This window comes from Chryseobacterium sp. JAH, from assembly GCF_001507335.1.
GTDB lineage: Bacteria > Bacteroidota > Bacteroidia > Flavobacteriales > Weeksellaceae > Chryseobacterium.
In genome coordinates this window covers 1-57,671 of record NZ_LMAH01000008.1, presented here as the reverse complement: position 1 = coordinate 57,671, position 57,671 = coordinate 1, and the positions used below count along the sequence as shown (strand labels likewise).

48 protein-coding genes and 1 riboswitch (1 of these 49 running past the window's edge) are annotated in these 57,671 nt (G+C 34.4%); of the genes, 21 read left to right on the top strand and 27 right to left on the bottom strand.

The window, feature by feature from the left end; all coding sequences use genetic code 11:
- The 15 genes from AR685_RS15295 to AR685_RS15225 form a co-directional block, all read left to right on the top strand.
- Positions 1-1,742, top strand: partial view of a UvrD-helicase domain-containing protein gene (locus AR685_RS15295; RefSeq protein ID WP_059125081.1) — the 3' portion only. The gene continues 1,396 nt to the left of window position 1, outside the view; the window shows 1,742 of its 3,138 coding nt (coding positions 1,397-3,138); the start codon falls outside the window, past its left edge; it ends in the stop codon at positions 1,740-1,742.
- Between the two features lie 205 nt (positions 1,743-1,947).
- The gene (locus AR685_RS15290) at positions 1,948-3,870 is read left to right on the top strand and encodes a type VI secretion system Vgr family protein (protein ID WP_059125080.1); all 1,923 of its coding nucleotides are present in this window, start codon (positions 1,948-1,950) and stop codon (positions 3,868-3,870) included.
- A gap of 10 nt (positions 3,871-3,880) precedes the next feature.
- Positions 3,881-4,810: a DUF3289 family protein gene (locus tag AR685_RS15285; RefSeq protein WP_059125079.1), complete on the top strand. Its 930-nt coding sequence runs from the start codon at positions 3,881-3,883 to the stop codon at positions 4,808-4,810.
- An 8-nt stretch (positions 4,811-4,818) separates the two neighbouring features.
- Positions 4,819-5,265, top strand: a complete 447-nt coding sequence (locus AR685_RS15280) for a hypothetical protein (RefSeq protein ID WP_059125078.1) — start codon at positions 4,819-4,821, stop codon at positions 5,263-5,265.
- Between the two features lie 19 nt (positions 5,266-5,284).
- Positions 5,285-6,460 (top strand): hypothetical protein, encoded by a 1,176-nt coding sequence (locus AR685_RS15275; protein ID WP_059125077.1) that lies wholly within the window; start codon positions 5,285-5,287, stop codon positions 6,458-6,460.
- A gap of 6 nt (positions 6,461-6,466) precedes the next feature.
- Entirely contained in the window at positions 6,467-6,919 is a 453-nt protein-coding gene (locus tag AR685_RS15270) for a hypothetical protein (RefSeq protein WP_059125076.1), read from the top strand.
- Between the two features lie 77 nt (positions 6,920-6,996).
- Positions 6,997-7,809, top strand: coding sequence for a hypothetical protein (locus AR685_RS15265; RefSeq protein WP_047447020.1), 813 nt, complete (start codon positions 6,997-6,999; stop codon positions 7,807-7,809).
- 1 nt (position 7,810) lies between these two features.
- Complete coding sequence (locus AR685_RS15260; protein WP_059125075.1) at positions 7,811-8,626, top strand: DUF4280 domain-containing protein; 816 nt, start codon at positions 7,811-7,813, stop codon at positions 8,624-8,626.
- 6 nt (positions 8,627-8,632) lie between these two features.
- Positions 8,633-12,046, top strand: a complete 3,414-nt coding sequence (locus AR685_RS15255) for a glycoside hydrolase family protein (RefSeq protein WP_059125074.1) — start codon at positions 8,633-8,635, stop codon at positions 12,044-12,046.
- Complete coding sequence (locus AR685_RS15250) at positions 12,021-12,962, top strand: hypothetical protein (protein WP_059125073.1); 942 nt, start codon at positions 12,021-12,023, stop codon at positions 12,960-12,962. Before AR685_RS15255 ends, AR685_RS15250 begins: the two co-directional genes overlap by 26 nt.
- 125 nt (positions 12,963-13,087) lie before the next feature.
- Positions 13,088-14,314 (top strand): hypothetical protein, encoded by a 1,227-nt coding sequence (locus AR685_RS15245; RefSeq protein ID WP_131777643.1) that lies wholly within the window; start codon positions 13,088-13,090, stop codon positions 14,312-14,314.
- A 172-nt stretch (positions 14,315-14,486) separates the two neighbouring features.
- The gene (locus AR685_RS15240; RefSeq protein WP_131777642.1) at positions 14,487-15,125 is read left to right on the top strand and encodes an XAC2610-related protein; all 639 of its coding nucleotides are present in this window, start codon (positions 14,487-14,489) and stop codon (positions 15,123-15,125) included.
- A gap of 154 nt (positions 15,126-15,279) precedes the next feature.
- Entirely contained in the window at positions 15,280-16,149 is an 870-nt protein-coding gene (locus tag AR685_RS15235; protein ID WP_059125070.1) for a hypothetical protein, read from the top strand.
- Between the two features lie 100 nt (positions 16,150-16,249).
- Positions 16,250-16,888 carry an XAC2610-related protein gene (locus AR685_RS15230; protein ID WP_131777641.1) on the top strand — a complete coding sequence of 213 codons (639 nt, stop codon included), beginning with the start codon at positions 16,250-16,252 and terminating at the stop codon, positions 16,886-16,888.
- A gap of 66 nt (positions 16,889-16,954) precedes the next feature.
- Positions 16,955-17,407, top strand: a complete 453-nt coding sequence (locus AR685_RS15225; protein ID WP_131777640.1) for a hypothetical protein — start codon at positions 16,955-16,957, stop codon at positions 17,405-17,407.
- Positions 17,408-17,504: 97 nt separating this feature from the next.
- Here the strand turns inward: AR685_RS15225 and AR685_RS15220 are convergent, their stop codons facing one another.
- The 7 genes from AR685_RS15220 to folE form a co-directional block, all read right to left on the bottom strand.
- A complete protein-coding gene (locus tag AR685_RS15220) occupies positions 17,505-18,014 on the bottom strand; it encodes a ferritin (protein ID WP_047447030.1) in 510 nt (169 codons plus the stop codon).
- A 137-nt stretch (positions 18,015-18,151) separates the two neighbouring features.
- Positions 18,152-18,613: a hypothetical protein gene (locus AR685_RS15215; protein ID WP_185113248.1), complete on the bottom strand. Its 462-nt coding sequence runs from the start codon at positions 18,611-18,613 to the stop codon at positions 18,152-18,154.
- Between the two features lie 182 nt (positions 18,614-18,795).
- Entirely contained in the window at positions 18,796-19,809 is a 1,014-nt protein-coding gene (locus tag AR685_RS15210; protein WP_059125140.1) for a hypothetical protein, read from the bottom strand.
- Between the two features lie 142 nt (positions 19,810-19,951).
- Positions 19,952-22,603 (bottom strand): 4-alpha-glucanotransferase, encoded by a 2,652-nt coding sequence (locus tag AR685_RS15205; protein WP_059125068.1) that lies wholly within the window; start codon positions 22,601-22,603, stop codon positions 19,952-19,954.
- 128 nt (positions 22,604-22,731) lie between these two features.
- Positions 22,732-23,895, bottom strand: coding sequence for a T9SS type A sorting domain-containing protein (locus tag AR685_RS15200; protein WP_059125067.1), 1,164 nt, complete (start codon positions 23,893-23,895; stop codon positions 22,732-22,734).
- Between the two features lie 203 nt (positions 23,896-24,098).
- Positions 24,099-25,565, bottom strand: coding sequence for a cysteine--tRNA ligase (gene cysS, locus AR685_RS15195; RefSeq protein WP_047447039.1), 1,467 nt, complete (start codon positions 25,563-25,565; stop codon positions 24,099-24,101).
- Positions 25,566-25,696: 131 nt separating this feature from the next.
- Positions 25,697-26,365, bottom strand: a complete 669-nt coding sequence (folE, locus tag AR685_RS15190; protein ID WP_047447041.1) for a GTP cyclohydrolase I FolE — start codon at positions 26,363-26,365, stop codon at positions 25,697-25,699.
- A 100-nt stretch (positions 26,366-26,465) separates the two neighbouring features.
- Between folE and AR685_RS15185 the strand changes: the two genes are divergently transcribed.
- A complete protein-coding gene (locus AR685_RS15185; protein ID WP_047447044.1) occupies positions 26,466-27,620 on the top strand; it encodes a hypothetical protein in 1,155 nt (384 codons plus the stop codon).
- A gap of 17 nt (positions 27,621-27,637) precedes the next feature.
- Positions 27,638-28,129 carry a hypothetical protein gene (locus AR685_RS15180; RefSeq protein WP_047447047.1) on the top strand — a complete coding sequence of 164 codons (492 nt, stop codon included), beginning with the start codon at positions 27,638-27,640 and terminating at the stop codon, positions 28,127-28,129.
- Positions 28,130-28,178: 49 nt separating this feature from the next.
- Here the strand turns inward: AR685_RS15180 and metF are convergent, their stop codons facing one another.
- The 7 genes from metF to AR685_RS15140 all read right to left on the bottom strand — a co-directional run bounded on the left by metF (position 28,179) and on the right by AR685_RS15140 (position 38,478).
- Positions 28,179-29,135: a methylenetetrahydrofolate reductase [NAD(P)H] gene (metF, locus tag AR685_RS15175; protein ID WP_047447050.1), complete on the bottom strand. Its 957-nt coding sequence runs from the start codon at positions 29,133-29,135 to the stop codon at positions 28,179-28,181.
- Between the two features lie 497 nt (positions 29,136-29,632).
- Positions 29,633-32,299: a methionine synthase gene (gene metH, locus AR685_RS15165; protein ID WP_059125065.1), complete on the bottom strand. Its 2,667-nt coding sequence runs from the start codon at positions 32,297-32,299 to the stop codon at positions 29,633-29,635.
- Positions 32,300-32,303: 4 nt separating this feature from the next.
- Positions 32,304-33,395 (bottom strand): fatty acid desaturase family protein, encoded by a 1,092-nt coding sequence (locus AR685_RS15160; protein ID WP_059125064.1) that lies wholly within the window; start codon positions 33,393-33,395, stop codon positions 32,304-32,306.
- 66 nt (positions 33,396-33,461) lie between these two features.
- The gene (locus AR685_RS15155) at positions 33,462-34,472 is read right to left on the bottom strand and encodes a homocysteine S-methyltransferase family protein (protein ID WP_047447060.1); all 1,011 of its coding nucleotides are present in this window, start codon (positions 34,470-34,472) and stop codon (positions 33,462-33,464) included.
- Positions 34,473-34,741: 269 nt separating this feature from the next.
- The gene (locus AR685_RS15150; RefSeq protein WP_059125063.1) at positions 34,742-35,908 is read right to left on the bottom strand and encodes an O-succinylhomoserine sulfhydrylase; all 1,167 of its coding nucleotides are present in this window, start codon (positions 35,906-35,908) and stop codon (positions 34,742-34,744) included.
- 89 nt (positions 35,909-35,997) lie between these two features.
- Positions 35,998-37,539 (bottom strand): ACT domain-containing protein, encoded by a 1,542-nt coding sequence (locus tag AR685_RS15145; protein ID WP_059125062.1) that lies wholly within the window; start codon positions 37,537-37,539, stop codon positions 35,998-36,000.
- On the bottom strand, positions 37,540-38,478 hold the full coding sequence (locus AR685_RS15140; RefSeq protein ID WP_082671952.1) for an alpha/beta fold hydrolase: 939 nt from the start codon (positions 38,476-38,478) through the stop codon (positions 37,540-37,542). It abuts the gene before it with no gap.
- Positions 38,479-38,538: 60 nt separating this feature from the next.
- Positions 38,539-38,649: riboswitch (SAM riboswitch) on the bottom strand.
- A 188-nt stretch (positions 38,650-38,837) separates the two neighbouring features.
- Between AR685_RS15140 and AR685_RS15135 the strand changes: the two genes are divergently transcribed.
- Complete coding sequence (locus AR685_RS15135) at positions 38,838-41,450, top strand: MGH1-like glycoside hydrolase domain-containing protein (protein ID WP_047447069.1); 2,613 nt, start codon at positions 38,838-38,840, stop codon at positions 41,448-41,450.
- A 77-nt stretch (positions 41,451-41,527) separates the two neighbouring features.
- Here the strand turns inward: AR685_RS15135 and AR685_RS15130 are convergent, their stop codons facing one another.
- The 8 genes from AR685_RS15130 to AR685_RS15095 form a co-directional block, all read right to left on the bottom strand.
- Positions 41,528-41,953 carry an OsmC family protein gene (locus AR685_RS15130; RefSeq protein WP_047447073.1) on the bottom strand — a complete coding sequence of 142 codons (426 nt, stop codon included), beginning with the start codon at positions 41,951-41,953 and terminating at the stop codon, positions 41,528-41,530.
- An 18-nt stretch (positions 41,954-41,971) separates the two neighbouring features.
- Positions 41,972-42,478: a YegJ family protein gene (locus AR685_RS15125; RefSeq protein WP_052188062.1), complete on the bottom strand. Its 507-nt coding sequence runs from the start codon at positions 42,476-42,478 to the stop codon at positions 41,972-41,974.
- Between the two features lie 11 nt (positions 42,479-42,489).
- Positions 42,490-43,812: a DUF58 domain-containing protein gene (locus AR685_RS15120; RefSeq protein ID WP_047447076.1), complete on the bottom strand. Its 1,323-nt coding sequence runs from the start codon at positions 43,810-43,812 to the stop codon at positions 42,490-42,492.
- A gap of 53 nt (positions 43,813-43,865) precedes the next feature.
- Positions 43,866-44,897 (bottom strand): AAA family ATPase, encoded by a 1,032-nt coding sequence (locus AR685_RS15115; RefSeq protein WP_082671951.1) that lies wholly within the window; start codon positions 44,895-44,897, stop codon positions 43,866-43,868.
- Positions 44,898-44,973: 76 nt separating this feature from the next.
- The gene (locus AR685_RS15110; RefSeq protein ID WP_059125060.1) at positions 44,974-46,131 is read right to left on the bottom strand and encodes a DUF4350 domain-containing protein; all 1,158 of its coding nucleotides are present in this window, start codon (positions 46,129-46,131) and stop codon (positions 44,974-44,976) included.
- Between the two features lie 118 nt (positions 46,132-46,249).
- The gene (locus tag AR685_RS15105) at positions 46,250-47,059 is read right to left on the bottom strand and encodes a DUF4129 domain-containing protein (RefSeq protein ID WP_047447081.1); all 810 of its coding nucleotides are present in this window, start codon (positions 47,057-47,059) and stop codon (positions 46,250-46,252) included.
- A complete protein-coding gene (locus AR685_RS15100; protein ID WP_059125059.1) occupies positions 47,052-48,011 on the bottom strand; it encodes a DUF4013 domain-containing protein in 960 nt (319 codons plus the stop codon). The genes AR685_RS15105 and AR685_RS15100 overlap by 8 nt, the downstream gene beginning before the upstream one ends.
- Complete coding sequence (locus AR685_RS15095; protein WP_047447088.1) at positions 47,998-48,990, bottom strand: stage II sporulation protein M; 993 nt, start codon at positions 48,988-48,990, stop codon at positions 47,998-48,000. The genes AR685_RS15100 and AR685_RS15095 overlap by 14 nt, the downstream gene beginning before the upstream one ends.
- Positions 48,991-49,017: 27 nt before the next feature.
- Here AR685_RS15095 and AR685_RS15090 point away from each other — a divergent pair, with 27 nt between their 5' ends.
- Positions 49,018-49,761: an RDD family protein gene (locus AR685_RS15090; protein WP_059125058.1), complete on the top strand. Its 744-nt coding sequence runs from the start codon at positions 49,018-49,020 to the stop codon at positions 49,759-49,761.
- A 230-nt stretch (positions 49,762-49,991) separates the two neighbouring features.
- On the top strand, positions 49,992-50,282 hold the full coding sequence (locus AR685_RS15085; protein ID WP_047447094.1) for a GNAT family N-acetyltransferase: 291 nt from the start codon (positions 49,992-49,994) through the stop codon (positions 50,280-50,282).
- On the opposite strand, the gene AR685_RS15080 is transcribed toward AR685_RS15085, so the two are convergent.
- The 5 genes from AR685_RS15080 to smpB all read right to left on the bottom strand — a co-directional run bounded on the left by AR685_RS15080 (position 50,271) and on the right by smpB (position 55,256).
- Positions 50,271-51,242, bottom strand: coding sequence for a glycosyltransferase family protein (locus tag AR685_RS15080; protein ID WP_059125057.1), 972 nt, complete (start codon positions 51,240-51,242; stop codon positions 50,271-50,273). The genes AR685_RS15085 and AR685_RS15080 overlap by 12 nt on opposite strands.
- A gap of 39 nt (positions 51,243-51,281) precedes the next feature.
- Positions 51,282-52,106 carry a UDP-2,3-diacylglucosamine diphosphatase gene (locus AR685_RS15075; protein ID WP_047447099.1) on the bottom strand — a complete coding sequence of 275 codons (825 nt, stop codon included), beginning with the start codon at positions 52,104-52,106 and terminating at the stop codon, positions 51,282-51,284.
- A gap of 299 nt (positions 52,107-52,405) precedes the next feature.
- The gene (locus AR685_RS15070) at positions 52,406-53,146 is read right to left on the bottom strand and encodes a YebC/PmpR family DNA-binding transcriptional regulator (RefSeq protein WP_047447102.1); all 741 of its coding nucleotides are present in this window, start codon (positions 53,144-53,146) and stop codon (positions 52,406-52,408) included.
- A gap of 95 nt (positions 53,147-53,241) precedes the next feature.
- Positions 53,242-54,720: an OmpA family protein gene (locus tag AR685_RS15065; RefSeq protein ID WP_047447105.1), complete on the bottom strand. Its 1,479-nt coding sequence runs from the start codon at positions 54,718-54,720 to the stop codon at positions 53,242-53,244.
- Positions 54,721-54,797: 77 nt separating this feature from the next.
- Positions 54,798-55,256, bottom strand: coding sequence for an SsrA-binding protein SmpB (gene smpB, locus AR685_RS15060; protein ID WP_047447108.1), 459 nt, complete (start codon positions 55,254-55,256; stop codon positions 54,798-54,800).
- Positions 55,257-55,371: 115 nt separating this feature from the next.
- On the opposite strand from smpB, the gene AR685_RS15055 reads away from it, so the two are divergent.
- Positions 55,372-56,994, top strand: coding sequence for an ABC-F family ATP-binding cassette domain-containing protein (locus AR685_RS15055; RefSeq protein WP_047447112.1), 1,623 nt, complete (start codon positions 55,372-55,374; stop codon positions 56,992-56,994).
- The last annotated feature ends 677 nt before the right edge of the window (positions 56,995-57,671 follow it).

Here is a 57,671-nt window from a genome sequence, read left to right as displayed (position 1 = left end):
TAAAAGATAACTGGCGAAGTGCAAAAAACATCGTTCAGTTTAATAATGAACTTTACCAATTTCATTCAAAAGATTTGGAAGAGGAACATAAAAATATTTTCGGAGTTGATGCTGAGCAAAATTCAAAATCTAAAATTGATGGCAGAGTAAAAATTAATTTAATTGAAAACCTTACAAAAGAAGATTTCTACCATGACGTTTCCGAAAAGATGCAGAAAGACATCCAAGAATGTCTTGACAACGGTTTTTTGTTTTCCGACATAACGATTTTGTGCCGTGGAAACTTTGACATTTTCAGTTATTCTCAAAAATTGGGAAATCTTAAAGTTAGTTATCGTGGCGAAGAAACGAATATCAAAACGATTTCTGACAAAGGTCTGACCTTAGAATTATCGAATACTCTACAGGCCGTCATTCAGTTTCTGCGATGGGAAACCAATCCGAAAAACAAACCTCATCTGATTATGCTGATGTTTTATCTGAACCGTTTAGGCAGAATTACGATGGCGGATTTTAGTTTAGACATAAGAGAAATTCTGGCGATCGATTCTCACGAAGAAATTTTAGAATTTATTCAAAATAAATATGCTTTAAAATTGAAACAGGATAATTTTCCGAAATTTAATCTCTACAATTTTGTTGAATATTACATCAACGAATTTGCAGTCGAAAACAAGGAAACTGATTTCCTTCTCAACTTTTTGGAGATGCTTTTTAATTTCACTCAAAATGCAGGAGCAAGTACTAAAGAATTTTTAAAATATTGGGATGAAGAAGCATCAAAACACACTATCCAAGCTTCTGAAAACATTGATGCCATTCAGATTATGACTATTCATAAAGCAAAAGGTCTGGAATTTCCGGTGGTTTTTATTCCTTTAGAAAATAAAAATTCGGACAGCCAATTTAGTAATTGGTTTGATACCGATGGTGATGAAGCATTGAAGTCTGTGAATATAAATCAGTTTAACAAAAATCTTGAAGCTTACGATCCTGAGATTGAAAAGTTTAACAAAATTAATTCCTATAAAAATTTCGTAGACCGACTTTGCCTGCAATATGTTGCGACCACAAGACCCGTAGAACAGCTTTTCTTTTATCTTCAAAAAGCCAATAAAACATCAAATAATCTGGAGATTTTAGAATTTATTCAATCTAAAAATCCGGAAAATCTGGAGGAGTTTGATTTGTATGAAACGAAACCCGAAATGCTTGTAAAACACAGCATACACAAAAGTTTGTCTTACAAAACTAAAGAGATTGACAATCTGAATAACAAGCATGAAAAAATCACATCGATAAAAATCGCAACCCCCTCAAAAACCTATCAGGAACGTAATAAAAAAGTACGCACCGGAATTTTTGTGCACGAACTTTTATCAAAAATAAACATTGAAAAAGACATCGAAAAAGTCTTGGAATCTTACACTTTGGAAGGTCAGATTACTTTAGAGGAAAAAGAAGATATTCACTTGGCTTTAAAAGAAATCATCACAAAATATTCTGAATTTTTTGATGAAAAATGGGAGGTTATCAATGAAAAAGACATTATGATTTCCGAAAAGGGAATCAGCAGAATTTATCGTCCTGACCGTATTTTGAAAAATGAAGAAGGTTGTATTATAGTAGATTTTAAAACAGGACAAGAGTCTGAAAAGAATGAAAAGCAAATTGAAACGTATAAATCTGTGCTAGAGAGTTTGGGTATGACAGTTTTGAAAACGCAGCTGATTTATCTTTAACTTTTGTGACCATCATATAAAAAACTAATATCGGCGGGGCCTTTGGCCCCGCCGATATTAGTTTTTTATAAAGATTTTTTTGAATGATCAAACTATTCAAAATCGTAGTTCTACTACACTTTATCAATTTCTATTGAAATAATTTTTTAATTACAGGAAATAAAATTAATTTTAATACCACATCAATTACCAAAACACAAAATCAATGAAAAATATAACAAATGCAGATAAGATAGCTGAAAATCACATTGCAGGTGTGCAACGTCTTGTAAAACTAGACATTGTAATTGAGGGTAAAATTATCAAACATTTTAAACACTTTCGCCTTGTCCAAAGTGTAAGAAAACATCACAACTTCGAGCTTACTTTAGCTCATGATTCTTTAGATGGATTACAAAACCATAACCTGCAGGATGCACAAAAATTTTTAGGAAAACGTTTGACCGTAGTTTTTAAATACAAGGATGCGGAGAATGAAAGTCCCGAGCGAACTTTTGTCGGGGTTATTACAAAAGTTGCTTACAGTCAGGAAAACATGAGTCTGGGCAATGTAATCCTGAAAGGCTACAGCCCAACTATTTTGATGGATTCAGCACCTCACACGCAGAGTTTTGGAGGAGAACAGACCGTCAACACCTCAATCATTGCCGAGAGAATCATCCAAGAGACTATTAGCTCAGGAAAATTTGACTATAAAATAAATACCCAAAACAAAAGCTATATCAATTACAGTGCGCAATATAGAGAAACGCATTACAATTATTTGGCAAGGTTGGCTGAAGCTTATGGTGAACAATTTTACTATGACGGGGAAATACTATATTTTGGAAAACTGCCTTCTACAGAAAAACCATTACGCCTCATCTACGGAAGCAATGTAAACGATATCTGTGTAGAATTGAAGGCATTACACATAAAACCTGAATTTTTAGGGTACAACAGCAGCGATAATACAAAACTTCTAAGCAGTACAGCCAATATCAAACATTTGGGACAATTAGCTGACAAGGCATATCAAATTAATGCTGATATATACAAAACCAAATCGCTCAATCCATCTCCAATCAATGCAAATATGGCATTAGATATAGACGAATCACAAAAAAGTGCTGCGGGAAGTACAGCAGTAGAAGTCTTTACGGTATCCGGAGCTACAACAGTCCCTTTCCTACATCCGGGTTGTATTGCAGATATCGAAATGAGAAAGCCGGACAGCAATCAGACCTCTTATTTTACAAAATTAATGATTACAGAAGTTTCCCATGAAGTAAATACAAAAGGATTTTATGAAGGTTCATTTGAAGCTATTGCAGAAGGTACGGGTTTTATACCAAAGCCTGAATTTCAAATGGTCACTGCGGAACCGCAGATTGCCACCGTTATTTCCAATGTAGACCCTTTGAACCAAGGGAGAATACAGGTAAGATTTGACTGGCAACTGAATGATACCACACATTTTATACGAATGATGAGTCCTGATGCCGGAGGAACTGATATGATTACCCAGAACAGAGGTTTTGTGGCAATTCCGGAAGTTGGCGATCAGGTCATGGTAGGTTTTGAATATCATCATCCAGACTTCCCCTTTGCAATGGGAGGAATGTTTCATGGTGGTGTTGGTTTAGGCGGCGGAGTAAATAATCATATTAAATCTATACAAACCAGAAGTGGTAATAAAGTCATTTTTAATGACGCAGAAGGAAGTATTTTTATTGAAGATCCGAGCGGAAACACCTATCATATGGACGGAAAAGGGAATATTATCGTCAATGCTCCAAAAGATATGACTTTCACTGCTGGTAATAACATCAGAATGTCAGCAGGCAATGATATTACATCCATCGCAGGCAGCAATATTTTATCAACAGCCAACGTCAATATTGTTTCCAATGCGGGAGTAAATATGATAGATACCGCAGGAAGAGATCTAATGCAGACTGCAACAGGAAATATTCATGAATCTTCTGATATGAGATCTGAAATTGCTGAAAACGAGAGAAACATTCAATCTAAAAAAAGCGATTCGTATGCGGAGAAAGTCACCGTTGTGAGTACGAAGCAGAATATGATTTTACAAAGTGAAAAAACCGTAAAATCGCAAAGCGGAGAACAAGGAAATTCACACTAAAAATATTGACATGGCCATTTTAAAAAAAGCTAACAATATCAATATACAGGTAAGTAACAAATACACTAGTTTTTCTAAAGTTTCTCATGAAGAATCTGAAGAAGTAATTATTGAAGCAACCAAACAGAATCTCGAATTATCCAGCCAAAAGCGCACTTTAATGCAGGGGTTTGGGAAAGACGGCGCAGGTGATGAAGACTGTAAAGAAGGAGTAATCAAGGTAAGTTACAAATTGATAGGAAAAGCAAAAAGAGAACCCGGTTTCAAATATGATGGTAGTAAAGCAGAAGACATGTTTTTTGCAGATAGTCCTGCAGCTTCCGCATCGATCAAGAATGATCCTGTTTTTAAATTAAGTGATGCAACTTTAGGAAAATATTTAGACCAATTGATGGAATCATTATCGATTGGAGATATGGAGACCGTAGCTTTAGAGATGTCTGAAAGATTTAAAAATGGTACAGGCGGAACTTATAAAAGTGAAACTCTTAATAAGGAAATAGCAAACAATCCTGCATTTACAAAGTATCACAATGATTTTTTAAGCAAAATAAAAGATCAGCTAAAAAAAAACAGTTACGATTTAAATTCTGTTAGTCAAATGCCAATGGATCTGTTACATTTTTCTTCATTTTGGGATAAGGTTTCTGGTTTAGGGATCACTGTACATCAGGTCTGGAGCGTAAAATCTGAAATCTCAGATTACAGCTATAATAAATGCACAAAAATGTGGAATGGAAAACTGAAATATACATTTTATGATCATTTCGGTTTAGATTGGGATGATGTGGTAAAACATGGCGGCGACAGAATTCCTCAATATCATACAGGTGATTTTTTTAAAGCATGGTATATTTTGCAGCATTATAGAAGTGCAAAACCATTTATTACAGAAATGGAAAGAACGGTATACTTAGGAGGAAACTCCGATAGAGATTAATTTTGATTATGAAAAACCTAATTATTTTATTTACATTATTTGTGGCGTGTATCCAAAACAAGTCTGAAGACTTACAGTTAATTGCTTTATCTCCTAAAACTTATGAGTTTAAAGCTGGCGAAAATAAAAATAGAATCGACTATTTTTTTTCAGAAGGAAATTTTTCTTACAACAGTTCGGGGTACGAAAATTTAAGAAATAAAATTGATGAAAAGATAAAAGAGGTAAATGTAAAAGAATATCATTTGTATTCAGTTTACATTTATAAAGAAACCGGCGTCATCAATAAAGAGTATAAAAATGGAAGAGAGGGCTTAGATGGTCATAATCAAGATCTTCTTGCCTACTTAAGATACAGCGAAGGAAAAATGGATATATTTTATATCATAGACCAAGGAAATGTAATGTACGATAAACTTTCTGACAAGGAAGAGAGTTTTCAATTTGACCAATAACATATAAAATAAGACAACCATGGGTGCAGGTGTAATTTTTGATACAAAATCTCCTATTTCTAGAAAAGGAATAGAACCTACGCAGGTTAAGACAATAAAATTAATAACTGCTTTAGATAATGGTTCTGCAAATAACGGAACCGGAAAAGGTTTGCAAAAAGGCATGCTATATGGAAAAACATATACTTTTAAAGTAGAAAACTATACCAACGGAGACCCTAAAGATAAAAATGTCATCAAATGGAAATATAAGTATCACAGCCTTTCACAAAACAGATGGATTGAGCGTTATTCTACGAAAACGGGTGAAGAATATAGCATCTATTTAAATGAAAAAGATATCTGTGGCAGGACCCTGCACGTTGTAGCCTATATTAATGATGAAATGTCAGAAGGTTTTTTAAAAATTTGGTGTCATAACAGATTCAGATGGTTTGATAGAAAAAGATTTGAAGAAGAACTAAAAGAAAGAACAGATAGTAAAATGCCGTGGAAGATCAATCAAAGCGGAACTTCACTTTGCGGAATGGCTTGTATATTTTATTTATTTGCAAAAGAACAACCAGCAGGTTACACAAAATTTGCAAAAGATTTATTCAGAACAGGTGAAGCGCAATATAACACCTATTCTGTAAAACCAGCAACAGAAATCTTAGACAAAGCGATCAATACGAATGGATATCCAATGAATACAGGCCAAATGCCTTTGGTTGATTTTGTAACAATGGCAGGAACAAGAAATGCAGATAATCCTAAATATAAAGGTGGGGATGAAGAATTTCAAGCTATAAACTGGCCGCCGCTCGTTGTAGGATTGTGCGAAAAATTATTAGGATACAAAAATGTAGAATCCAAAGGTGTCTACAATCCCGTTAAACCTCTCGCTACAAGTATAATGGCAATGAAATCAAAAATTGAAGATATCAATAAGCAGTTAACAGACGGGTACAAGCTTATTTTAATGGTTGATTCAGATTTAATACAGAATGTATGGGATATCAAATCTATGGATTTGCATTGGATTGTGCTGGAATCGCCTATTAGATGGGACTATGAGCCTGGTTTCTTTACAAGTAAAAAAGATGAAGTCACGTTTAAAGTATATACTTGGGGAAGTAATACGGAATACCTGTCAGCACCAATTACTTGGACACATTTTATGATGAATTACAACGGCTATATCAAAGTGAAATAAATATCTATGAAAAATTATATCCTGCTATTTTTATGCATATCCTTTTTTATTGGATGCAAAGATGATAAAAAAGAAAAGACTAATGAAATGGAACAATGTTACAAAGATCCAGTCATAAAGTACAAGTACGATTCAATTAGTTTTTGGTTTGTTGAAAAGTATGAAAACATAAATCTAAAAGATGCTAAAATCACTCACATTCACAACGGCAAAACTGTTTTATTAAATTATAAAACCAAACAAAAGGACTCAAAAATCACCATTAAAAGTATAGAAAATTTAGTAACAAAAGATACGCTCAATATTTTTATCAGTAATAAAACCAATATAACAATTTCTAATTTTAAAAACGGACCTGCGTATGGTGGGAAGAATTTTCTTGGATGTGTTCTATCAGAATATACCGTAAATGGTGAAAACAGAGGAGATGCAATGCACGGGACGCTCACAATTTATTAATTTTTTTTCACTAAAAACAGCAAAATTATTTATTGTCTAATCAGCAACTTTTAATTAAAACTTTTCAATATCATAAGATGATAAATCCTCAATCTCCCCTGTATTTTCCAACCTCAACCTATTTTATTCAGGATAAATGTACTGTAAGGATAGGCGATGAAGAATATGAAACCACACTTTCTTACAATATTTATGTAGAAACAAATGAAGATAGAGATGAGGATTACGATGTGATGATCAACAGAACCAATCTTAAAGTAGACCAACAAAAAATAGAAACTAAATTCCTGGAAATTGCTAACCAATACATGGAAGCGCTTTTTCCTTTAAAATGCCAGATTGTAAATCATCGTCTCAAGGTAATTAATCTGAACGAAATCAGAATAAAGATTAAACAGGAAGATCAGAAGTTGAGTGATATTTACAGTGGCGAAGGTTTAGATCATATTCGCAGTCAATTTTTCGGTGCTACAGAAAATGATGAAAAATTATCAGAATTTATCAAGCAGCTTTATTTTATGAAAGTTCTAAATCTTGGAATGCAGAAATTTGAAAAAAAAGATGATTATTTCTTACAATGGAATATTCTTCCTATTAACATTTCAGAATGGAAAGGAAGCATACAATATAAAGAAAGAGAAAATCAGTTGATTTTCGAACCAAAAATTGATAATGCTCAGGACATGATGGATGAGGTGATTCTCTATGTTCACCACAACGATGTTGATGTTGATTTTAATGAAGAAAACTTACCCTTGTATGCAAATTTTAAACACAGAATCAGCTATACAGGCAAAACAGGAAGAATGGAAAATGCAGAAACAGAAGTATGCATAGATATTGAAAATAAATTTTATTACCAGCAAAATCTAACTCTACAAGCAAAATAATATGGCAGCACCAATCCCATATAAAGTTGAAAGCGGAGAAACGCTACAGGATATAGCCAAAAAATTGGGTATCAAAGACTGGATGCTGCTCAAAGAATACCACAATCAGAATGCAGGAGCCGGTCAGCAAACCTCAGATATTCCCTACTCAGGCTTTACGCTTTTGACTCCTTCAAAGGAATATATTTATGCAATGAATGATGAAGTTCCTCCACCCGACCCTGCGGAAGAACAAAAATCTGCAGAGCAAAAGCAAGAAGAGGAAAAAAAGAAGGAAGATGAAGAAAAAAAGCAAGAACAGTCTTCCAAAAGCGAGCACGACGGAAAATATTTTGTGGTGCATAATGCCAAATGTGTTTGTGATAAAGCGGTAAATCCCAAACAAACTGCAGATCTACAGGTTACCTCACATCAAATCATAGTATTAAACGATCATGCAGGTAAATTTGTTGCTACGGAAGATGATAAGACATTCATTCCTCCAGCGGCAACATTCGGACAATGCAAACTGAAACCTTCATCAGGAGGCTATCTTCCCTGCGCTCTTGCACCTGCGGCGAAATGGAGCAAAACCTATGAAAGTACAAAAGTTCAGGAAAAAAATACCCTGACAGAAATTTCAGAGCTGCAATGCATGGTTGGAGGAAAAATAACCATCGAAAAGCATGGGCAAACCGACTCTGTAAGCAATGCACACGCGGACAACACCAATCCGCTGGAACTTGCGGCTGTAAATCCGGCAATAAAACAGCCGAAGAAAAAAGAGGCGGCTCCTGAAATAGAAAGTGTAGAAATTATTGTAACACAAATAACGTAAAAGATTATGTCAGCGACGACTTTACGTCCCAATCAGGGATTTACAGCAAAAGCCACCGTAACCCGCGGTGACACACAACTTGTGTCGTGGATTATCTTTAGTGGTCATAATTCTGATGCTTCAAATATTCTAGAAATACATCCAAAAATAGGATTAGAATTAGATCACTCCTTTTCTGTGGAAGGAAAATTCCGTCTGGCGGCTTACCACAAAGAGATTCAGACCAAAGAAGATTACCAGTCAACAGCAGAGCTTAAGCATGTGGATGTTGAAGTGAAATACAATCAATTGGATGGGACCAAGCTAGTTCCAAAAAATCCCGCAAACTTTGTGAGCGGAGATATATTACGTAAAAATTTCCCTTGTGTATTTGAAGCTAAATTTCTCATTGATCCGGCAAGTTCTGATGAATTGAGCAGGCTGAAATTTTCGTTATCAGACGGGTCTCGAAATACGCTTCATGAAGGTTCACAAGCGGGAAGTATTTTCACATTTACCCCTCAGAATTCGAATGCAAAATATATTGTAACCGCAGAATATACTAATGAATTTGGAGCGGTTTCCACGCAAAGTTTTTCGGGAACATCCAAAGCATTATCAGTAAAAGACATTACCCATGGCGAACAGGTGGTAAGACCAGGAACGCCAATGAGTTTCAGCGTTACAAAAACACAGTTTAATTTTTCAGTTAAAAATGACAGTGATTTACCTGAAAATGGAAGCATAAAATGGAACCTCGACAAGGTTTTAATAGGAACGGGCAGAACAATCAATATCCCCGGAAGCCGGCTTATGCAGAAGAAAAAATACCACATAGAAGCTTTCGTAACATCTGCAATTGGAAAAACAACAGGAACGAATAACGATGGAATAAATAACGACTGGCACTTTGAAGTAAAAGACAATATTGTAGAAAAAATAAAAATAGTCAAAAGTCCTAAAATGGGTACTGCTGGCGAATTTGAAATTGAGGAAACAACCTTTAAAAACTACGACCCTGCCAAAGATGGGGCTATTTCCTGGAAAGTAACTGGTCCGGAAACAGGAACAGGTTCTGAAGCGAAATTTTCAAAATCATTTAACCTTCCGGGAGAATATACAATCTCCTGTAATCTGGGAGGAAGACCTTGCAAAGAGCCACTTAAAATAAAAATTATCGAACCCATGGTTACTGTAGACCAATGCAAATGGATTGATAAAGACAGTAGGAGCGGAAATATCATCAAACAGGCAGGACTTAATCAGGAAATCTCTGCGTTTGTTTCAGGAAATGGGCTTGATAACGAAGATATAACTTTGGATATCTATGATGATGATTCTACAGGAAATAATATCGTTTTTACCTATACATTTAAAACTACCGAGAAACACAAAACAGGATTTTACTTTCCGCTCACTATTACGCAGCAAATCGTTGATAAGATCAAAGAACATGGGTTTGCAGATCGTGGAGATCTTTATTTTAATTTAGTAAGAAACGGTGCAGAAACTCCCATTAAAAATGGAGACAAAAAATTGGGTGAATTCCTTAGAGTTACTTTAGAGCCTCAAATTATCAATGCGTATTTCTGTGATGCCAATGATACAGAACAGGTTTTCAGCAGTCCTCTGAATGGTGCTTTGTATTTTAAAATCTACGCGATCAATATGGTCGACAAGAAAGTTGAAATTAATTTTCTTACAGAATCAGATGCTTATTGGACCTGGGATGACGAATTAAAAATCGGGAAATGGGAAGATATAAAAGACAAATTCAAAGATGAGAAGATAAGAGATACTAAAACTGCTACTTTTGATAAAAAAGGAGAGATTCTGGTACCTGTTGATCTCTCCAAAATGGGAAAACCTAAAAACTTCATCCGCCTGAATGCAATGGTAAAAATCCTGAAGGATGAAGAAGCCACAGAAAAGCTGGAAGAAAAAGGTTTTTACATAAAGCATACTGATCTTGCCCTCGTTTTCCCTGGTGCTACACTGCCTACTATGGTAGAAAACAAGGGTGCTGTGAAAGTGGGAAGAGCTGAAATTGATGGAGGTGGAAATTGTGGAGGCAAATTCTGTATAAAACAAGGGAGTCCAAAAAGTGAACTTATCAGAGAAATCAACATTCGTCTCGCTGGTTTTGGAGGAAATGTACCAACAGATGAATTCACAGATAATACAGAAAAAATGGTAAAACAGTTCCAGAGAGATTATATGAAAGTTCCTGAAACAGGGAAAGTCTGTGGAAATGTTCTAAAAGCTATTGATGAGTATTGTAATAAATATGTTGAACAAATAAATGATTACAAATGTCCTTGTCAGAATCCAAATAATTCTGAAGAAAATGATAAAGCTCCAAAGGCTAAAAGATGTCCAGATGGCTGGGGAAAAGGCCTGTTTTCAGAACAATATTTAAAATCTAATATATCTGAAGCATACAGAAAATACGAATATCCAGGAATGCACCGTTCTACATTATGGGCAGTAAGTGCAATGAAATTCTATTTGGACTTTACAAAATCCATATATTCAAAGTTTGATGTAAATAGAGGCTATCGTTGTTGGGCAGATAATGATTTTCACAATAGAAAATCGACAAATCATTTCGGAAAAGCAGCAGACATCCGTTTCAATAAAAATGGAAAAAGAACAAAATTAGCAAGCGATGCGAATAAAATAAGAACGGATATTTTTAATAAATATCTAAATGCAAAATGGTGGGGAAACCCGAACTTGTTTACACTGGAGAAAGAATCTGATGGAGCAGTGACATATGTTCATGTAGATTGTAGAGATTTTGATTTAGAATATCATGATAATAAATATTTTACTAAAAATCAGGAAAACGTAATAGGTAAAAGCATTGTTGAATTGGCAAATGAACTAGGCTTTAAAGATATGTGCAGCTGCTCGGGAGGCTTTTCTTCCAACACGGGTTCTAAAACATCTGAAAATAATGAAAGAGTAGATCCGAAAACACTTAAATCAAGTAATAGTTTAATTGAATTTATTAAGGATTGGGAGAAATTTGAAAAGATGCCTTACAATGATAAAAAAGACTTTTGTACAATAGGCTATGGTCATTTGATAAAGAGAGACAAGTGTGAAAATATTACAATACCTAGTGAATTCAAATCAGGAATTACAAAAGAACAAGCAACAGAATTGTTTAAAGTAGACTTGCAAGAATTTGAGAAGGCGGTACAACGTGACGTAACAGTTAAGCTGTATCAGAAAGAATTTGATGCATTAGTGGATTTATTGTTTAACTGTGGAGCGTACTTTTTAAGCACTAATAAAGCGCCTAAGCTTTATAAAAATTTATTGGATGAAAAATATGAAGAAGCTGCAAAGGAGTTTCTTGATATAGAAAATACGACGAGAAGAAAGCAGAATTACGAAATGTTTATAAATGGAAATTATGATTCAACACATTAAAAAACTCCTACCTATTCTAATAATTATTTTTATTAGTTGTAAAAAAACAGAAACAGCAAAGCACTTTGAAATAAATCGCAAAACTAACATTGAAGATAGAAATATACCAAATAAATATGCATCCTATAAACTGTGGCAAAACTCATCAAAAAATACAAATAAAAAATTTCAAAACTTAAAAATTTATTTAAGCTCTGATTCCATTATGATTTTCGATTCAGAAAAAATGATTTGTTCAGGAGAAATAGTGCAGAAAAGGAATACTTTCTCTCAGTATTTTAAAAGCAGCAATACTGCTGAAAATATAAAAGAGCAACTAAATGAAGAATTTAAAATAACGGTTTCTGATGAGATTGAAGTAGTAATGAATTCTTATGGAGATATTTCTGGAAAGGGTTGTCAATTTCCCTTCAATGAATTATTTATAGTAGATAATCAATTGTTTTTTTATGACAAGGGCTATTATTGTTTTGAGAATAATGATGAAGAAGCACCTACTAACAAAAGGGGAACTATTTCATTCCCTTCCAAGTCGATAAAAAAAGATGATCTTTTAAGTAGACCTTCTAAATTTCCATTAATAAACAAACAAATTATAATTGATGATTCTTCTGCAACAAGCGTATATAAATTATCGGAAAACGTATATATAACATGGTTTGACGGCGATACTGAAAGATGGTATTTAGTAACTATTAATGATTCAAAAATAGTAAGCAAATTATTAATAGGAAAAAGTGAAACCGTAGAAACAGAAAGAGGCACAATTGATAATTATATCGATTTTACAATCGATAAAGATTATAAAATTAATTTGGAATATAGTACCGGTAAGAACACAGAATTGAAAAAAATAGAAAAAGAAGAAACATATTATGTTAATCCGAAAGACAATAAAATAGTAAAATTTAAATAAAAGTAAACAAAAATCAAATGTCAATTTGAAAAAATAAAATTTCTCTAAAGTCATTTAATCCTGGTAAACCTAAAAATTAATAACTTACATTCTGATGATTTTAATAGTTCAATAATAGAAGAAAAATGATTAAAAGAATAGCATATTGTTTATTTATAATTATGCTTACTTCATGTAAGCAATCTGGAGAAAATAAAGCGCAGTCAAAAGTAAGTGAACTTCCTTTGGGAGTTATTGAGCTTACTCAATACAACTTTCCTTTTGCCTGGAAGAACTTGAAAAATATTGATGATCAAAACCGCAGTTTTAATATCAGAAATATTTCAAAAAAAGGATATGATTCTATCTTTTATTTTATCCATAAAAATTCCACACAATATTATGATTCTTTAGTTACAAAAAGAAAACAAAAATTATCATTTATCCCAAAAATTAACGATACAATAAATAATAATCAATCTTATAAAATTGATTCAGCTTATTTTATTAAATCCTTTAATACAGGCAATATCACTGTAAAGCTATACAAAGATGGAAACAAGTATGCTACACTGGCTGGTGACGAAAATATTAAAATCGTAAATTATTTACTCTTAGCAAGTTTTGATAAAAATGAAAAACTAATTGACACGAGCATTATTTTCTATAATGTGCATGGTTTGTATGATTATAACTCTCGCTATTTTTTTATTGACAAATATTTGAATATTATAACAAAAGATTTTTATGTAGATGAAACTGACACATACTATAAAGGTGGTCATAAAACCCTAATTAACAAAGAAGGCAAGTTTATTACTTCTAAAAACATAAATTCTCAATCCAAAAATAATATTGGCTTGGAGACTATAGAAGTTATCAAAAGCAAATACATTAAACCTCCATTTAAAATTAATCAAGAATTAGTACTCGATTTCGATAATGATAATAAAAAAGATATATTGATTGCTTTAGAACCTATCGACAATAATATTGACTGCGGTAAAGAAAAAGGTAAGCAACCCTTATTAATCTTACAAAATAAAGAGCCTGGAAAATATCATGTGTATTATTTTGGTGACAATATTTTGCCTTCTATCTGTAGTTATGGGGATGCTGATGCGTATTTAGATTTTAGCTACGAAAAAGGATTAATACATTTTAAAAGCATTTCAAAAATTGACAATAATATAATTATGAATCGTGATTATTATTTTAACTCACAATTAAATCTAAATCATATTACTTTTTCTAAATCTATCATCGGGCAAGATAAAACAATCCAAAAAACATTTACTAGCAAGGACTTCGGAAATATTAGTATAAAAGATTTTCAATTTGAAAATTTTAAAGAATCTAAATTTGGATTGTAAGCAAGACTTTCAATAAAAAAGAAAACTTTCTTTTCTTAATACTCTTTGCAAAATGGGAAAACCTAAAAATTTCATCCGCCTGAATGGAATATTTTATATAGCGATAGCAATATATTAGTTCTCCCTCCTTTACTAAGCAATTGAAAGTATATTTAAATCTTTTAGTATAAATATGAAAACAATAATTACTGGCTGCCTCCTATTGATGTGTTTTTTAGGTTGCAAAAAAACGCCCACTCTTCAGACTAAAGAACTAAATAATTCGGTTGAAAAAAAAGAGAATTTTATAAAAAAACAGGACAAATTTATGTTTTCTGTTTTTGTATTAAATACAGATAATGATGGTAGACCTTCAAAATTAAAAATTGAAATTTTTAAGAATAATAAACCTAAACAAAATATAATTTTCGCACCAAATTTTTGGACATTTACTGAAGATTCTTTTAAAATTAATCAAATAAATTATTTTAATAATGGTGTAAAAATACAAGAAGGAATAGAAAATTATCATGACCTTATCATTGCGGATTTTAATTTTGATAATCTAGAAGATTTTGCAATTCTTGATGATTCTGGTGGTAATGGAGGTCCTGTTTATTCTTATTATTTTCAAGATAAAATGGGGAAATTTAATTTAAATAATAAATTTCCTTTAAATCAAGGACCCTTTCCAAAAAATATAAACAATACAAACCGTACTTTGACGATTAGCCTGCCTATTGGTTGTTGCAAAATAGAAACCACTATTTTTAACTTAAAGGAAAATGGTGAATGGGAAATGATTTCATCAAAGGAAGAAAATTTGAAATAAAAGCAAAAAACTTAATAGTATTCAATATTTTACTCTTTTTCTTTGTAGGATGTAGAACTTTCATCAAATAATATTGACTATTTGCAAACGATTGAAGAAAATTAAAGGAACTACGACAGATTGTGTAACTTCTGAATAATAAATAAAGCGCCCAATGAAATATCTATTATTAATTTGTTTTTTTGTTCTTTTTTCTGCCTCTTGTGAAAATTTAAAAAAAGAAAAAACAGCTAAAACTCCTATCACAAAACAAAAAACACATGTTCAAGGTTTAAATAAAGAAAATCCTTCTAAATGCAAAGTTCAAATCCAAAATCAAGATTTAGTATTAATATGCAATGGGAAAGAAACTATTTATAAATATTTAATTATCAATGAAATGTCTCTTTCAACCGAGCTTATACAAAATGATGATGGGTTTTCATTATTGTACGAATCAAACGCGTCTGCAACGAAAAGTAAAGAAAAATTTGATTTCATTTATTCCTTAAACGGATTAATTTTAATTTCTAAAGAAATCGTAAAATTTGGAAAAGATGGCTTGATTCTGAATAAATTGTTTGTTGATAATTATGATATGTCTCAAAAAACTTATGATGATTTACAGGCAATAGGAAATTCTTTAAAGGAAGAATTCAACAAAAAACCCATTGGTTTTGTATATAATTCAAAGAATATTCTTTTTGCCAAGATGACATATAAATCTTATCCTGAAGATTTATATGTTGATTATCCAAAACTTGGAAATGTAGATTTCAAAATCATTAATGTAGAATCTGCTAATAATCAAGCATTTTCTTTAGAAAAAATACAAGATAATAATTTTTCAAAATCATTACTAAAAGAAATTATCTCACAATATCCGGATAGAACGGTAGCATTTTTAAATTTAGCAGATGTTGATTGGGCATTAGCTAACAAAGAAGATGCTAAGAAAAACTATAATTTATATTTGTTTTTAATGAAAAAACAGAAGAAAGATTTAAGTAAAGTTCCTCAAAGAGTTTATGACAGGATTAAATAGGTTCAAATACGGATGAAGGAGGTTTACCTGAAAACGACAGCATAAAATGGAATATGGATAAAGTACTAAACAAAGTATATGTAAATCTTTTAGTATAAATATGAAAACAATAATTACTGGCTATCTCCTACTGATGTGTTTTTTAGGTTGCAAAAAAACGCCCACTCTTCAGACTAAAGAACTTAATAGTTCGGTTGAAAAAAGAGAAAATTTTATAAAAAAACAGGACAAATTTAAGTTTTCTGTTATTGTATTAAATACAGATAATGACGGCAGACCTTCAAAATTAAAAATTGAGGTTTTTAAGAATAATACGCCTTCGCAAAATATAATTTTCGAACCAAATTTTTGGATATTTACTGAAGAAAATTTTAAAATTAATCAAATAAATTATTTTAAAAATGGTTTAAAAATACAAGAAGGAATAGAAAATTACCATAATCTAATCATTGCGGATTTTAATTTTGATAATCTAGAAGATTTTGCAATCCTTTATGATTCTGGTGGTAATGGAGGTCCTGTTTATTCTTATTATTTTCAAGATAAGATGGGAAAATTTAATTTAAATGATAAATTTCCTTTAAATCAAGGTCCTTTTCCAAAAAATATAAACAATACAAACCATACTTTGACGATTAGCTTGCCTATTAGTTGTTGTAAAATAGAAACCACTATTTTTAACTTAAAGGAAAATGGCGAATGGGAAATGATTTCATCAAAGCAAGAAGATTTGAAATAAAAAATCTTTAAAAATGAAAAACAATATAAAATTTTTACTCTTTATTACTGTCTTTTCTATTTGGAGTTGCAAAAGAGAATCGCAACCACCTTAAATAATTCAGCTCAAAAAACCAGCTACAAAAAGAAAGACACTCTCAAAATAAAAGAAGAAAAACCTCAAGAAATTTCAATACAAGTAATAAAAAAAATTCCGAATTCGCTACAAAGTTTTGTAGGAAGTTGCGGAACAGAATCTGCAATAGTATACAACACCCGGAAAATTGAAATCCTAAACCAAAATATAATCGCAGTATACTTTGACACAGAACAGATCATACAGGAGGAAATAGAAAACAGCTCATCTGACTACTTACTATTCAAGTATAATGAGGATGGTAATCTATTGTTGGTAACAGATAAAACGGAAAAAAAAGATATTCTTGCAAATTTGCCATTTTCTCTGTCGGAAAGGATTCATGATTTTGGAAGCAGGATGTACGTCACTCTTCTTCACGAAAAAAGAATAAAAAACCCATAATTTTTGATTCTGTGAGTGCAAACAAAAAATACAGGTATCCCAAAATGGTATCGGCGGGGCCTTTGACCCCGCCGATCATCGTTTAATCCAAAGAAAATTAAGCCGTTGGATCCGCTACGAAAACTCTTTTTGCCAATTCCTGATCAAATAGATAAAGAGCCGACGGATTATCACAAACCATCTTAATTTTGGTTACATACTGAGAGGCACTAGCCTCTTCTTCTACCTGCTCGTTAATGAACCACTGAAGGAATGATGTAGTTGCAAAATCTCCTTCGTCATTAGCATTTTTAACAATATTGAAAATACTTTTCGTTACTTTCTTTTCGTGTTCAAGAGCTTTTTCAAAAATATCCACTGCATTTTCAAATACGTGTGGAGGTTTTGCAATTTCGCCAACGATAATCTCACCTCCCACGTCGTTCAGATAATCAAACATTTTATCTGCATGCATCAATTCTTCCTTACTTTGAACTCTGAAGTAATTGGCAATTCCGTCCAGGTCCTTCGCAGAAAACCATGCAGACATAGAAAGATAATACTGAGCAGCATATTGCTCGTGAGATATTTGTTCGTTAATTAACTGTGCAATTTTTTCGCTTACCATAATAAAAATTTATACTCAAAATTACGTATTTAAAGGCGAAATGAAAAGTTTTCCACCAAATTTAGATTTAGATTGAATACAAAAAGGATGGAATTACTTCCATCCTCCTAACATTAAAAAATCAAAATTATAAACTATCAGTTTATTTGGGATTGGGTCGCCGGCTTCAAACCATGTCTCATTTTTCTGTCACCTTTTACACCTTTTTCTTTCAACATTGCTCTTCTTTCTTCCATTTTAGCCTTTCTTCCAGCCTGCCATTTATCATACTGCTCCGGAGAAAGAATTTTTTTCATATCATTATCCATCTGCTTTCTTTTCGCTTTCATCGCCTCCATTTTTGCCTGTCTCTGCTCTTTACTTTTTTCAAAGTTATGCTTCATTTCAGATCTTCTCTTCTCGTGCAGATCTTTAATTTGGGCTATCTGGCTTTGGTTTAGGTTAAGTTCTTTCTGCATCTCGGCCATTCTCTCCTGTTCCCTTTGCTGCATCTTCTGCTTCATTTCCTCTCTGTTTATTTTTCTATATTGTGGAACATCTTGAGCCATTGCAAAACTTCCTAGTCCGATAAACGCTATTGCTAATACTAATTTTTTCATTTGCTTAAATTAATTAATTGGTTTGTTATATCTGTTTGATACACATTTAAAACGAAAGTTAAATGCCAAATCTATAATTATTGTTAATTTTTTACGTTAAAAACAAAATAATTGAGAAAAACAAAAAGAGACCAGGCAATAAACCTGATCTCCACACCACTCAAATATAATATATGAAATAACTATCTATTTTTTACTAAACTGTTTCTGAATCCACCAGAACCTCTTCCTTCATTTCTCTTGTTATCCTGTCTTGGCGAACTGTTTTGAATTCTAGGCCCTGCACTTTCACTTCTCTGTTGAGACCTGAAGCCTCCATTTCCTCTGGATCCATTATTTTCAGATCTTGGGGTAGAAGCTCTTGGCGTAACGACTTCAGATTTTCTGTTATTATTATTTCTGAATCCTCCTCCATTTTCATTGCCTCTCACTCCATTACTCCCATTGTTCCCTCGTACTCCACCATTATTAGCTCGGTCTCCATTGTCTGAATTTCTAAATCCTCCACGATTACCATTATTTCCTCTCACCGCATTGTTCTGATTTCTGAAACCTCCTGAATTATTATTGTTGTTATTTCTGAAACCTGAATTTCTAACCACGTTTAAAGTCGGATTATCGTTTCTTCTAAAGCTGCTTCTGTCAACTCTGTAAATATTGATATTTACATTTCTGTAACGAGGCATTACTCTGAATCTTGGCGTATAATATGTTCTTCTGTAATTCTGGAAATAAACAATCGGGCTTTGTCTGCGGTAATAATTGTTTTGGAAAACAACAAACACTCTTGGTCCTAAAATTCTTTCCATTGCATAAAACCTGTCATAATACCATCTGTCTGGATTATATCTGTAAAAGTTATTCCATGCAGAGAAACTTGAGTAAAGATTATTCAGAAATAATATCTGATCGATCTGCCAGCGGTTTAATCTGTTTTGCTGGAAAAACACATTCCAGTTGATGTTAACGATGCTATTTCTATAATCATTGTAATAACTTTGATAATAATCTTGAGGATAGTAATCCTGAGGATAATTGTAATAATAGTCATCAGGAAAATAATTTTCGTCATCCTGATCAGAGTAATATCCGTCATTATCTCCATATCCGTCATTAACGTATCCATCATTTGGATATTGCTGAGCAAACGACAAAGTCGATAAAGTCAAAGCAAATCCCAAAAGTATTTTTTTCATTTCTATAATCATTAATTGGTTAATATAGCAGAACTCTCATTCTTGTCTTTTGGATGTAAAGAAAAAAAAGAAGTTAAACCCTAAGGTAAAACTTCTTCCACAAATTAATTTAATCCATTGATAATCAATGATATTATTTTCACTAAATCCTTCCACTGTCTTTAACCCAATCTGAAATTTTTTGATTAAAGCTTGTGTTTTCCGTTAATTTTTCAACATTTAAATGCATTCTGTATCGCCAATAATGCGGAAACACTGCAGGATTATTAATTCGTTCATGATCTATACTGTCATTCGTAAGCTCCGCATCCGTAGCAAGAAATTCCTGAATAGGAAAAACAGCGAGCATCGCATCGTTGTACAAATGCTGTTTCATAATAATTTCTGCCAAATGAGGTTCCAAATTTTCTGTAACTCTTCCATACTGCATAAGCTGCTGATTAAAGTACTGCTGTGTAAGTTGTGAATCTTCCTTCCACCATTGACGCAGTGTTGAACTGTCGTGTGAAGAAGCTGTTACCACATTCAGATAAGCTGCATTTTTGGGATTATAAAAAGGAATTTGTTCTGACGGCATTCTCTGAACCTTGAGGGCAACGATTGCCAACTCATCCATCACTTCAGGCACACAATCGGGAACCATTCCTAAATCTTCTCCGCAAATCAGCATTTTTGTAGCGTTTAGAATGACAGGAAGCTTTTCCATGGCTTTTTCTTTCCAGAGGTAATCCTGCCTTTTAAAGAAATAATCGTGATACAGTTCATAGATTGCTTTCTTTTCCCAATCTGATAAATTTTGATACGATTCTGTTTTGAAAGCATTAAATCTTGGATGATAAACAGTCTGCCCGTCTCGCACTTCTGTTAAAAACAAAACATTTGCACAAAGAGCAATCAGTTGTTCTTCAATAGAACCGGCCGGTCTTTTCTTAAAATATTCTGAAAGTTTTCTTTGTGTATCAAATTCTTCCTTAAAAGAATAAGTACCGTTGTGATTATTATTTAAGAAATCTAATGCCTTATTACTCTGTTCACCGAAATATCTCCAAAGAATCAAATCAGTTATAAAAGGCTTGCAATACCTGTCAAAATTAAAAGGAATATGTCTAGCGTTGAATTCCTCCAAAACGATAGGAACAGCAGGATAAAAATATCCCAAAATTCCTTGTGTAGCAGAAATCGGCATTCTCCAGATTCTAAAAAATCCGAGGATATGATCGATTCTCATCGCGTCAAAATACTGCTCTAAAGCTTTGAACCTGTTTTTCCACCACTGGTAATCATCTGCCTTCATCGCTTCCCAATTGTAAGTTGGAAATTCCCAGTTCTGCCCAAGATCCGTAAACTGATCCGGCGGTGCACCTGCCTGGAAATCCATCCCAAATAATTCAGGTTCCGTCCATGCTTCTACAGAATGTCTGTAAATACCTATTGGCAAATCTCCCTTCAAAGAAACTCCTAAACTATGAATATAGTCGACCGCATCTTTCAACTGTTTACTTAGCTGAAACTGCACCCATGCATGAAGCATTGAACTATCGTAATCTTTACTTTTAGCAGAGAAAAAAGGAGCAATCTTCCCGGCAATGTATTTTTTATGGGTTTTCCATTCATTAAAATTGGGCGTTTTATATTTATCTCTTAAAACACAAAATGCAGAGTAAGGTAATAGCCACGTTTCATTGTCTTTAATGAATTTCTTAAAATTTCTGTCTTTATAAATCTTTTCCTTTTCAAGATTAAAAACTGCCTTCAGATACTTCCATTTGGCAGAAATCATCTTTTCGTAATCAATTAACTCCAGCGAATTCAATTCTGTTTTTTCATCTTCAAATTCATCAACTAAACCCTTCGGTAAATCGTAATCTAAATTTAATATCGAAATATATTGAGGATGCAAGGCATAAACTGAAACTGCAGCGTACGGATAAGAATCCGTCCAAGAATAATTGGCAGTTGTATCATTTATCGGCAGAATCTGAATAATTCCTAATGATGCTTCATTCGTCCAGTCTGCGAGTTTCTTTAAATCAGAAAACTCACCTACACCAAAACCATCCTCGCTTCGTAATGAGAAAACAGGAACTGCGACTCCAGCATCGTGGTACATTTGGTAAGACTTAAATTTAAAATAGTGGTCTGCAGAAATTTGCAAAACATCTTTCTGAAGATTTGGAGTAATGTGCCTGTTTTCTCCGCTTTCAACATCAATTAACTTACCAGCAGCCTTATCAAAAATAGCATATTTATACTGAATCAGAATATTTTCAGAGATTTCCACAGAGGTTTCCCAAATCCCAAAGTCAGTTTGGGTAAGAGGTATAGCTTTTCCGTAATCCCAGTTTCCTAAAGACTCAACGTTTCCGAGCAAAACTATCTCCCAGTTTGAATTATACAAAGGCGCTTCAATTCTGAATAAATGGCTGTGCTTTTTGAGTACAGATAATTTTTGGGGAGCAAACTGATTAAGTTTGTTATGAAATATTTTATTGTTGAGATAATTTTCGGGAAAATTCTTATTATTCCACTGATCGAAAACCAAAAACTCTTTATAATTATGTGGAAAATTAAGATGATGCGAAACAAATTCCTTTCTTAAAACTTTATTATGCTCGTCAACCAGCTGATAATGATATAAAATCGCTTTTGAAAAATAATCTACCTCACATTTCCAAGAACCGTCATCTGTATAAAACATGGAATGAATCTTAGACGGATGTCCACCCTCATCAATTGCCAACTGCAGGTTTTCTCCAGCATTTGTACGATAGTCAACGTTAAAATATAATTTCATCTACCTATTTTTTTGATAAAAATAAGGTTTTAAAATTGAAAAACAAACCGTTACAGTGTCAAATAATCATTAAAAAACCTTTCTTCAAAATTGAAAAAAGGCTGTTCTAATCATAAAAAAAATCATATTTATTCTGTCAAAAGAATTTTTTTACTTAGCAAGGTTTTACCCGATTCATCTGTAATATTTACAATGTATGAGCCGCTTATCAGATTTTTCAGATAGATCTGTTGGTTCAAAACGCCATCTTTTACAGACAATCTTTGCGTCATTGTGGTCTTTCCGGAAAGATCAAATACATTCAGCTTCAGATTATTTTTTAAATTTTTATCATTAACCTTCACATAGATAAAACCTTCGTCAACCTTTGTAGGGTATATATCAAGATTTACAAAAACACTTACAGAAGCTGCTCTGTCATTGACAAAATACTTACTTGCCAAATCGTAAATATGTAAATTGCTCTCTCCTGGAAGTTGCTTCGCTTCAAGATTATCCAGACTCACTTCATACATTGAGGCCCCTTTTGCACTTGCAATCGCTACGTTTCCTTTTGAATTTACCGCTGCTCCGTTTACAGAATAATTGTCAGGAAGACCCGATATTTTTCCAATAAATTTCGCTTTTAATTCTTTCGTTGTAACTTTAAAAACATTACCTGATGTTGCAAAAACGTAGAAATTATTCTCTCCATCGGCAATCATATCTCCGCCGAAACCACTCTCAATGGCCGTGAAAGAATTCTTTCCATTTGCTGTATCATCTTTGACAATTCCAAGATCATTCACAACATATTGATTGTTCTTTTTACTGATTTGAATAAATTGGGTACCCGAATTGTTGATGGCATACACATTACCATCGTAAGCTGTCGTCATTCTTGTGATATGTGAATTGATGTCACATGACGTTACCCGTGCAACAGTATTTTCAACCAAGGTAATTTCTTTTGTTTTCTGATTCAAAACATAAATATTGGATGAAAACATAGGCATATACACCAAATTATCACCAGATGAATCATAAGCCAAAGCTGCTAACGTCATTGACTGTGCGTGATTGTAGGAAGTTTTATCTTCAGTAACAGGAGTTTTTCTTGACTGCGAAATTACTTTTGCTTCGGAAGAAACCCCGAAAATACTTTGCCCGGAAGTTCCGTCAGCGTTCATCGTACGGAAATCATTGAACTCAATTCTTGGTGAATCTTTACCTGCAAGTGCAAAAAAATCCTGCTGTGCACTGATTGTGTTCCCAAGTAACAATAGCAGAATAGGGAATAAATGTTTTTTCATATGTAGTATTTTTGGTTTGTAAATGTTTTAGTCTTACTAAGTTAAACATTTTTCAAATTGTTTTTAAAAATTATTCCTAAAAAATTTCCCTACAATTTAACGCATAAAAAAACTCTCCCAAATTTTAAGGATCGAGCAGAGATTATAGTTGAAAATCTGCGAAATCTTTAAAATCCGAGAGAGATATTTTTTTTAAAACTTTCTTAGTTCAAAACGTAAGAAGTTCCGTCTCTACCATCTTTAAGCTCAATGCCTTCAGCCAAAAGTTTATCTCTGATCTGGTCTGAAAGTTCAAAGTTTTTAGATTTTCTAGCCTGATTTCTCAACTCAATTAAAACCTGTAATGTCTGATCCAGTTTTTCATTATTATTTTCTTCAATGGCCTGAAGACCCAAAACATCGAATATTAAAGCATTTAAAGTTGATTTTAAATCTGCTAAATCCTCTGTTGAAACCGTTTCTTTTTCATCTTTTAAAGCAAAAATAAATTTCACTGCTTCAAATAAATGAGCAATTAAAACCGGGGAGTTGAAATCATCCGTCAAAGCATCATATGCTTTGGTTTTCCATTCTTTAAGATTAAAACCGGATTCTTTTTGGTCATTTGGTGTGATTGAATTTAAAACTTTTACCGCTTCCATCAATCTTGTGAAACCTTTTTCACTTGCCAACATTGCATCATTAGAAATATCTAAAACACTTCTGTAATGCGCCTGCAGAAAGCAAAAACGCACTATTGTAGGATGAAAAGGTTTTTCGAAGAAATCGTTTTCACCTGAAACCAATTGTTTAGGTAAGATATAATTTCCAGTCGATTTGCTCATACGCTGAGAATTCATGGTCAGCATATTGGCGTGCATCCAGTAGTTCACTGGCTCTACATCATTGCAAGCTTTCCCTTGTGCAATTTCACACTCATGGTGTGGAAATTTCAAATCCATTCCACCTCCGTGGATATCGAATTTATCTCCTAAATATTTCGTGCTCATTGCAGTACATTCAAGATGCCATCCAGGGAAACCTTCACCCCAGGGAGAATTCCAACGCATAATGTGTGCCGGCGAAGCTTTTTTCCACAACGCAAAATCCTGTGGGTTTTTCTTTTCACCCTGACCGTCTAAATCTCTTGTATTGGCAAAAAGTTCTTCGATATTTCGTTTTGAAAGTTCACCGTAATTCAGGCCTCTCTTATTGTATTCTAAAACATCAAAATAAACTGAACCGTTGCTTTCGTAAGCAAAACCTTTTTCAATTAATTTTTGAGTCAATTCGATCTGTTCAACAATGTGACCGGTTGCCGTAGGCTCAATATTCGGAGGAAGCAGATTAAACATTTCCAGAACTTTATGAAAATCGACCGTGTATTTTTGAACGATTTCCATCGGTTCTAATTTTTCGAGACGGGTCTGCTTTACAAAACGGTCGTTGTTGACATCTCCATCGTCAGTAAGATGACCTGCATCAGTAATATTCCTTACGTATCTTACTTTATAGCCTAAATGCATTAAGCTTCGGTAGATAAAATCGAAAGAAAGGAAAGTACGCACATTTCCCAAATGCACATTGCTGTAAACCGTCGGTCCACAAACGTACATCCCGACGTTTCCTTCTAAAATTGGAGTAAATATTTCTTTTTCCGCCGTTAGCGAATTATATATTTTTAGTTGCATTTATTTTTTAATTAAAAGATTGAATGATTATAATATTTAAAAATTAGCTAAAACAAATTATGTCACAACAAATAATGGTTGTGATGAATATCTGATCTGAGACTTTTTTAAATTTTATCATTTCTAAATTTTTAATAATCAAGTTTTGCATGACTTCCCACATAATGAAGGAATTCCTGTCTGGTAATCGGATTGGTTCTAAAAATACCACTCAATTCGGCAGTAATTGTTGAACTTGCAGTGTCTTTAATTCCTCTGCAGTTTACGCAAAGGTGTTTTGCATCAATGATACACGCAACATTTTGAGTTCCTAAAGCATCTTTTAATGCATCTACAATCTGCATCGTCAACCTTTCCTGAACCTGCGGTCTTTTTGCGTAATAATCGACAATTCTATTGATCTTAGAAAGTCCGATTACATCACCGCTAGAAATATAGGCAACATGTGCTCTTCCGATGATTGGTAGAAAGTGGTGTTCACAGAAAGAATAAACCGTTATATCTTTTTCCACCAACATCTGGCGGTATTTGTATTTATTTGAAAATGTAGAAATTCCCGGTTTATTTTCAGGAAGAAGTCCTCCGAAAATTTCATTAACATACATTTTAGCAACACGTTTTGGTGAATCTTTCAAAGAATCATCAGTCATATCAAGACCTAACGTTTCCATGATTTCCCCAAAAAGCTGAGTAATTTTTTCTATTTTTTCCTGTGGTGATTTCTCAAAAGCATCTTCACGAATCGGCGTATGCTCTTTTCCAGTGAAAATATCATCATCGTTATCGGTAAAATCAACCATTTTTATTTATTTTGCAACAAAAATACGGATAAAATTAATTCTATATTTTAATTTAGCTCAAATTTAAATTACGTTTCACATCTTTATAGTCTTACAAGTTATGGTCATTGTTGAAGAAGTACTGAGTAGTGCACAAAAAAAAGAATTTCTGGAGTTTCCTGCCAGACTTTACAAGGATGACGTAGCGTATATTCGGCCTTTAGACAAAGATATTGAAACTGTTTTTGATGACAATAAAAACAAATGTTTTGCCAATGGTGAAAGCAAAAGGTTTTTGTTTAAAAATAAAGAAGGCAAAACTGTAGGAAAAGTTGCCGTTTTTGTTAACGAACAATACATCGAAAAACAGCCAACGGGAGGTATTGGTTTCTTCGATTGTATCAATGATCAGGAAACGGCCAATTTCATTTTTGACCACTGCAAAACCTGGCTTCAGGAAAAAGGAATGGAAGCAATGGACGGCTCAATAAATTTCGGAGAACGCGATAAATTTTGGGGCGTATTGATTGAAGGTTTTTCAGAACCTTTGTACGGAATGAATTATAACTTCCCATATTATCAGGCTCTTTTTGAGAATTACGGATTTGAAATTTACTACAATCAATTATGTTTCAGCAGAAAAGCGCATGCTCCTACTTCGAGAATTTTCAATCTCATGCACGCTAAGCATTCTAAAAATGAAAATTTTTCTTCAAAACGGGTCACAAAAAACAATATGGATAAATTTGCCGAAGATTTTTATACCATTTACAATAAATCATGGGAGAGCCACGGCGGCGGAAAACAAATGTCTCTGAATGACGTTAAAAGACTTTTCAACACGATGAAACCTGTAATGAACGAGCATATCGCATGGTTTGCCTACGAAAGTGGAAATCCTATTGCGATGTGGATCAATATCCCGGATCTCAATCAATGGTTTAAGTATTTGAATGGGAAATTTGGACTTGTCGACAAACTGAAATTTCTATATTATAAAACTTTTAAACATAATTCTAAGTTTGTTGGTTTAATTTTTGGAGTTCTTCCGGAGTGGCAAAATAAAGGCGTAGAAGGCTACCTCATCGTGGAAGCTGCCAATCATTTCCGTGTGGCGACAAAATTTGAGGATTTTGAAATGCAGTGGATTGGCGATTTCAACCCGAAAATGCTAGGCTTGGCAAAACATTTGGAGACAGAAGTGACAAGGAAACTGGCAACCTACCGATATTTATTTGACCGCACAAAAGAATTTGAGAAGCATCCTTCAATTTAAATTTAAAAAACCAAATCATGGAATCATTAATTTTTGTCATTATCCTATTTTTTATTTTTCTGCTATCAATCCCCGCAATTATTTTTCTGATTGCTTATCTAGCCGCACAAAGCAGAAAGAAAAAACAGAAAGTTCTTTTGGAGCAAATAGGTACTCCCGAATATCATGCTTTTGTTCGATATAATATGGGAAACACTCAAAATGAATTCTTTAAATTAAAAGCATTTCAGGGAAGCGGAATTATTTATGTAGAAGACAGAAAAATAATTTTCAGAGATACTTTAAATCAAAATCCTTATACATTCAATTTAGATGAATCTTCAATAAAATGGGAAGATATCAATCTTGTAAATGGTCTGTTGAAATGGTTTTCGGTAAGCGACGATACAAAAAAATACTTTTTTAATATCGACAGCGGAATGTTCATTTTTAATACCAATTCTTCGAAACCGACAACTAAAAGTGTTTTTGATCAATTGATTCAATATCAAATTGAATATAAACAATAAGGCTTTAGAAAAATTTCTAAAGCCTTATCTCTTCACTTTTACTAACTATTTAAAACAGCTCTCCAGCCACTTTTTTAATATTATCGCTTTTACCCATCGAGTAAAAATGCAGAACCGGAACGCCAAAATCAAGAAGTTCTTTACATTGGCTGATTGCCCATTCTACACCGATTTGTTTTACCGCTTCATTATTTTTTGCACTTTCTACGGCATTGATTAAATCTTCAGGTAAATCTATTTTAAAAACCTGAGGCAATAATTTCAAATGTTTTTTTGTCGCAATCGGTTTAATTCCTGGAATAATTGGAACAGTAATTCCCATTTCACGAGCTTTAGTAACAAATTCGATATATTTTTTATTATCAAAAAACATCTGCGTTACGATATAATCTGCACCAGCGTCTACTTTTTGTTTGAGCCATTTCAGATCATAGTTCATTGACGGGGCTTCCATGTGTTTTTCGGGATAGCCTGCCACACCAATGCAGAATTTGTTGTGATCATCACAAATTTGCTCATCATGAAGATATTTTCCTCTTCCCAAATTATTGATCTGGTTTACCAACTCCATTGCGCTTGCGTGACCGCCTGGAGTTGCTTCAAAATATTGATGACCCTTCATCGCATCGCCACGAAGTGCCATAATATTGTCGATTCCCAAATACATACAGTCTACCAATAGATATTCTGTTTCTTCTTTGGTAAATCCTCCGCAAAGTAAGTGTGGAACAGTGTCTACATTGTATTTATGCTGAATTGCGGCACAGATCCCTAAAGTTCCGGGACGCATTCTCGTGATACGACGTTCCATTAAACCATTTCCTTTGTCGATGTAGATGTATTCTTCTCTTGAAGTTGTAACGTCGATGAATGGAGGTTTAAATTCCATCAAAGGGTCTATATTTTTATACAAGTCTTCAATCCCGATTCCCTTTTGAGGTGGAACAACCTCTAAGGAAAATAAGGTTTTACCGTCAGCATTTTTTATATGGTCTGTGATTTTCATTATTTATTAATAGTAGTTTAGTTTTTGTATATCCAATCTGTAATTAAGGCTTCACAATTTTTATAATTATTAAGCGGAAAACTGATTTTAAATCGATACCTGAAATTGTTATAATTTTCGAAAAAATTTGCGCTTTCTAATACTTCAAAAGCAGATTTGATGTTCACTTTATATTTAATAATTTGATGACTCTTTAAAACTTTCATTTTATCCGGTTTAAAGCAATCTATATTTTTATTGGCAAGATCCATCTTTTCATAAGTGTTGGTTTTGTTATTGAATATTGCAAACTCAACCAATCGAATATTACAAAAATCTATTCTCCTTGGAATGTTAAAAGATTGAGCTCCAGTATTTGAAACCGACAATGTAAAGTATCCTGTGTTTTTTAAATTATCATTGTTAATTTTCAGAGAATAATCACAATTAATTTGTCCAAAGGCAATTGTCGAGATATAAATAAAGAAAAGTGATAGAATCTTCATGCAATTATTATTTTAAATTCCGTCTGCTAAATTCGGGTTCAGCCATTTTCTGGCTTCCTGTAAAGAAATTCCTTTCCTTTGTGAATATTCCTTCAGTTGATCTTCTGAAATTTTTCCTAAACCAAAATATTTGGCGTGAGGACTTCCAAAATAATATCCGGAAACGGCTGCTGTAGGGAACATTGCTAAACTTTCAGTAAGATAAACACCAATGTTTTCTTCCACTTTCAGTAAATCCCAGATTGCGTGTTTTTCCAAATGATCAGGACAAGCAGGATAACCTGGAGCAGGACGGATTCCTTTGTATTTTTCGGCAATTAAATCTTCGTTGCTTAAATTTTCCTGATTGGCATATCCCCAATATTCTGTACGTACTTTTTTATGTAAAAATTCTGCATAAGCTTCCGCGAAACGGTCGGCAATAGCTTTTACCATGATGGCGTTGTAATCGTCGTTGTCTTTCTCATACTGATCAGACAGTTCATCTGTACCGAAACCTGTGCATACGCAAAACGCGCCCATGTAATCGGTCTTTCCTGAACTTTTAGGTGCAATAAAATCACTTAGTGCGATATAATCTTTACCTTTTGATTTCTGAACCTGTTGTCTCAGCGTTAAAAACTTAACCTTTTCCTGATCATTTTCATCATAAATTAAAATATCATCTGTTTCGTTTGAATTGGCTTTGAAAATTCCAAATATCGCCTTTGCGACCAATAGTTTTTCATCAACAATTTTCTTCAGGATTTTCTGTCCGTCGGCAAATAATTCTTTCGCCTGCTCGCCTACAACCTCATCATCAAAAATGTTTGGATATTTCCCATGGAGATCCCAGCTTCTGAAAAACGGTGACCAGTCAATAAAAGGAATTAATTCTTCAAGATCCTGATTTTCAAAAACCTGAATTCCTAAATGATTTGGTGTGAAAATTTCTTCATTTTCCCAATCTATTTTAAATTTATCTTTTCGGGCATCTTCAATGGAAACATAGTTTTTATCAACCTGTCTGTTCAGGAATTTTTCTCTGAAATCTGAATAATCACTTTTCAGATCATCCACATACTCTTTATTTCGGTCTCCAAGCAACGAACTTACAACGTTTACCGCTCGGGAAGCGTCATTCACGTGAACGACAGCATTTTTATATTTTAAATCAATCTTTACAGCAGTGTGCGCTTTCGAAGTCGTTGCACCACCGATTAATAAAGGAAAATTTAAATTCTGTCTTTCAAGTTCTGAAGCGATGTAGACCATTTCGTCTAGACTTGGCGTGATCAATCCGCTCAAACCAATAACATCCACGTTGTGATCAATGGCTGCCTGAATAATTTTCTCGGCAGGAACCATTACGCCCAAATCGACAATATCATAATTATTACATCCCAACACTACACTCACAATATTTTTCCCGATATCGTGAACGTCGCCCTTTACAGTAGCCATCAAAATTTTTCCGTTGGGTTTCTGAGCCACATCTTTTTCTGCTTCTATAAATGGTTGCAGATAAGCGACCGCTCTTTTCATAACTCGGGCAGACTTTACCACCTGCGGAAGAAACATTTTTCCTGCACCAAATAAATCTCCGACAACGCCCATTCCCGTCATCAGATTAACTTCGATGACGTGAAGCGGTCTTTCAGACTGCAGCCTGGCTTCTTCCACATCTTCTTCGATAAAACGGTCAATACCTTTCACCAAAGAATGCGTGATTCTTTCCTGTAAAGGATACGTACGCCATTCGAGTTCTTCAACTTTTTCTTTTTTAACCGATTTATTTCGTTCAGAGTAATCTAAAAGTCTTTCTGTAGCATCTTCTCGTTTGTCTAGAATTACATCTTCTACAAGTGCAAGAAGTTCTTTATTAATCTGATCATAAACCTCCAGCAAAGCAGGATTTACAATTCCGATATTCATTCCGGCCTGGATGGCGTGATACAAGAAAACTGAGTGCATAGCTTCACGTACCGTATCGTTTCCACGGAAAGAAAAAGACACATTGGAAACTCCTCCACTTACCGAAGCATAAGGAAGATTTTGTCTTACCCAGCGTGTAGCCTCAATGAAATCGATTGCGTTACGACGATGTTCCTCCATTCCCGTTGCAACGGGAAATATATTTAAATCGAAAATAATATCTTCAGCCGGAAATTTAACTTCATTAACTAAAATGTCGTAAGATCGTTGGGTGATCTCCAGTCTTCTTTCGTAATTGTCGGCTTGCCCAACCTCATCGAAAGCCATTACAATTACGGCTGCACCATATCTCTTAATCGCTTTGGCGTGTTTTACAAACTCTTCTTTTCCTTCTTTTAAACTGATGGAATTCACCACACATTTCCCCTGAACGACCTGAAGACCAGCTTCCAAAATTTCCCATTTCGAGGAATCGACCATGATTGGGATTTTGGAAATATCAGGTTCAGAACCAATAAGGTTGAGGAATTTGACCATGGAAGCCTTTCCGTCGATCAAACCATCGTCAAAATTTACGTCAAGAATCTGAGCTCCACCATCCACCTGATCTCTTGCGATATCTAAGGCTTCTGAGAATTTCTCTTCTTTGATTAATCTTAAAAACTTTTTAGATCCGGCAACGTTGGTTCTTTCACCCACGTTGATAAAATTGGATTCCGGAGTAATAATCAGAGGTTCTAGCCCTGATAATCGTAAATATTTCATTGAATTATTCTTCTAAAATAAAATATGCGTTATTCGCATTTTGCTTCAGCAAATCGACATGTTTGCCCAAAGCGGTAAAAATCGGAAATCGTTTGTAGCCCAGATTATTTTCTTTGGCAAACTGCTCGATTTCCTCTGTGATTTCACTATAATACATGTAACTGTAATTTGGAAAAAGGTGATGCGCAACATGAAAGTTGAAATTTCCCAGAACATTTCTCACAAACCAGTTATTCTCTTGTAAATCATTGGTCACTTCCAGCTGATGACAAATCCAGCTGAACGGAAGCCCGTTTTTTTCATCTAATTTCGGAAAAGCATTATCCGGAAGAGGATGCAGCGGCAACAATACAAAAAGTGCAAATATGCTTGCAGCAATTACTTGTAAAAACCATGCTCCCAAAGCCAAGCCTAAAGAAATTTTCAAAAATAAAACAGGAACAGCAATCTGATAGAAAAAGTAAAAAAATTTAAAACTGATCATTTTAATTTTTTCTGAAGCAGGAATTTTGCCTTGGGTTTTCAAAATCACTCGTTCTTGATCAAAAAAATCTCTGAAATCTCTGATAAACATCCAGTTGAACAAATACAGCGGATACACCAGAAAGAAAAAGAGGTGTTGATATTTTTGAATTCCTTTCGCTTTAATCCATGGAACGATGAGCAACAGCCCGCTCTGCTCAATGTCTGTATCCCAGCCGTCAACATTCGGGTAAGCATGGTGCGCTGCGATGTGTCTTTTTTTCCAGATGTAAGAGTTTGCTCCCACTAAATCAAAAATCTGCAAAACTAGACTGTTGAGTTTTTTATTCTTAAAGATATTGTTGTGAGCCGCTTCGTGAATTAAGTTTAAATAAATTAAAACCAAAGAAATCCCCATCAAAACAAAACTCGAAATGTAAACCCACGGCCGATCTGCGTTGAAAAGAGCAAACAGATACAAACCAAAATACACCAAAGGCAAAATAATCGCTTTGATCTGAATGTAAACATCTCTGTTTTTGGGAAGTGCTTCTACTCGCTGGTTCACTCTTTTTCTTAATTCATTAAACAATTGGTTATCGTAGGGATCTTTGAGGTAAAATGGCTTTTCCATAAGATTGTCGGTTTAGATTTAAAAAAAGTTTTTCTTACTTGTTTCTAAATTTTCAACAATCAAAAATCATACAAAATTTTTCACCTTTCTAGGTTCATATTTATCAACCAATTCGGCAATTGCCTTGATATGTTCAGGCGTTGTACCACAGCAGCCGCCGATAATGTTTATTAATCCTTTTTCCACATACTCTCTGATCTGCGCTGCCATTTGGTCCGGAGATTCATCATACTGTCCGAAAGCATTCGGAAGACCTGCATTCGGATATGCTGAAACACAAAATTCTGAATTGTGAGCCAGTGTTTCTAAATACGGAGTCAGCTGATTGGCACCCAAAGCACAGTTAAATCCTACACTTAATAAATTTAAGTGTGAAACTGAGATTAAAAAAGCTTCAGCAGTTTGACCACTCAATGTTCTTCCTGAAGCATCTGTAATCGTTCCTGAAACCATGATTGGGATTTGAATTCCTCTTTCTTCCTGAATTTCATCGATGGCAAACAAAGCTGCTTTTGCATTCAGCGTATCAAAAATTGTTTCTACCAAAAGAATATCTGACCCTCCATCAAGCAAAGCTTCCGACTGCTGTTTGTACGCTAATCTCAATTCTTCAAACGTAATTGCACGGTAACCAGGATCATTCACATCTGGACTTAAACTTGCCGTTCTGTTAGTCGGTCCAATTGAGCCAGCAACAAATCTCGGCTTGTTGGGATTCTGAGCGATAAACTCGTCACAAACTTTTCTGGCAATCTTTGCGGATTCGTAGTTGAGTTCGTATACCAACTCTTCCATATGATAATCTGCCATTGCGATGGTTGTCCCGGAAAATGTATTGGTTTCCAGAATATCAGCTCCTGCTTCTAGGTATTTTCTGTGAACTTCTTCAATCGCATGAGGCTGCGTCAAAGAAAGCAGGTCGTTGTTTCCTTTTACAGGATGCTCCCAATCTTTGAAACGTTCTCCACGGTAATCTTCTTCTTCAAATTTATACCGCTGAAGCATAGTCCCCATGGCACCATCGAGAATTAAGATTCTCTCGGAAAGGGCTTTATATAGTTGTGCTGAATTTTTCATTATATTGAATATCACATGTTTTTAATAAGATTGTATTCTAATTTTTATTATTTAATCGTCCTTTTAGGACCTTGCTCTAAAGATAATTTTAAGATTTCTAAATCATCTTCATCCGTGAATCGAAGGATAGATCTTCAACATAGCCCCGATGGAAGTGGCATCCTTTTTTGTTTTCTCAAAACAAAAAAGATATAGCGGACAGCGGGAGAATCTTGTTTCGAAGCCTTCCTTTGTTGCTCCTAAAATATTTATCTCCTGTTAGAATGGCATTATCCCAAAGCCTGTTTCAAATCTGCAATAATATCATCCACATTTTCCAGACCTACCGAGCAGCGTACCAAACCTGCGGTGATTCCCACTTCATTTCTTTCTTTGTCAGACAGCTTGGAGTGTGTTGTAGATGCAGGATGCGTCACAATGCTTCGGGTATCACCCAGATTGGCAGACAACGAGCACATTTTTATTTTATCTAAAAATTTTCTACCACCTTCAATTCCACCTTTGATCTCGAAAGCCACTACATTTCCACCTAACTTCATTTGTTTTTTGGCAATCTCATAGCTCGGATGAGATTTTAAAAACGGATATTTTACTAATTCAACATTCGGATGATTTTCTAAAAATTCTGCGACCTTCAAAGCGTTTTCGCAATGTCTTTCTACACGGATTGCTAAAGTCTCTAAGCTTTTCGATAAAACCCAAGCGTTGAACGGTGACATTGCAGGACCCGTATTTCTGGCAAAAAGATAAATTTCTCTGATCAGATCTTCTTTACCAACTGCTACTCCGCCTAAAACGCGACCCTGCCCGTCCATCAGTTTAGTTGCCGAATGTACTACCAGATCAGCACCATATTTTATCGGCTGCTGAAGGTAAGGTGTGGCAAAACAGTTGTCTACGATGAAGATAAGATTGTGTTTTTTGGCAATCTGACCGAAATATTCTAAGTCTAAAATCTCAATTGCCGGATTTGTAGGTGTTTCCAAATACAAAATCTTCGTATTGGGTTGAATGTATTTTTCTACATTTTCAGAATCCTCAGCTTTAAAATACGTGGTTTCGATATTCCATTTGGGGAAATACTTTGTGAACAGGGTATGTGTAGAACCGAAAACTGATTGGCAACTCACGATGTGGTCACCCGCATTCAGTAAAGTTGCAAAAGTTGAATAAATTGCAGCCATTCCTGTTGCAAAAGCATAACCAGCTTCCGCACCTTCCATTTTCACGATTTTATCTGTAAATTCTGTGACATTAGGATTAGAAAACCGACTGTACAGATTTTTTGATTTTTCTTCAGCAAAACTCGCTCTCATATCTTCCGCATCTTCAAAAATAAAGCTTGAGGTAAGATACAAAGGCGTAGAATGCTCGTCAAACTGAGTTCTTTCGGTTTGGGTTCTTATTGCAAGGGTTTCAAAATTCTCGTTTTCCATTATTATATGATTTTGATTGATAAGATTCATCCTATCTATATTAAATCGTCACTTTTGGACTCTTTACGTTGACACTTTTTTTGCTCCAATTATTTTGTTTCACTCAGTCTTAGAATATCTCCAAAAACACCACGGGCAGTTACTTTTGCACCCGCACCGGCTCCCATAATAACAATAGGGTTTTCACCATAACTTTCGGTGTAGATTTCAAAAATTGAATCTGAACCTTTTAACTGACCCAAAGCTGAAGTTGCGGGAACAGAAATTAGTTTCACATCCAGCTCACCTTTTTCTTTCTGTAAATCACCATGCAAATCACCAACATATCTTAAAACGTGATTCGGCTCCTGATTTTTCTTGATTTGATTATACTCATCATCCAATTCTTCTAATCTCGAAAGGAATTCTTGTTTTGATACAGAAAGCAAAGCTTCAGGAACCAAATTCTGAATATTGATGTCCGTGAATTCATTTATTAAATCTAATTCTCTTGCCAAAATCAATAATTTTCTTGCAACATCATTCCCCGACAAATCTTCTCTCGGATCTGGCTCTGTAAAGCCTTTTTCTAAAGCTTCATTAACGATTGTTGAAAATTTATCGTCTCTTAAAGAAAAATTATTGAACACGTAGCTCAGTGTTCCAGAGAAAACGCCTTTAATTCTGGTAATATTCTCACCGGAGAGATGTAAGAGTTTTATGGTATCAATCAATGGCAAACCAGCACCTACATTGGTTTCGTATAAATAACGTTTGTTATTTTTGTTCAACGTATATCTTAGTTTACGGTATTCTTCAATCGGAAGAGTGTTGAAAATTTTGTTTGATGAGACCAAATCAAAACCATTTTCTGCCAGCGCCTGATAGTTTTTAACAAAATCAATGCTCGCGGTATTATCTACAACAATAAGGTTTTCAAGCTGGTTTTCTTTTGAGAAATTGATTAGCTCGTCAACGTTTGAAGATTTTTCGGCGGCAAAAACCTCATCACTCCATGTATTATCAAATCCTTTTTTGTTGAAGGCTATTTTTCTTGAATTAGCGACAGCAACAACTTTCAGATGGATATTTTTTCTTCTTTTAATTTCTTCGGAAGAATGTAAAACCTGCTCGATTAATGTTTTACCAACATTTCCGTGACCGATTATTGCCAAATGAACTGTTTTAGGTTTCTTGAAAATTTCCGATTCAATGATGTTTTTAGTTTTCTCATCCTGAGAAGATGTCACGACGATATTGATTTGTTTTTCACTAGAGTTCTGGTTTAAAAGCAGTGGAAAAACATTGTTCCTCGCCAGTTCGGAAAGAATTTTATTGAGATCATCTGCCACAAAACCAATGACAGAAACATTGTTAATACTATAAATTTGTGAAACTTTCCCTGATTTTCTTTCAGGTTCAAATTCTTCGATCAGACAAGTGACTGCTTTCTCAGAATCGTCTTCGTGAACAAGAATTGAAAGTCCGTTTTCCACAGCTTGCTGAGAGATCACTCCTACGCTTATTCTTGCGAATGTAAGTGCCTTAAAAACCCGTCCATCAATTCCGATTTCACCCAAGAAATCTTCACCTTCGAATTTAATAATTGATCTGTTTTTTAAAAATTTTATTTCGTTTGCATTAGCTTTCATCTACAAAATATTTTTTATGATATAATTTAACTGTTGATATTCCATTAAAAAGGCATCGTGCCCATGAATTGATTTGATCTCGTGATAGAAAACATCCTCTTTTTCAGCTTTCAGCCTGTTAAAACACATTCGGATTTCAGAAGCCGGAAAAAAAAGATCGGTATCTACAGAGATCATGTGCATTCGTGCTTTTATTTTACATAAATCTTTACCGTTTGCATTGATGTTCATCAGTAAATGGTTCATCAGCTGATAAGATTTTAAACTAAATCTTTCGGCTAGCGATTTTCCATGATAATTGAGCCAGTCTTCAGATTCTAATTGCTGTTTTTCCTGATTGAATTTATTTTGAAATCTGTCATTTAAAGATTGAGGTGTTCTGTAGCACAGCATTGCGTGAATTCGTGCTTTTTGTAGTGGTTCATCATCGCTGTTTAACAAAAATTGCTGAACGAGACATTGAGCGTGCAACCAATCATGAGTTTTAGAATCACATGCGATCGGAATAAAAATCTCTGCAAAATCTGGATTTTTAGCCAGCATTTCCCATCCGATTCCGCCTCCTAGAGAACCCCCAATAATAGCATATAACTTTTTAATATGTAAAGCTTCTAGACCTTTCAGAAAGACATTCGCCATGTCTGAAGGGGTGAAATCTGAATATTGATCGATAAAAAAATCATCAAAACCGTTTCCTGGAATATTGAAACATAGAACTGTATATTTATTGGTATCAATCACCTGACCTTCACCGATCAACTGCTTCCACCATCCTTTATCACCTGAAACATTTGAGTTTCCGGTTAAAGCATGATTGACCAAAATTATCGGAGCTGAAAACAAGTCTTTCCCAAAAAGCTGATAGCTTAATGAGATATTATATTCCTTTTGGGAATCGGTTTGGTACAAAAAATTAATATGTTGCAGTTCTGTTTTCAATTTTATATTATTAAAATAAATTTGAAAATGCCACGAGAAATGGCTGAAAAGAACTTCAGTAAGTTATCTGTCCAAAATAAAAAATTTTGGTAGAACGTAGCACCTTCTTTGCTTGCACAAAGGGTTGCTAAGGTTTCACAGGGTCTATCCCTCAACCTTTCTTGATAACATTTTCAATATGTAAATGAACGAGTTGTGCAAAGATAATACATTTCTCTGAAATATATAAATAAAAATTTTTTATCATTAAAAATCCTTTCAACAGAAAGCATTTTCGTAGCATGTTAAGAATTATTAAGCTTAAAAAAATTGGTTTTTTTTGGCAAAAAATCTACCTTAGCATTGAAAAATGATGTTATATGAGTGTTGAAAAGCAAAGACTAAAGGACAAAAACTGGTTAAACTGGGGGCCTTACGTCAGCAACAGACAGTGGGGAAATGTACGTGAAGACTACAGCCCAAACGGAGATGCGTGGCGCTTTGCCAATCACAACAATGCTGAGAGCTACGCATATCGCTGGGGCGAAGAAGGCATCGCCGGAATTTCTGATACTAAACAGCTTTTTTGCTTTGCACTCTCATTCTGGAATAAAAATGATGAAAGAATAAAAGAACGCTTTTTCGGGCTGAGTAATCCTCAGGGAAATCATGGTGAAGATATCAAAGAAATATTCTACTATTTAGACAATACTCCTACTCACAGCTATATGAAGCTTGTCTATAAATATCCTATCAATAAATTTCCTTACGAAGATCTTGTGGCCGAAAACGGCAGACGCAGCAAGAAAGAGCCAGAATATGAGATCATTGATACTGGAATTTTTGACAAGGATGAGTATTTCGATATTTTTATTGAATACTGCAAAGGAAATATTGATGACATTTTAGTTAAAGTAACTGTTTGCAACCGCAGCAATCAAGACGCACCCATCATTGTAATGCCTACAGCATGGTACAGAAATAACTGGAAGTGGGGCTATAATGAATACAAAGGTCAATTGGAAGATTCTCATGACGGCTGTATTACTATAAGCCACGATAGCGTCCCTTTAAAAAAATTCTATTCAAAAAATAAAAATGCGCAAAGGGTTTTCTGTGATAATGAAACCAACAACCCAAAACTTTACGACTGTCCGGAAGTTGAAAATGCATTCTACAAAGATGGAATCAACGATTTTGTAGTTCATCAGAAAAACACCATTAACCCTGCAAAAAAAGGTTCAAAGGCTTCATTCATCGTTGAAGCAGAAATAAAAGCCGGACAATGTGAGATTTTCGAATTCAGACTTGCTCCGAATGAAATGGAAGATGCGTTTTACGATTTTGACAATATATTTAATTCAAGAATTTCTGAAGCAAATGAATTCTATGAAGAAATTCAGCAAGACGTTCCCAACGAAGATGAAAGAAACGTTCAAAGACAGGCTTTTGCAGGATTACTTTGGAACAAACAATTTTATCATTATAATGTAGGAAAATGGCTTAAAGGTGACCCAAATCACGAAGCTCCAAGAGACTTTAATAATTATGTAAGAAATACAGAATGGGAACATCTTCACAATAAAGATATCATCTCGATGCCGGATAAATGGGAATACCCTTGGTATGCAACCTGGGATTTGGCATTCCACTGTGTTCCTTATGCGATCATTGACGGAGATTTTGCTAAAAATCAACTTCTTTTGCTTACCAAAGAATGGTATATGCATCCTAACGGACAAATGCCTGCTTATGAGTGGAATTTGAGTGATGTAAATCCGCCTGTGCACGCATGGTCTTGCTTCAGGGTTTTTAAAATTGATGAAAAGACCAATGGCAAACCAGATCTTTTATTTTTAGAAAAAGTTTTCCAAAAGCTTCTCCTCAACTTTACCTGGTGGGTGAACCGAAAGGATAAAAATGGTAAAAATATTTTCGGTGGCGGATTCTTAGGACTCGATAACATCGGAGCTTTTGACCGGAATATGGAACTGAAAGATGGTGAACATCTTGAGCAAGCCGACGGAACGAGCTGGATGGCGATGTATGCGCTCAACATGATGCGAATTGCAATGGAATTGGCCCAGTATTATCAGGTTTATGAAGATATGGCCATCAAATTCTTCGAACATTATCTGTACATCGCAGAAGCGATGGAAAATATGGGAGAAGATAAAGAAGGTCTTTGGAATGAGGAAGACGGATTCTTTTATGATGTGCTGCAACTAGGAAATGGAGAGAGTGTAACATTAAGACTGAGAAGTATTGTCGGATTGATTCCTTTATTTGCCGTGGAAATTATAGACCATCATCTTTTAGATAAAATGCCCAATTTCAAGGCAAGAATGGATTGGGTTTTGAAAAACAAACCTGAACTTGCCAACCTTGTGTCTCACTGGGATGAAGAGGGCAGCGGAAGAAAACATTTGATGAGTATTCTTCGTAAAACAAGGCTTAAAAAAGTGCTGACCAGAATGGTTGACGAAAAAGAATTTTTGAGCTCCTACGGAATTCGGGCTATGTCAAAAGTATATGAAGAAAATCCTTTTGTATTTACGGTTCACGGTAACAAGAATGTGGTTTATTATACTCCGGCAGAAAGTGACAGCCGAATGTTTGGAGGAAACAGCAACTGGAGAGGTCCGATTTGGTTTCCCATAAACTTTCTGATTGTAGAAAGTCTTCAAAGGTTCCATTTTTACTACGGAAACAGTCTGAAAGTCGAATTCCCAACAGGAAGTGGTAATCAGAAAAATCTTGACGAAGTGGCTTCTGATATCAGCAACAGACTTTGCTCTATATTCTTAAAAGATGAGAGTGGACAAAGAGCTTTCAACGGTGGAAATTATAAATTTAATTACGATCCGAACTTTAAGGATTACATTACCTTCTTTGAATATTTCCATGGAGACAATGGTCGAGGAGTTGGCGCATCACACCAAACAGGTTGGACGGCAACCGTTGCCAAACTGATGAAACCAAGATTGGCATAATTGAGCTGGAGCGTGGGAGAATTTGAGGCTTGCAGAGAATCTTTTTTTACTATCTCAAATCCTCCCACTCTATTGCTCTATCCCTCTACCTTCTGTCCGTTTACATAAACTTCATAACCAATTTCTACATTGGGTTCTAAAGTTTTTGAAACTGAGCAGTATTTTTCGAATGATAATTCGGATGCTTTTAAGGCTTTTTTAGGATCTATTGTTCCTTCTAAAAAGAATTTAACCTTAATTGCTTTAAAAGGTTTTGCATCTTCCACAGGAACTCTTTCTCCTTCTACTTCAGCTTTAAAATCTGTGATTTCCTGTCTTTGTTTTTTCAGAATTGAAACTACATCGATTCCGCTGCAACCTGCAACTGCCATTAACACACTTTCCATTGGTGATACTCCTTTTGCGCCGGGCTGAGAAGTATTATCTAATAGAATTGAATTACCTTGTGCATTGGTGCATTCAAATAAAAAATCGTCGTTGAGTCTGTTGAGTGTTATTTTCATTTTTTATTATATCTAAAGTTATTCATATATCAAACCTTCTGAATCCATTTGCTTTCTTTCTTCATCGGTCATGGTTTTTCGTAAAACTTTTACAGTGTAAGCACCCTTTACAATATTCTTGTCGTAATACATCCAATCTGAAAGGTTATCAGTATTTACAACCACTTCGTCTCCAAGCTTTACATCAAGGGTCTGAATTGGTTCATTCTGTACAATCCCGCTGTATTTTCCATCATGAAAGACAATATCACCGATCCAAATATGTTCACCATCGCCTTCTGGAACATCAAATCTCTGCTTCAAAGTGAAATTTGAAAAATCTGGATTTTTACTTAAAAGAGCTTGGTAAAAATCAGTTTTGAAAGTTTCCCTCGCTTTTTCAATGGCCATATTCATTTCATTATCCATACTTTCAACAAAAACAACATCAGGCTCACCCTCTCTCTGAACTAGGCCTCTTTCTTTTTTATTCTGGCAACATACTGTAGTGAAAGATAATACCGTTACAAATAATATTCTTTTCATCCTTCTAATTTTTATAAAATCCCTCTCGCTTTTATCTCGAGATATTTATTAATCACCTCCACATTCAGATTTTCGGGAAGCGTATACACAGAATAAATCCCATACTTTCTCAACTCCTGAATGATCAGTTTCTTCTCAAATTCAAATTTTTCGGCAATTACTTCATCATAAATTTCCTGCATACTTTCAGGATTTTTGTGAAGCAGAGTCTGCAACTCTGAATTTTTAAAGAAAACCACTACCAGCAAATGGTTTTTAGCAATCCCGCGAAGATATTTCATCTGACGGTTTAGCGCATCTAAGGTTTCAAAATTGGTAAAAAGCAAAACCAGACTTCTTTGGTTCAACGAATATTTTACATCCTGATACAACCTGTTGAAATCACTTTCAAAAAAATCTGTTTTAATATTATACAGCGATTCTGAAATTTTCCTCAACTGACCCGATTTATTATCGGCAGCCACTTTATTTTCAGTTTTTTTAGAAAAAGTCATCATTCCGGCGCGATCACCTTTTTTCAGAATAATATGCGACAAAGCCATCGTTGCGTTGATAGAGTAGTCTAAAAGACTCAATTCTTTGAATGGCATTTTCATGGTTCTCCCTTTATCAATCAGCATAAAAACACGCTGTGCTTTTTCATCCTGAAATTGATTGACCATTAATCTATTGGTTTTGGAAGTCGCTTTCCAGTTGATGGTTCTTACGTCATCTCCGGGAATATATTCTTTGATTTGCTCAAACTCCATGGTGTGTCCGAGCTTTCTTATTTTTTTGATTCCACCAAGTAAAAACTCGTTTTGCAATGCCATTAATTCATATTTTCTTAAATGAATAAATGACGGATAAGCCGGCAAAAATGCATCTCTTTGAAAAGTAAATCTTTTGGACATAAAACCTAAAGGTGAAGAAGCAAAAATATTTAAAGCACCGAAATTGTATTCTCCTCTTTCTTTCGGTTCAAGAATATATTGAAACAAAGCGTTTTTGCCAGGCTCAATCTGTTTTTCAATTAAAAAATCTCTCTTCTGAAACTGAAATGGGATTTCATCAATAACTTTAGTGTTAATTTTAAAACTGTAATTATTTTTAATATCAACTTTCACAGGATTTTCATCACCGTTGGATAATTTTTCAGGTAAAATTCGTTGTGCTAAGACCCCATCTTTTTCTCTGAACAGAAGCAAATAATCAACCATTGCTGCCAGAAAAACGAGTAACAACGTTATATGACCTACCATCATTAGACCCGGAAAGAAAAACGCAAAAACATACAGAATTCCCACTCCGATCAGTGTGAAGAAAAAACGATTGTTGATGTATAGGTTTTTCATTTTAAATTCTGTTGATAGCTTTCAGATAATCAAATTCTAAATTGGTTTTGTTCTTATCTCGGGATTTCAATTCCTTCTAAAATTTGTCGGATTGTTTCATCAGCAGTCAATCCTTCCATTTCTCTTTCAGGCGATACGATCACTCGGTGTCTCAAAACCGCATAACTTGCTTCCTTAATATCTTCTGGTGTGACAAAATCTCTTCCTCGCAAGGCTGCAAAGGCTTTTGAAGCCGTCAGTAATGCTAAACTTGCACGTGGAGATGCGCCTAAATATAAAAACTGATTTTCTCTAGTGTTGATGATGATCTTCGCAATGTATTCCATCAGCTGAGATTCAACTATGATTTCTTTTACCAGTTTTTGGTAATTACTCAATTGCTCTGCACTGATCACATGCTTTACAACATTTGTTTTATCTTCCTGTCTGCTTTCGTGCTGATTTTTGATGATGGCAATTTCCTGTTCAAGATTCGGATATCCAACATTTATTTTAAATAAAAATCTATCGAGCTGTGCTTCCGGAAGTCTATAGGTTCCTTCATGCTCAATTGGATTTTGTGTCGCCACCACTAAAAACGGAGCTTCCATTTCGTACTGCGTTCCGTCCATCGTAATCTGTCTCTCTTCCATCACCTCAAACAAGGCAGATTGTGTTTTAGCCGGAGAACGGTTGATCTCATCAATTAGAATAAAGTTTGAAAAAATCGGACCTTTTTTAAATTCAAATTCGGAATTTTTCACACTGAAAATCGAAGTACCCAAAATATCTGAAGGCATCAAATCGGGAGTAAACTGTATTCTGCTAAAGTCGACATCAATAGTTTTTGCCAAAAGTTTTGCCGTAATCGTTTTTGCAACACCCGGAACACCTTCAATCAAAACGTGACCGTTTGATAATAAAGCTGCCAAAAGATGCTCGATCATATCATGCTGACCAACAATCACTTTTGCAATTTCAGCTTTTACTTTTTCTAAACTGTTGCGAAGTTCTATCATGTCAATTCTTGATTCAAATCCGCTCTCTTTTTTGTCTAAATCAATAGAAATCTGGGGTTCTGTATTTTGGTTCTCTTGGTTTTCCATATTTTGTTTATGCTTTGTAATATTAAATAGGATTTCATCCTATTCTTCATTAAATCATCTTTTGCAACTCTTTTTTTTATCGTAAAATTTCATCTAAAATCTTATTCATTCTTGCCAAATCTTCCTTCATTACACTTGCATAAGGATCCTGGGCTTTTTTAATCAAAACAACGGCTTCATTAATGATTTCAATATTTTTTCCTGTTTTTAACTGAAGTTTTTTTGCAAATTCTTCGTTTAAATTTTGGGTATCAATTAAAAGATCAAGTCTTACTTTGTTGAGAAAATACTGTGCTTTCTTTGCCATCATATCATGGAAATCGCCTTCCTGCAAATATAAATTCCCAATACTCTTCACAAAATCGACCGAGGTATTTTTTAAGGGTTCGAAAATTGGAACGATACGCTGCTTTCTTTTAGCATTAAAAAAGATAAACAGAATCAAACCTCCCAATAATAGCCACCACGCATATTTTAAGGCGGGATTTGCTAAAATGAAACGCATAAAAAACCGTGATTCTTTAGTATTTGCCTCCACAAACCAAAGTGTTTCCCTATCATCCAAATAAGAAAAAACATCCTCTATGTATTTTGTATTTCCCGACTGTAAAAGATAATAATTAGTCAAAAAAAGTGGCTCACAATGAACATAGATATTACCATTCCCAAATTTTGCTTTGATGAAATTTGCCTGATCACTATTTTCTTCCTCAACTGTTTTTCCTAAAACCTGAACATTGGGTTTGATGAAAGAAAAACCACGTCCCGATGGAAACTTATCCAGTTTGATAAAATCGTTCTGATACTTTTTATCTGTCAGTTTCAAAACATTTTTGTATTCAAAGGAAATCTGAGAATCATAAAAACCTATGCTGTCTGAAATTGCTTTCGGCATTTTGCTAATGATCAACATTGCATCAGATCCTTTAGAGACTTCATCTAGAATTTTATTCCAGGATTCCACATCAATGTCACTTTCTATAACGACGATATTGTGTGGTTTCTTTTTATTCTTATTGTAATAGTCATAAGCAGTAACATCTATTTTCTTTAACTTATTTTTGAACAAAGCTTTAGATTCCTGATTAAAAACAAACAGTCCGAAAGGAGATTTCTCATTAACATCAAAATTTTTACGCCAATCTACAACCTCTTTTTTATTAACTTCAAGCAATGCCAAAATCACCATGATAATGATGAAAATTAATGCATATATTTTGAAAGTTTTATTCATACGTAGATTTTTATTGTTTTTTAAAAGTCATCCCGAATGGTAGGACATGCTGTAGAATCGTGAAATTTTTAATGTGGTTTATCTGCTAATCATGACGATTTCATTGTAAAAAAATTAATTAAGATTTGAAAGACTGATACTGTTCTTTAAATTTTGTATAACTCTGCTCATCGATACTGAACTCACCGTACCAGACATAATCGAAAATATAAGAAAGATCCGAAAATTCACTTCGTAAATTTGGAACTTTCAATTCTGCCACGTAATCTTTATTGGTCTTCTCCGGATTCCAAAGGATGAGTTTTTTGTCACTGAGTTTTTTCAGCACAAATAAAAACTGATAACGAACTGCCGAACGGTAGTCTTTTGTCCGCTCAAAAGTGGCAATACTTTCAGGGAAATTGATTTCGTGAATATTCTCATGAAGTTCTTCGTCGTTGATAATGACTTTTTTATTTCTTCTTCCGAAAATGAAATTCCCGTTTTTCCCGATGAGAAATTTAACGATGAAGTATAGTAGAAAACCAACCAAAGCAATCGCAAACACACGAATGACAAGCGTGGCGATTTGTGCTGAACTTTCTAAACTGGTATCACCAAAAATAGTCTGAATCAGTTTCAAAACTTTTCTCATCAGCTTATCCCAAAAAGATTCTCTGGGTTTTGAAGTCGAGTAATCAAACTCTTCACCTTTGTATCTTGACTTGATGTTTTCTTTAAAATTTTTCGGATAAAGACTATTTTCTGTTACCTGATTTTTAGCCAAAACAGAATCTGCAGGATACATGTTTTTGTAATGTCCCGTACTCAGTGTGTCTTCGTAAGATTCTTCATAATAATCGTCATAAACAGCCGTGCTGTCTACTTCCTGAGCATTTGAATGCCCAAAAGAAAATAGAAATAGTATGAAAAATAAGAATTTATTCATTGATCCCAATGGTATCTATTTCGGCCAGTTCTACCTGTTGATGAAGATCTGTTCTGCTGTCATAATACATCAATCCTGAGTTGACGTACAGTAAATTTGAAAGGAAAAACGATACCAGCATTGAAATTCCATAGACTACAAAAAACATAATTCCCATAGTTCCCGAGAAAGGATTTTGTTCAAAATTCCCATCCGGATTTGATGTAAAGAGTGATACGTAAAATATCATCATCGGAATTATCGTAAAAATTGTGGTAATCACATATAAGATAATTGAAATAATCAATGTTGCCCCCCAATATTTCCAATACGGAGATTTTTTGCGTCCATGAGCATAAGAAAACTGTGAGCGTATCGAATAACTTAAACTTTCAAAAAAACCTCTTTTACTGTTGAACAGATCGTACATCAAAAAATTAACTACGTTAAAAACTGTAGGAAAAACAAACAGAAGAATCGGCAATCCTATGATGATAAATACCAAAGCGTAAGAAAATCCGACTAAAATAATTGCGACCGGAGTGACGATAAAGATCATGCCCAGACACAAAATTCCTATTTTACCCGCATTTTTTCTGAAGTCGCTTAAGATATCATCCGTTCCGATCTTTTTTTCGCCTTGTGACAATCTTTTTAGGTAAAAAACCGGAAACAGATAATTTACAATCATTAAAATAACGAAAAGTAAAAATGTCAATATGCCTATAACGGCAAACATTCCAATATTATCTTCAAAATAGTTCTCCATGTAAGAGCTGTTCCCGCTCAAATTTGAACCAAAAAGCTGAGAAAACAATTCACGATAGCCGAATATGAACACTACAACCATCAGAATCAGTAAAAGACCATTCAGAAGAATATAGTTTTTGAAATAATTTTTGCCGTAAAATCTGAAAAACGCGAAACTGTCACTGATAAAAGTTCCGAAATCTCTTTTTTTATAAAACTGCATCTTTTGTGGTTGTAAGGTGATTGTTTAGTTTTTTGTTGACAATGAAAGGATAAACAAAATAGTAGAATCCTATAATGGTCAAGCATCCGAAGATGATTATTAAATTTAAAAACTCGGGCATTTTTAAGGCGTGTCTTGTTACGTAACCTTCGATAATTCCAGCACAAATAGTGAATGGAATAGTACTTAAAAATATTTTAAACGAATCTTTCAATCCGATTTTTAATGACTCAAATCTCGATAATGTTTTAGGGAAAAGAATGGATGTTCCAAGAATTAACCCGCACATCGCTTCCACAACCATTGCAAAGATCTCAAATACTCCGTGCAGCCAGATTCCTCTTGCGCTGTCTTTTAAAGCACCGTAATCGTAGAAAAAGTATTGAAATGAGCCTAACATTACAGAATTGGAAAGAAGAACGTATAACGAGCCAATTCCGCCAAAAATACCGTAGATGTATAATTTGGCTCCCACTCCGATATTGTTTAATGTAATTCCGATGGTACTTCCCCAAGTTGATCCGCTTTGATAAACTCCGACAGCATTTCCTTCCTTGATATTTTCGATGGTGGTATTTACATAACTTTCGCCCAAAATAATATTGGCAAAATCTTTATCATAAATCGCTGAAAGAACACCCATCGATGTAAAGAGAATAAAAAATACAAATGCATACAGCAAGTATCTTCTGTACTGATACACCAATAGCGGAACTTCCGTTTTGAAAAAATACAGCATTCTGTTTTCTTCTACCCTTTTGGTCTTATAAATTTTCTGAAATATCTGAGAAGAAAGATGGTTAAGATAAACCGTCGTATTACTTTTGGGATAATACGTTTGGGCAAAAGAAAGGTCATTAATCAGATTAATATACAGTGAAGACAGGTCATCAGGATTTTTTTTGATTTTCCCTTGAATAACCTGTTCGATTCCCAACCATTTTTCTTTATTTTGTTTAATAAAATAAACTTCTCTCATAATTGTAAGGCTAAAATAATAAAAATTATGTCTCAAATTGCGATTAATACCTCACAAAATGTAAATATTAACTTTAATATTTCAAGTATTGGAGAACGGTTTCTCGCTTTCATTATCGATAATGTGATTAAGATTGCTTACGGCATTCTCATTTTTTATCTTTTTTTCAGTGTCTTTGATTTGGGATATGTTTTAAATGGTCTTGATCAATGGTCAGTAGGCGCAGTTTACAGCATTCTTCTTTTTCCGACAGTTGTTTATCCTGTTGTTTTGGAAAGCTTAATGGAAGGCCAGACTTTAGGAAAAAAAGTAATGAAGATCCGTGTGGTGAAAATTGACGGTTATCAGGCAAGTTTCGGAGATTACCTGATTCGTTGGGTATTCCGTGTGATTGATGTCTCATTTCTGATCGTCGGTCTCATCACGATGATCGTCACAAGAAACAATCAACGTTTTGGAGATATTGCTGCAGGAACCGCTGTCATTTCTTTAAAAAACAATATTAATATCTCGCACACAATATTAGAAAATCTGCATACCGATTACGTCCCTACTTTCCCGCAGGTCATAGGCTTAAGTGATAATGATATGAGGATTATTAAAGATAATTATCTGAAAGCTTTAAAAATAGATGACCGACAGATCATAACCAAACTTTCAGACAAGATCAAAGGGATTTTAAAACTAGAAGTTGACCCCACAAAAATGACCGAAAGACAGTTTATAGGTATTGTCATCAAAGATTATAATTATTACACAGGGAAAGAATAATTTAAAGTGAGAAGTCAATTTTTGCTTCACATGTTGAATGATTAATTTGTACATCCAAAAATTGACAGTGAAGCCGAACTTTTACTATTCAATTTTAAGAACTCAATTGTTTTTTCGGTGCAGATTTTGTATCTAAAGTACTACATCAAACGTATGAACTGCCATCACCGGTCATAATTTACAAACATAGAAACGGCTGGAGATACATATGTTCTAATAAACCTATAGATATGAAATTCGAGAATAATAAATCAGGAAACGGCGGAGTCATTACTCTCAATAACGAAGTTAAGGAAGTGGGAAGATTAACCTACACGATATTTCCGGAAGACAGCAAGCTGATCATTTCATTTGTACTCGTTCATCCCGAATTTGAAGGTCGTGGAATGGGAAAATACTTAGTGGAAGAAGCTATTAAATTTTCCAGAGAAAATAAATGGAACGTTTATCCGCACTGTTCTTATGCCAGAGCTGTGATGAAAAGAATGAATGATGTGGAAGATATTCTTTTAGAACGTTAAAACTTCATTCAGAATAATATCCTCAATATCGTCAGGATAATTTACGTTAAAATGAATATCAGAATGCACCCAATTTCTAATCTCCGTCACATCCAAGATTTTAGAATTGGGAATTCCCATTTTGTCTAAAGCACAAGCGTTACATTCTTGTTCGTATTGATTGTGAATTGGGATTACAAACAATTTCTTATCCATGAAAAGTGCCTCTGCGGGGCCTTCGAAACCAGCATTGCACAGAATACCGTCGCAACTTTCAAAACATTCTAGAAAATGTGTTTCATCAATTGGAAAAATCTCTACGTTTTTGATCTGATTATGAATTTTGGTATATTTCGAAAAGACTTTCCATTCTACAGGGATCTGAGCCAAAACTTTGGTAATATTTTCGTCTGAAAAACTGGGTAGATAAACTACATAAAAGCCTTTTTTATCAGGATTTAAATTTCTGATCTTTCTTCTGATAACAGGTTTTTTGATCTGTGAATGATAATTGTCAAAATGAAAGCCAATTTTATCTTTACTCGGACAGTAATGTTCCAGAATAAGTTCGCCTAAAAAATCCTTTTGATCGGGTTTTGGAGTTTCTTTAAAACTCATCGAAGCCTGATGGCTTAGTTCAAGCATTTTCAAATTGCGAAGCTTACAAGCCCACGCTGTTAAAGGTTCATAATCGTTGATAATTAAATCATACTGATTCAATTTAATTTGACGAATAGTCTTGAGCGCTTCAAAAAAATTATTTTCCAGTACAATCTTTTTATAAGAAATTCCACCTGTTTTATTGTAAAGAAGAGAAACTCCACGATGTTTAAAATCTATAGGAAAATCTGTTTTCAACTGAGATTGATGTCCGCTGATCAATGTATCGACAGATGCATATTTTTTTAAAATAGGAATAATCTCCTGAGCTCTCGCAACGTGTCCGTTTCCTGTTCCTTGAAAGGCGTATAAAACTTTCATCCTAAATGTTTACAATTTTAGTGCAATGAAATCCTGAAATTAAGTGAATTGGGTGACAATTTTCAAAAGATCAGAATTGTTCATCTCCGAAATTTCTTCAGTTTCGTCGTCTTTCAATAAATGCTGATGTTCTTCATAGTGGAAGATTTTCCATTCACCTCCATTGTATTCTAACGCAGAAAGATTCTCAATCCAATCTCCTGAATTTAGATAAGTGCAGGACCCTTTTTTATTAGTTACTTCACGAATTTGTGGTTGGTGAATATGACCGCATATTACATAGTCGTATCCATTGTCGATGGCAAGTTCTGAAGCGGTTAATTCAAAATCACCGATATATTTCACTGCCTTTTTGACGTTATTTTTAATCTTTTTCGAAAATGAATATTTCTCTTTACCCATTTTATCTAAAAACCAATTGACAACATTATTAATGACAATTAACAAATCGTAGCCTTTTCCTCCCAACTTTGCGATCCATTTTGAATGCTGTACCGAAGCATCGAATACATCACCGTGAAAAATCCAGGTTTTCTTTTCATTTAAATTTAAGCAAAGTTTGTTGATCACTTTTAATTTACCCAATTCAAAATCGGTAAACTTTCTGAACATTTCATCGTGATTGCCTGTGATGTAGTAAACATCGGTAGTTTTTGTTGCAAATGAAATAATCTTCTTAATTACTTTTAAATGATTCTTAGGGAAGTAAGACTTTTTAAACTGCCAGATATCAATAATATCACCATTTAAAACCAATGTTTTCGGCTGGATAGAGTTTAAGTATCTCAGTAATTCTTTAGCCTTGCATCCATAAGTTCCTAAATGCACATCCGAAATGACAACCAATTCAACGTTTCTTTTCATTTGCAGATAATTATCTTTCAAAATGATCAAATGTGATCGCCATATCTTTCAGTATTTTAATTTACCAATGATGGCGAATTCACAATTGATTTTATGCAAAGAAACTAATTGAAAATGAATTGTATGTGAATGATATATTATTTTTATACCTATCGACTACCTGTAGACACAAAATAGCCACGAATGCACGAATATAATTCTTAATATTCCTTTGAATAATATTCAATGGATTCAAAAATTTCATATTTCGTGTATGCGTGGCGAATTTATATATCGCAAACGGACAGTCAGATTTTCTTTTACAATGAGTCTAACAACTCATCAGTAATTTCCATATTGTGATAGACGTTTTGTACATCGTCATCTTCCTCGAAACGGTCTAGCATCTTCATATTAGCTTTAAACTGTTCTGGCGTCACTTCTTTGATATTGTTTGGAATTCTTTGAAGTTCTGCACTTTTCACTTCAATTTTCAATTCATCTAATTTATGAGACAATGATCCGAAATCTTCGAATGCCGTTGTGATCATTACTTCTTCATCATCTTTTTCTACATCTTCTGCTCCACCATCAATCATTTCCATTTCAAAATCGTCCCAATCCATTTTAATTTGTGCCAAATCGATACTGAAGATCCCTTTTCTATCGAAGACAAAAGCCAACTCACCATTCTTTCCTAAGTTACCATCAAACTTGTTGAAAATCGCTCTTACGTTGGCAACAGTTCTTGTTGTATTATTGGTAGTACATTCCACAAAAAATGCAACACCACCTTGCCCATATCCTTCATAGTTTATTTCTTCATAGTTTTCTGCATCAGCACCACTTGCCTTCTTGATGGCTCTTTCTACGTTATCTTTCGGCATGTTGGCACCCTTTGCATTTTGGATACATCTTCTTAGTGCAGGATTGGCTTCGGCATCAGGACCACCAGCTTTCACCGCCAATGCGATATCTTTACCAATTTTAGAAAAAGTTTTGGCCATTTTATCCCAACGTGCCATTTTCGAAGCTTTTCTATATTCAAATGCTCTTCCCATTTTATATTTTAAATTTTCACAAAATTACTCAAAATCAACAACAAAAAAAATACCCCCAGAAAAATCTGGAGGTATTTATTATTTAGAAAAATTAATTATTTTTTCTTTTTCTTAGCTGGAGCTTTTTTCTTAGCTGGAGCTTTTTTCACTGGAGCATCTTCGTAATCTCTTTTCTTGATTGCGTTCCACTCAGCAGCATCTTCAACAGCAGTTACAACAACTTTTCTGTCTACTTGTCTTTCAGCGTCAGTAGCTTTTTCAGAAACTGTAGCTTTAGCTTCACCTACTCCGATTGATTTAAGAGCGTTAGCATCTACACCTCTAGCATCTAAAGCAGCAACTACAGCAGCAGCTCTTTCTCTAGATAATTTCAAGTTGTAAGCTTCAGCACCTTTAGCATCAGTTCTACCTTCTAATAAGTAGTTACCTCCATCTTTCTTAATCAAATCAGCAGCAGCATCTAAAGCACCTTTAGAATCAGCTTTGATTGTAGCTTTGTTGAAATCAAAGAATACGCTTCCGAAGCTTTGCTCTAATTCAATAGCAGTTTGCTTCTTAGGTTTAGGACATCCGTTGTATTCTGGAAGACCTGGAACAGTAGGACAAGCATCATCTTTGTCTAAGATACCATCGTTATCTGTATCTGGCCAAGGACAACCATTGTTTTCTGCAGGACCTGCAACTGTAGGACAAGCATCATCTTTATCGATTACACCGTCACCGTCAGTATCTGGCCAAGGACAACCGTTGTTTTCAACTGGACCAGCAACATCTGGACACTGATCGTCTTTATCTGGAACTCCATCTCCGTCAGTATCAGGACATCCTTGGAATTCTGGTAAACCTGGAGTATCTGGACATAAATCGTCTTTATCTAAGATACCATCCTTATCTCTATCTCTGTTTCCGAATCTAAAGTTCAAAGAAGCAGAAGCTTGCCAAAAGTTAGCATAGTTTGCTTTGTCACCTGGAGTTGAAACGTAATCTCCTTGTACACCTAAACCGAAGTTTTTAGTCAACCAGAAGTTTACACCAGCACCAGTAGATACTGTAAAGTGATTAGCTTTACCTGGCTCGTTACCATTTTCACCATTTCCAACAGATTCACCTCTCCAGTCTGTTCTTGGGAAAGTAAGAGATGTGTAGTCATGTCTAAGGTAGTTAGCACCTACTCTTAAATATGGATCAAACCAAGACTCTTCATTCCAGATAAGACCAGCTGCTTTAGCTTGGAAACCTAAACCTGTCATTAACATGAATTCTTTACCCATGTTGAATCTTTGGTTTTCTACGTTACCAACTGTAGTTTGCCAGTCAATTACCAAACCTTTACCGATGTTTCTTGCAACAGTTAGCTTAGATAATGGTGGAGTGATAGAGAAGTTGTCCACATTGAACATAGTCTTCGTCAAATTTGTAGCAGAAAACGTATTACTGAAGTTACCTGCCTGTGCCTTATGGTTCTCTGCGTGAGCACCAACCCCGATCATCCACGGATTGTTGGTAGTCTGAGCGAACACAGTAGAGGCAACAGTAAGCGCCAATGCTGAAATTCCTAATTTTAGATTTTTCATAGAATTAAATGATTAAATAATTGATATTGCAAAATAAATATAATTTTTCTTTATAAACAAAGTTTTCAGGATGATTTTTAACTTTTCTTTAATATTCTATCGAGGCTTCGTTTGCTTTCTCTGTCTTTTATTGCTTCTCTTTTATCAAAAAGCTTTTTCCCTCTTCCCAACGCTACCAAAACTTTCGCTTTTCCTCTGTCGTTGATATATAATTTCAAAGGTATAATCGTATTACCTGCATCTTTGAGTTTTTTTTCTAATTTTAACAGTTCTCTTTTGTGCAACAGCAACTTTCGTTCCCTTTTTGTTTTATGATTATAAAATGTTCCCAATTTATACTCATCAATCATCATATTGATGATATATAATTCTCCGTCAATAAACTGACAGAAGGCTTCTGTAATAGATGCTTTGGAAGACCGTAAAGATTTTATTTCTGTTCCGGTAAGCACCATTCCAGCCTCAAATTCTTCCATGATTTCGTATTCAAATCTTGCTCGTCTGTTAAATATATTAACTGTTTTTTCAATCTTCATATCTAAAATTTCATTACTGTAATATACAAAAATACCACACATTAAAAACTTGAGTATTACAATATTATAATTACCCGATTTCTTTTCGTAATTTTGCGCCAAATTTACAAACTATATGTTAACAGTATCTAACTTATCTTTACAATTTGGGAAAAGAGTCCTTTTTGACGAGGTAAACATCATGTTTACAAAAGGAAACTGCTACGGGATCATCGGAGCAAACGGGGCAGGAAAGTCTACATTCCTTAAAATACTAACAGGCAAGCAAGATCCAACCACAGGACATGTATCTCTGGAGCCAGGGAAAAGAATGTCGGTTTTGGAGCAGGATCACTTTGCATATGACCAATATACAGTTCTTGAAGCTGTACTTAGAGGAAATAAGAAATTATTCGAGATAAAAGAAGAGATGGACGCTTTATATGCTAAAGAAGACTTCTCTGATGAAGATGGGATTAAAGCAGGTGAACTTGGTGTTGTTTATGATGAAATGGGAGGATGGAACTCCGAATCTGATGCACAAACCATGCTTTCAAACGTGGGTATTAAAGATGATATGCACTGGCAGATGATGAGCGAACTGGAGAATAAGGACAAAGTAAAAGTTCTTTTGGCTCAGGCGCTTTTCGGAAATCCTGATGTATTGATTCTTGATGAACCTACGAATGACCTGGATATTGACACCATTGCTTGGTTAGAAGATTTCTTAGCAGATTATGAAAATACAGTAATTGTTGTATCTCACGACCGTCACTTCTTAGACACCGTTTGTACACACATTGGAGATTTAGATTATGCTAAGTTAAACCTTTACACAGGTAACTACTCTTTCTGGTACCAAGCTTCTCAGTTAGCTACAAGACAAAGAGCTCAGGCAAACAAAAAAGCGGAAGAGAAGAAGAAGGAACTTCAGGATTTCATCGCAAGATTTAGTTCAAACGTTGCGAAAGCTAAGCAGGCAACTGCAAGAAAGAAAATGATCGATAAATTAAACATCGATGATATTAAACCGTCTTCAAGAAGGTATCCGGCAATTATTTTCGAAATGGAAAGAGAAGTTGGAGATCAGATTTTAGATGTTAAAGGTTTAGAAAAAACAAAAGACGGAGAATTATTGTTCTCAAATATTGATTTAAATCTTAAAAAAGGAGATAAAGTTGCCATAATTTCTAAAAACTCTTTAGCGATTACAGAATTTTTTGAAATCTTAGCAGGAAATAATCAGGCTGACAAAGGAACTGTGGCTTGGGGTGTAACAACAAACCAATCTCATATGCCTTTGGATAATACCACTTTCTTCCAGGAAGACATCAACTTAGTAGACTGGTTGAGACAATTTACCAAAAATGATGAAGAGCGTCACGAAGAATTTATGAGAGGTTTCTTAGGAAGAATGTTATTCTCAGGTGATGAAGCATTAAAGTCTTGTAAGGTGCTTTCAGGAGGTGAAAAAATGAGATGTATGTTCAGCAGAATGATGCTTCAGAAAGCTAACGTATTACTACTAGATGAGCCTACGAACCACTTAGACCTTGAAAGTATTACAACGTTGAATAACTCACTGTCAAACTTCAAAGGAAATCTACTATTGTCTTCTCATGACCACGAAATGCTACAGACCGTTTGTAACAGAATTGTTGAGCTGACTCCAAAAGGAATCATCGACAGAGAAACTACTTATGACGAGTATCTTGCTGATAAAAAGATTAAAGAACTAAGAGAAAAAATGTATTCTTAATTAGAATCACATTAAAATATTGAGTCAGGGTAGATTTTTCTATCCTGATTTTTTTGTTTAAATATTCTATTTTTATATTCACATAAGCTCGAATTACTTTACTATTATAAAAATCGAAATAAGATGTTTTTTCCAGGAGCTCATTCCGGCTCTCCACTGTATCTTTTTTGCGCCTTTGCTTTGGCTGTGCACACAAAAAAGGATGTCGTTTCGATCCGGGCTAGTGAAGATTACCTTCTACACGATTTGTCTAGGTAATCATTGATTTTTTAATTACAATTTGTAACAATGTGAGCTCCGTACGAGAAACCTATAAGTATAAAACCTATCAGTAAATCAATTTTTAGATGGTAAACACATAGAGCTCTTGGGTAACATACCGTTTAAGGCATAACATCTTTTACAGATTCTGCCCTTACTAAGCAATGCCTACCAAATGGTTTAATAGGTTTAGTTGATTCAAAACTTTAGCAATCTTATCTCTTTAAACGTGATGATGGAAATCGCTAATCTCCTATAGCTACTCGGATCTAAAATCTATTGACTCAAAACCCATTTTCTGCATTCACTTGGCTCTTTGTTCTTTTACTTTCTAGTTTGTTTACCCGCTACTCTGTATGTTCATACAAAAGTTGAGCACAAAAAAAAGTCTCACACAAATAAATGTATGAGACTTT

What these genes read in the sequence shown, in the direction of transcription:
- AR685_RS15290 (WP_059125080.1), top strand. Translation starts at nt 1,948, where the DNA reads ATGAAAAATATAACAAATGCAGATAAGATAGCTGAAAATCACATTGCA.
- AR685_RS15285 (WP_059125079.1), top strand. Translation starts at nt 3,881, where the DNA reads ATGGCCATTTTAAAAAAAGCTAACAATATCAATATACAGGTAAGTAAC.
- AR685_RS15280 (WP_059125078.1), top strand. Translation starts at nt 4,819, where the DNA reads ATGAAAAACCTAATTATTTTATTTACATTATTTGTGGCGTGTATCCAA.
- AR685_RS15275 (WP_059125077.1), top strand. Translation starts at nt 5,285, where the DNA reads ATGGGTGCAGGTGTAATTTTTGATACAAAATCTCCTATTTCTAGAAAA.
- AR685_RS15270 (WP_059125076.1), top strand. Translation starts at nt 6,467, where the DNA reads ATGAAAAATTATATCCTGCTATTTTTATGCATATCCTTTTTTATTGGA.
- AR685_RS15265 (WP_047447020.1), top strand. Translation starts at nt 6,997, where the DNA reads ATGATAAATCCTCAATCTCCCCTGTATTTTCCAACCTCAACCTATTTT.
- AR685_RS15260 (WP_059125075.1), top strand. Translation starts at nt 7,811, where the DNA reads ATGGCAGCACCAATCCCATATAAAGTTGAAAGCGGAGAAACGCTACAG.
- AR685_RS15255 (WP_059125074.1), top strand. Translation starts at nt 8,633, where the DNA reads ATGTCAGCGACGACTTTACGTCCCAATCAGGGATTTACAGCAAAAGCC.
- AR685_RS15250 (WP_059125073.1), top strand. Translation starts at nt 12,021, where the DNA reads ATGGAAATTATGATTCAACACATTAAAAAACTCCTACCTATTCTAATA.
- AR685_RS15245 (WP_131777643.1), top strand. Translation starts at nt 13,088, where the DNA reads ATGATTAAAAGAATAGCATATTGTTTATTTATAATTATGCTTACTTCA.
- AR685_RS15240 (WP_131777642.1), top strand. Translation starts at nt 14,487, where the DNA reads ATGAAAACAATAATTACTGGCTGCCTCCTATTGATGTGTTTTTTAGGT.
- AR685_RS15235 (WP_059125070.1), top strand. Translation starts at nt 15,280, where the DNA reads ATGAAATATCTATTATTAATTTGTTTTTTTGTTCTTTTTTCTGCCTCT.
- AR685_RS15230 (WP_131777641.1), top strand. Translation starts at nt 16,250, where the DNA reads ATGAAAACAATAATTACTGGCTATCTCCTACTGATGTGTTTTTTAGGT.
- AR685_RS15220 (WP_047447030.1), bottom strand. Translation starts at nt 18,014, where the DNA reads ATGGTAAGCGAAAAAATTGCACAGTTAATTAACGAACAAATATCTCAC.
- AR685_RS15215 (WP_185113248.1), bottom strand. Translation starts at nt 18,613, where the DNA reads ATGAAAAAATTAGTATTAGCAATAGCGTTTATCGGACTAGGAAGTTTT.
- AR685_RS15210 (WP_059125140.1), bottom strand. Translation starts at nt 19,809, where the DNA reads ATGAAAAAAATACTTTTGGGATTTGCTTTGACTTTATCGACTTTGTCG.
- AR685_RS15205 (WP_059125068.1), bottom strand. Translation starts at nt 22,603, where the DNA reads ATGAAATTATATTTTAACGTTGACTATCGTACAAATGCTGGAGAAAAC.
- AR685_RS15200 (WP_059125067.1), bottom strand. Translation starts at nt 23,895, where the DNA reads ATGAAAAAACATTTATTCCCTATTCTGCTATTGTTACTTGGGAACACA.
- cysS (WP_047447039.1), bottom strand. Translation starts at nt 25,565, where the DNA reads ATGCAACTAAAAATATATAATTCGCTAACGGCGGAAAAAGAAATATTT.
- folE (WP_047447041.1), bottom strand. Translation starts at nt 26,365, where the DNA reads ATGGTTGATTTTACCGATAACGATGATGATATTTTCACTGGAAAAGAG.
- AR685_RS15185 (WP_047447044.1), top strand. Translation starts at nt 26,466, where the DNA reads ATGGTCATTGTTGAAGAAGTACTGAGTAGTGCACAAAAAAAAGAATTT.
- AR685_RS15180 (WP_047447047.1), top strand. Translation starts at nt 27,638, where the DNA reads ATGGAATCATTAATTTTTGTCATTATCCTATTTTTTATTTTTCTGCTA.
- metF (WP_047447050.1), bottom strand. Translation starts at nt 29,135, where the DNA reads ATGAAAATCACAGACCATATAAAAAATGCTGACGGTAAAACCTTATTT.
- metH (WP_059125065.1), bottom strand. Translation starts at nt 32,299, where the DNA reads ATGAAATATTTACGATTATCAGGGCTAGAACCTCTGATTATTACTCCG.
- AR685_RS15160 (WP_059125064.1), bottom strand. Translation starts at nt 33,395, where the DNA reads ATGGAAAAGCCATTTTACCTCAAAGATCCCTACGATAACCAATTGTTT.
- AR685_RS15155 (WP_047447060.1), bottom strand. Translation starts at nt 34,472, where the DNA reads ATGAAAAATTCAGCACAACTATATAAAGCCCTTTCCGAGAGAATCTTA.
- AR685_RS15150 (WP_059125063.1), bottom strand. Translation starts at nt 35,908, where the DNA reads ATGGAAAACGAGAATTTTGAAACCCTTGCAATAAGAACCCAAACCGAA.
- AR685_RS15145 (WP_059125062.1), bottom strand. Translation starts at nt 37,539, where the DNA reads ATGAAAGCTAATGCAAACGAAATAAAATTTTTAAAAAACAGATCAATT.
- AR685_RS15135 (WP_047447069.1), top strand. Translation starts at nt 38,838, where the DNA reads ATGAGTGTTGAAAAGCAAAGACTAAAGGACAAAAACTGGTTAAACTGG.
- AR685_RS15130 (WP_047447073.1), bottom strand. Translation starts at nt 41,953, where the DNA reads ATGAAAATAACACTCAACAGACTCAACGACGATTTTTTATTTGAATGC.
- AR685_RS15125 (WP_052188062.1), bottom strand. Translation starts at nt 42,478, where the DNA reads ATGAAAAGAATATTATTTGTAACGGTATTATCTTTCACTACAGTATGT.
- AR685_RS15120 (WP_047447076.1), bottom strand. Translation starts at nt 43,812, where the DNA reads ATGAAAAACCTATACATCAACAATCGTTTTTTCTTCACACTGATCGGA.
- AR685_RS15115 (WP_082671951.1), bottom strand. Translation starts at nt 44,897, where the DNA reads ATGGAAAACCAAGAGAACCAAAATACAGAACCCCAGATTTCTATTGAT.
- AR685_RS15110 (WP_059125060.1), bottom strand. Translation starts at nt 46,131, where the DNA reads ATGAATAAAACTTTCAAAATATATGCATTAATTTTCATCATTATCATG.
- AR685_RS15105 (WP_047447081.1), bottom strand. Translation starts at nt 47,059, where the DNA reads ATGAATAAATTCTTATTTTTCATACTATTTCTATTTTCTTTTGGGCAT.
- AR685_RS15100 (WP_059125059.1), bottom strand. Translation starts at nt 48,011, where the DNA reads ATGCAGTTTTATAAAAAAAGAGATTTCGGAACTTTTATCAGTGACAGT.
- AR685_RS15095 (WP_047447088.1), bottom strand. Translation starts at nt 48,990, where the DNA reads ATGAGAGAAGTTTATTTTATTAAACAAAATAAAGAAAAATGGTTGGGA.
- AR685_RS15090 (WP_059125058.1), top strand. Translation starts at nt 49,018, where the DNA reads ATGTCTCAAATTGCGATTAATACCTCACAAAATGTAAATATTAACTTT.
- AR685_RS15085 (WP_047447094.1), top strand. Translation starts at nt 49,992, where the DNA reads ATGAAATTCGAGAATAATAAATCAGGAAACGGCGGAGTCATTACTCTC.
- AR685_RS15080 (WP_059125057.1), bottom strand. Translation starts at nt 51,242, where the DNA reads ATGAAAGTTTTATACGCCTTTCAAGGAACAGGAAACGGACACGTTGCG.
- AR685_RS15075 (WP_047447099.1), bottom strand. Translation starts at nt 52,106, where the DNA reads ATGAAAAGAAACGTTGAATTGGTTGTCATTTCGGATGTGCATTTAGGA.
- AR685_RS15070 (WP_047447102.1), bottom strand. Translation starts at nt 53,146, where the DNA reads ATGGGAAGAGCATTTGAATATAGAAAAGCTTCGAAAATGGCACGTTGG.
- AR685_RS15065 (WP_047447105.1), bottom strand. Translation starts at nt 54,720, where the DNA reads ATGAAAAATCTAAAATTAGGAATTTCAGCATTGGCGCTTACTGTTGCC.
- smpB (WP_047447108.1), bottom strand. Translation starts at nt 55,256, where the DNA reads ATGAAGATTGAAAAAACAGTTAATATATTTAACAGACGAGCAAGATTT.
- AR685_RS15055 (WP_047447112.1), top strand. Translation starts at nt 55,372, where the DNA reads ATGTTAACAGTATCTAACTTATCTTTACAATTTGGGAAAAGAGTCCTT.